Source organism: Parahaliea maris (genome assembly GCF_008064665.1).
In the GTDB taxonomy this organism is placed as follows: domain Bacteria; phylum Pseudomonadota; class Gammaproteobacteria; order Pseudomonadales; family Halieaceae; genus Parahaliea; species Parahaliea maris.
In genome coordinates this window covers 1-41,155 of the sequence record NZ_VRZA01000013.1, presented here as the reverse complement: position 1 = coordinate 41,155, position 41,155 = coordinate 1, and the positions used below count along the sequence as shown (strand labels likewise).

37 protein-coding genes and 1 rRNA gene are annotated in these 41,155 nt (G+C 63.2%); 17 read left to right on the top strand and 21 right to left on the bottom strand.

The window, feature by feature from the left end; all coding sequences use genetic code 11:
• Positions 1 to 577 precede the first annotated feature (577 nt).
• The 4 genes from trpE to trpC are packed head-to-tail and all read left to right on the top strand — an operon-like array spanning position 578 to position 4,519.
• Positions 578 to 2,074, top strand: a complete 1,497-nt coding sequence (gene trpE / locus FV139_RS20795; RefSeq protein ID WP_148070417.1) for an anthranilate synthase component I — start codon at positions 578 to 580, stop codon at positions 2,072 to 2,074.
• 2 nt (positions 2,075 to 2,076) lie between these two features.
• Positions 2,077 to 2,682: an anthranilate synthase component II gene (locus tag FV139_RS20790; RefSeq protein ID WP_148070416.1), complete on the top strand. Its 606-nt coding sequence runs from the start codon at positions 2,077 to 2,079 to the stop codon at positions 2,680 to 2,682.
• Positions 2,679 to 3,722 carry an anthranilate phosphoribosyltransferase gene (gene trpD, locus FV139_RS20785; RefSeq protein WP_148070415.1) on the top strand — a complete coding sequence of 348 codons (1,044 nt, stop codon included), beginning with the start codon at positions 2,679 to 2,681 and terminating at the stop codon, positions 3,720 to 3,722. The genes FV139_RS20790 and trpD overlap by 4 nt, the downstream gene beginning before the upstream one ends.
• Positions 3,719 to 4,519 carry an indole-3-glycerol phosphate synthase TrpC gene (gene trpC / locus FV139_RS20780; protein ID WP_148070414.1) on the top strand — a complete coding sequence of 267 codons (801 nt, stop codon included), beginning with the start codon at positions 3,719 to 3,721 and terminating at the stop codon, positions 4,517 to 4,519. Before trpD ends, trpC begins: the two co-directional genes overlap by 4 nt.
• A 22-nt stretch (positions 4,520 to 4,541) precedes the next feature.
• Here trpC and crp read toward each other — a convergent pair whose 3' ends face one another.
• Positions 4,542 to 5,186, bottom strand: a complete 645-nt coding sequence (gene crp, locus FV139_RS20775) for a cAMP-activated global transcriptional regulator CRP (protein ID WP_148070413.1) — start codon at positions 5,184 to 5,186, stop codon at positions 4,542 to 4,544.
• A gap of 122 nt (positions 5,187 to 5,308) precedes the next feature.
• On the opposite strand from crp, the gene FV139_RS20770 reads away from it, so the two are divergent.
• Entirely contained in the window at positions 5,309 to 5,737 is a 429-nt protein-coding gene (locus FV139_RS20770; protein ID WP_148070412.1) for an OsmC family protein, read from the top strand.
• A 49-nt stretch (positions 5,738 to 5,786) separates the two neighbouring features.
• Here FV139_RS20770 and coq7 read toward each other — a convergent pair whose 3' ends face one another.
• From coq7 to FV139_RS20720, 10 genes are all read right to left on the bottom strand, one after another.
• Entirely contained in the window at positions 5,787 to 6,437 is a 651-nt protein-coding gene (gene coq7 / locus FV139_RS20765; RefSeq protein WP_148070411.1) for a 2-polyprenyl-3-methyl-6-methoxy-1,4-benzoquinone monooxygenase, read from the bottom strand.
• A gap of 47 nt (positions 6,438 to 6,484) precedes the next feature.
• Complete coding sequence (gene purD / locus FV139_RS20760) at positions 6,485 to 7,780, bottom strand: phosphoribosylamine--glycine ligase (protein ID WP_148070410.1); 1,296 nt, start codon at positions 7,778 to 7,780, stop codon at positions 6,485 to 6,487.
• A gap of 12 nt (positions 7,781 to 7,792) precedes the next feature.
• Entirely contained in the window at positions 7,793 to 9,367 is a 1,575-nt protein-coding gene (purH, locus tag FV139_RS20755; protein ID WP_148070409.1) for a bifunctional phosphoribosylaminoimidazolecarboxamide formyltransferase/IMP cyclohydrolase, read from the bottom strand.
• A 15-nt stretch (positions 9,368 to 9,382) separates the two neighbouring features.
• Positions 9,383 to 9,706 (bottom strand): DNA-binding transcriptional regulator Fis, encoded by a 324-nt coding sequence (gene fis, locus FV139_RS20750; protein ID WP_148070408.1) that lies wholly within the window; start codon positions 9,704 to 9,706, stop codon positions 9,383 to 9,385.
• Positions 9,703 to 10,662, bottom strand: a complete 960-nt coding sequence (gene dusB / locus FV139_RS20745; protein ID WP_148070407.1) for a tRNA dihydrouridine synthase DusB — start codon at positions 10,660 to 10,662, stop codon at positions 9,703 to 9,705. The genes fis and dusB overlap by 4 nt, the downstream gene beginning before the upstream one ends.
• A 217-nt stretch (positions 10,663 to 10,879) precedes the next feature.
• A complete protein-coding gene (gene prmA / locus FV139_RS20740) occupies positions 10,880 to 11,785 on the bottom strand; it encodes a 50S ribosomal protein L11 methyltransferase (protein WP_148070422.1) in 906 nt (301 codons plus the stop codon).
• A 21-nt stretch (positions 11,786 to 11,806) separates the two neighbouring features.
• The gene (gene accC, locus FV139_RS20735) at positions 11,807 to 13,147 is read right to left on the bottom strand and encodes an acetyl-CoA carboxylase biotin carboxylase subunit (protein WP_148070421.1); all 1,341 of its coding nucleotides are present in this window, start codon (positions 13,145 to 13,147) and stop codon (positions 11,807 to 11,809) included.
• Between the two features lie 54 nt (positions 13,148 to 13,201).
• Positions 13,202 to 13,675, bottom strand: coding sequence for an acetyl-CoA carboxylase biotin carboxyl carrier protein (gene accB, locus FV139_RS20730; protein ID WP_148070406.1), 474 nt, complete (start codon positions 13,673 to 13,675; stop codon positions 13,202 to 13,204).
• A 59-nt stretch (positions 13,676 to 13,734) separates the two neighbouring features.
• The gene (gene aroQ / locus FV139_RS20725; RefSeq protein WP_148070405.1) at positions 13,735 to 14,178 is read right to left on the bottom strand and encodes a type II 3-dehydroquinate dehydratase; all 444 of its coding nucleotides are present in this window, start codon (positions 14,176 to 14,178) and stop codon (positions 13,735 to 13,737) included.
• Between the two features lie 235 nt (positions 14,179 to 14,413).
• Complete coding sequence (locus FV139_RS20720) at positions 14,414 to 16,168, bottom strand: protein-disulfide reductase DsbD family protein (RefSeq protein WP_148070404.1); 1,755 nt, start codon at positions 16,166 to 16,168, stop codon at positions 14,414 to 14,416.
• 178 nt (positions 16,169 to 16,346) lie between these two features.
• On the opposite strand from FV139_RS20720, the gene FV139_RS20715 reads away from it, so the two are divergent.
• Positions 16,347 to 16,802 (top strand): copper chaperone PCu(A)C, encoded by a 456-nt coding sequence (locus FV139_RS20715; protein WP_148070403.1) that lies wholly within the window; start codon positions 16,347 to 16,349, stop codon positions 16,800 to 16,802.
• Between the two features lie 30 nt (positions 16,803 to 16,832).
• A complete protein-coding gene (locus tag FV139_RS20710) occupies positions 16,833 to 17,891 on the top strand; it encodes a DUF2333 family protein (protein WP_148070402.1) in 1,059 nt (352 codons plus the stop codon).
• A gap of 42 nt (positions 17,892 to 17,933) precedes the next feature.
• Here the strand turns inward: FV139_RS20710 and FV139_RS20705 are convergent, their stop codons facing one another.
• Positions 17,934 to 18,281 carry a pentapeptide repeat-containing protein gene (locus FV139_RS20705; RefSeq protein ID WP_148070401.1) on the bottom strand — a complete coding sequence of 116 codons (348 nt, stop codon included), beginning with the start codon at positions 18,279 to 18,281 and terminating at the stop codon, positions 17,934 to 17,936.
• 95 nt (positions 18,282 to 18,376) lie between these two features.
• Here FV139_RS20705 and FV139_RS20700 point away from each other — a divergent pair, with 95 nt between their 5' ends.
• Complete coding sequence (locus FV139_RS20700) at positions 18,377 to 20,773, top strand: DNA polymerase II (protein WP_148070400.1); 2,397 nt, start codon at positions 18,377 to 18,379, stop codon at positions 20,771 to 20,773.
• A 40-nt stretch (positions 20,774 to 20,813) separates the two neighbouring features.
• Here FV139_RS20700 and FV139_RS20695 read toward each other — a convergent pair whose 3' ends face one another.
• Positions 20,814 to 21,815, bottom strand: a complete 1,002-nt coding sequence (locus FV139_RS20695; RefSeq protein WP_148070399.1) for an adenosine kinase — start codon at positions 21,813 to 21,815, stop codon at positions 20,814 to 20,816.
• Between the two features lie 86 nt (positions 21,816 to 21,901).
• Here FV139_RS20695 and mrcB point away from each other — a divergent pair, with 86 nt between their 5' ends.
• The gene (gene mrcB / locus FV139_RS20690) at positions 21,902 to 24,160 is read left to right on the top strand and encodes a penicillin-binding protein 1B (protein ID WP_148070398.1); all 2,259 of its coding nucleotides are present in this window, start codon (positions 21,902 to 21,904) and stop codon (positions 24,158 to 24,160) included.
• Entirely contained in the window at positions 24,157 to 24,612 is a 456-nt protein-coding gene (locus FV139_RS20685; RefSeq protein ID WP_148070397.1) for a tetratricopeptide repeat protein, read from the top strand. The genes mrcB and FV139_RS20685 overlap by 4 nt, the downstream gene beginning before the upstream one ends.
• A 23-nt stretch (positions 24,613 to 24,635) precedes the next feature.
• Here FV139_RS20685 and FV139_RS20680 read toward each other — a convergent pair whose 3' ends face one another.
• Complete coding sequence (locus tag FV139_RS20680; protein WP_148070396.1) at positions 24,636 to 26,117, bottom strand: ATP-binding cassette domain-containing protein; 1,482 nt, start codon at positions 26,115 to 26,117, stop codon at positions 24,636 to 24,638.
• Between the two features lie 101 nt (positions 26,118 to 26,218).
• Between FV139_RS20680 and FV139_RS20675 the strand changes: the two genes are divergently transcribed.
• The gene (locus FV139_RS20675) at positions 26,219 to 26,839 is read left to right on the top strand and encodes an NUDIX hydrolase (RefSeq protein ID WP_235898753.1); all 621 of its coding nucleotides are present in this window, start codon (positions 26,219 to 26,221) and stop codon (positions 26,837 to 26,839) included.
• 9 nt (positions 26,840 to 26,848) lie between these two features.
• On the opposite strand, the gene FV139_RS20670 is transcribed toward FV139_RS20675, so the two are convergent.
• The 5 genes from FV139_RS20670 to FV139_RS20650 all read right to left on the bottom strand — a co-directional run bounded on the left by FV139_RS20670 (position 26,849) and on the right by FV139_RS20650 (position 32,151).
• A complete protein-coding gene (locus tag FV139_RS20670) occupies positions 26,849 to 27,451 on the bottom strand; it encodes a delta-aminolevulinic acid dehydratase (RefSeq protein WP_148070395.1) in 603 nt (200 codons plus the stop codon).
• A 5-nt stretch (positions 27,452 to 27,456) separates the two neighbouring features.
• Positions 27,457 to 28,464 carry a porphobilinogen synthase gene (gene hemB / locus FV139_RS20665; protein WP_148070394.1) on the bottom strand — a complete coding sequence of 336 codons (1,008 nt, stop codon included), beginning with the start codon at positions 28,462 to 28,464 and terminating at the stop codon, positions 27,457 to 27,459.
• 13 nt (positions 28,465 to 28,477) lie between these two features.
• Entirely contained in the window at positions 28,478 to 29,758 is a 1,281-nt protein-coding gene (hemL, locus tag FV139_RS20660) for a glutamate-1-semialdehyde 2,1-aminomutase (protein WP_148070393.1), read from the bottom strand.
• Positions 29,759 to 30,002: 244 nt separating this feature from the next.
• Positions 30,003 to 30,422 carry a CopD family protein gene (locus FV139_RS20655; protein ID WP_148070392.1) on the bottom strand — a complete coding sequence of 140 codons (420 nt, stop codon included), beginning with the start codon at positions 30,420 to 30,422 and terminating at the stop codon, positions 30,003 to 30,005.
• Between the two features lie 13 nt (positions 30,423 to 30,435).
• Positions 30,436 to 32,151 (bottom strand): chloride channel protein, encoded by a 1,716-nt coding sequence (locus tag FV139_RS20650; protein ID WP_148070419.1) that lies wholly within the window; start codon positions 32,149 to 32,151, stop codon positions 30,436 to 30,438.
• A gap of 133 nt (positions 32,152 to 32,284) precedes the next feature.
• Between FV139_RS20650 and argC the strand changes: the two genes are divergently transcribed.
• The 4 genes from argC to erpA all read left to right on the top strand — a co-directional run bounded on the left by argC (position 32,285) and on the right by erpA (position 34,944).
• Positions 32,285 to 33,322: an N-acetyl-gamma-glutamyl-phosphate reductase gene (gene argC / locus FV139_RS20645; RefSeq protein WP_148070391.1), complete on the top strand. Its 1,038-nt coding sequence runs from the start codon at positions 32,285 to 32,287 to the stop codon at positions 33,320 to 33,322.
• A gap of 44 nt (positions 33,323 to 33,366) precedes the next feature.
• Complete coding sequence (locus tag FV139_RS20640; RefSeq protein ID WP_148070390.1) at positions 33,367 to 34,056, top strand: DUF6776 family protein; 690 nt, start codon at positions 33,367 to 33,369, stop codon at positions 34,054 to 34,056.
• A gap of 22 nt (positions 34,057 to 34,078) precedes the next feature.
• The gene (locus tag FV139_RS20635; protein WP_235898752.1) at positions 34,079 to 34,501 is read left to right on the top strand and encodes a bactofilin family protein; all 423 of its coding nucleotides are present in this window, start codon (positions 34,079 to 34,081) and stop codon (positions 34,499 to 34,501) included.
• Positions 34,502 to 34,590: 89 nt separating this feature from the next.
• The gene (erpA, locus tag FV139_RS20630) at positions 34,591 to 34,944 is read left to right on the top strand and encodes an iron-sulfur cluster insertion protein ErpA (RefSeq protein WP_148070388.1); all 354 of its coding nucleotides are present in this window, start codon (positions 34,591 to 34,593) and stop codon (positions 34,942 to 34,944) included.
• 15 nt (positions 34,945 to 34,959) lie between these two features.
• Here the strand turns inward: erpA and FV139_RS20625 are convergent, their stop codons facing one another.
• Both FV139_RS20625 and FV139_RS20620 read right to left on the bottom strand, forming a co-directional pair.
• Complete coding sequence (locus FV139_RS20625; protein ID WP_268940007.1) at positions 34,960 to 36,111, bottom strand: anhydro-N-acetylmuramic acid kinase; 1,152 nt, start codon at positions 36,109 to 36,111, stop codon at positions 34,960 to 34,962.
• The gene (locus tag FV139_RS20620) at positions 36,111 to 37,559 is read right to left on the bottom strand and encodes a peptidoglycan DD-metalloendopeptidase family protein (protein ID WP_235898751.1); all 1,449 of its coding nucleotides are present in this window, start codon (positions 37,557 to 37,559) and stop codon (positions 36,111 to 36,113) included. The genes FV139_RS20625 and FV139_RS20620 overlap by 1 nt, the downstream gene beginning before the upstream one ends.
• A gap of 172 nt (positions 37,560 to 37,731) precedes the next feature.
• Here FV139_RS20620 and tyrS point away from each other — a divergent pair, with 172 nt between their 5' ends.
• Together tyrS and FV139_RS20610 are read left to right on the top strand one after the other, a co-directional pair.
• A complete protein-coding gene (tyrS, locus tag FV139_RS20615; protein ID WP_148070386.1) occupies positions 37,732 to 39,027 on the top strand; it encodes a tyrosine--tRNA ligase in 1,296 nt (431 codons plus the stop codon).
• 509 nt (positions 39,028 to 39,536) lie between these two features.
• Positions 39,537 to 41,072 (top strand): 16S ribosomal RNA (locus tag FV139_RS20610).
• Positions 41,073 to 41,155: the final 83 nt, after the last annotated feature.

Here is a 41,155-nt window from a genome sequence, read left to right as displayed (position 1 = left end):
TCTGTCTGTTGATGCGCTCGTCAGGTCGCGTGGTCGAATGAATTCGACCCTACAGGAGTATTTGCCATGGTGTACCGAAACCCCCAGACGATGTAGGGCCGAATTCATTCGGCCAACCCCGCTGGGGTGTTGCTCTGTCTGTTGATGCGCTCGTCAGGTCGCGTGGTCGAATGAATTCGACCCTACAGGGGTATTTGCCATGGTGTACCGTAACCCCCAGGCGATGTAGGGCCGAATTCATTCGGCCAACCCCGCTGGGGTGTTGCTCTGTCTGTTGATGCGCTCGTCAGGTCGCGTGGTCGAATGAATTCGACCCTGCAGGGGTATTTGCCATGGTGTACCGAAACCCCCAGACGATGTAGGGCCGAATTCATTCGGCCAACCCCATCGACCCCGGTTGCCACGCCGAGGACTGCATGTACAATAGGCAACCCCGCTTTACCTCTGGAGAGTGCTGTGCAAGCAGCTCTGCGTAACAAGGTCGACCTGTTGTCGATGCGCGAAGTCACCTGCTGGCGATGGTAGCCAGGGACTTTGCACGCACCATTTACGCCATTTTCATCTCCGAGGAACCATCATGACACCCGAGGACTTTGCTGCCCTGGCAGCGCAGGACTATAACCGTATTCCCGTCAGCACCGAGGTGCTGGCCGACCTGGAAACGCCTGTCAGTACCTACCGCAAGCTGGCGGAGGGCCCCTATTCCTACTTCTTCGAATCCGTTCAGGGCGGCGAAAAATGGGGCCGTTACTCCATTATCGGCCTGCCCTGCCGCACCCTGCTCAAGGTGTTCGGCTACCGCGCGGAGGTGTGGGTAGATGGTGAACTCAGCGAGAGTGAGGAGGTGGCAGACCCCCTCGCCTATGCCGAGGCCTTCCAGCAGCGCTACCGCAGTGCGCCGGTAGCGGATCTGCCGGTGTTCCACGGTGGCCTGGTCGGTTACTTCGGCTACGATACCGTGCGTTATGTAGAGCCGCGCCTGGCGGCGGGGGTGCCGCCGGACCGGCTGGGCACGCCGGACATCCTGCTGATGGTGTCCGAGGAGGTGCTGGTATTCGACAACCTCTCCGGCACTATTCGCCTGGTGGTGAACGCCGACCCGGCCGAGGCCAACGCCCTGAAACGGGCCGAGGGTCGACTCGCGGAACTGGTCTCACAGCTTCCCGAGCCGATGCGGCCCTTGCCCCCGGTCGACCTGACGGCGGCGCTGGACGAAGAACTCGAGCGGCAGGCAGAGTCGGACTTCACCTACGACAGCTACGCCGCCGCAGTCGATTCGGTGAAGGAGTATGTGCTGGCGGGGGACGTGATGCAGGTGGTGCCGTCCCAGCGCATGAGCATTCCCTTCACTGCCCCGCCCCTCAATCTCTACCGCGCCCTGCGCAATCTCAATCCTTCCCCCTACATGTACTTCCTCGACCTGGATGACTTCCAGATTGTCGGTTCTTCGCCGGAAATCCTGGCGCGGCTGGAAGAAGGGGAAGTGACCGTGCGCCCCATCGCTGGCACCCGCCGCCGGGGGCGCAGCGAGGAAGAAGATGCTGCCATGGAGGCCGAGCTGCTGGCCGACCCCAAGGAGATCGCCGAGCACCTGATGCTGATTGATCTCGGCCGCAACGACGTAGGTCGCATTGCCGACATCGGCAGCGTGGAGCTGACCGACAAGATGGTGGTGGAGCGTTACTCCCACGTCATGCACATCGTGTCCAATGTGACCGGCCAGTTACAGCAGGGTAAGTCAGCCGTTGACGTGCTGCGGGCCACCCTGCCGGCGGGCACCCTGAGCGGGGCCCCCAAGATTCGCGCCATGGAGATCATCGACGAGCTGGAGCCGGTCAAGCGCGGCGTTTACGGCGGTGCGGTGGGCTATATCTCCTGGGCCGGCGACATGGATACCGCCATTGCGATCCGTACCGCGGTGATCAAGGACGGTCGTCTTTACGTGCAGGCGGGCGGCGGCGTGGTGGCTGACTCGGTGCCAGCGCTGGAATGGAAGGAAACCCACAACAAGGCGCGCGCCATGTTCCGGGCCGCCTCCATGGTGCTGTCCGCGAACAACGGTGAGGAGGGCTGACCATGCTGCTGATGATCGACAACTACGACTCCTTCACCTACAACGTGGTGCAGTACCTGGGAGAACTGGGTGCCGAGGTCAAAGTGGTGCGCAACGATGAGATCAGTGTGGCGGATATTGCCGCCCTGAATCCGGAACGCATTGTCATTTCTCCCGGCCCCTGCACGCCCAACGAGGCGGGCATTTCCATGGCGGTGATTCGCGAGTACGCCGGCAAGCTGCCCCTGTTGGGCATCTGCCTCGGCCACCAGAGTATCGGCCAGGTGTTTGGCGGCGAGGTGGTGCGGGCGCGGCAGGTGATGCACGGCAAGACCTCGCCCATCCATCACCGGGGCGAGGGCGTATTCGCCGGGCTCAGCGAGCCCTTCGAGGCCACTCGCTATCACAGCCTGGTGGTGGCAAAAGACAGCCTGCCGGATTGCCTGGAAATCACTGCCTGGACGGAAACCGAAGACGGTGAAGTGGATGAGATCATGGGCCTGCGTCACCGGGAGCTGGCCATCGAGGGGGTGCAATTCCACCCCGAGTCGATCCTGACCGCCCACGGCCATGATCTGCTGCGCAATTTCCTGGAGCAGCCCACGACAGCCGGAGGGGGCAAACGATGAATATTCAACAGGCACTGCCCCTGTGGGTGGAGGGCAAGGACCTGTCGGCAGAGGACATGGCTGAAGTCATGGCCCAGGTCATGTCCGGCGGCGCCACCGATGCCCAGATTGGCGCCATGCTGGTGGCCCTGCGCATGAAGGGCGAGAGTATCGGCGAGATTGCCGCCGCTGCCCGCGTCATGCGTGAACTGGCACTGCCGGTGTCGGTATCCAGGGAGCATCTCGTGGACCTGGTCGGTACCGGCGGTGATGGCGCCAATCTGTTCAACGTCTCCACCGCCTCGACGTTTGTGGCCTCGGCGGCCGGGGCGCGTATGGCCAAGCACGGCAATCGCTCGGTCTCTTCCACTTCGGGCAGCTCCGACGTGCTGGAGGCACTGGGTGTACCGCTGGACCTGACACCCGAGCAAACCGCCCGCTGTATCGAGGAGGTGGGCATGGGCTTCATGTTTGCCCCCAATCACCACAGCGCCATGCGTCACGCCATCGGCCCGCGCAAGGAACTGGGCATGCGCACCCTGTTCAATATTCTCGGCCCGCTGACCAACCCCGCAGGCGTCGAGCGGCAGGTGCTGGGCGTGTTCGATGCCAGCCTCTGCGAGCCGCTGGCCGAGGTACTGAAAACCCTCGGCCATGTGCACGCCATGGTGGTCCACGCGGACGACGGCCTCGACGAGCTGTCCATTGCCGGCCCGACCCAGGTGGCCGAACTGCGCGACGGCAAGGTCACCACTTACCAGGTCACTCCTGAGGAGGTGGGCCTGGAGCGGGCGAGCCTCGACGGCCTGACGGTGGAAAGCTCCGCCGATTCAGCCGCCATTATCCGCGCCGCGTTCTCCCGCAGCGACGAAGAAGCGGCGCGCAAGGCGGCCGCCCTCATTGCCTTCAATGCCGGCGCCACCATTTACGTAGCCGGGTTGGCATCCAGCCTGGCGGAGGGCGTGGCCATGGCCGATGACGTGATCGCCAGCGGCCAGGCCGCTGAAAAACTCAAGTCCTTCGTGGATTTTACCCAGATGATCAAGGCGACTGCCCCATGAGTAACTCCGCGCCGACAATCCTGCGCCGCATCGTAGAGCGCAAGTGGGAAGAGGTGGCGGAGCGCCGCCGCAAGGAGAGCCTGTCCCAGCTCGAATCCCGCATCAGCGAGCAGGCCGCGGCCCGTGGCTTCGCCGCAGCGCTGGCCGGGCGGGCGGGCGCTGCCCAGCCGGCAGTTATCGCCGAGGTGAAAAAAGCCTCCCCCAGCAAAGGGGTAATCCGGCCCGATTTTGTCCCTGCCGATATCGCGGCGAGTTATGCCGGAGGCGGCGCTACCTGCCTGTCGGTGCTGACCGACATCGACTTTTTCCAGGGTACCGACGCCTACCTGCAAGAGGCCCGGAACGCCTGTGACTTGCCGGTGATTCGCAAGGATTTCACCGTAGACCCTTACCAGGTGGTCGAAGCCCGCGCCATTGGCGCCGATGCCATCCTGCTGATTGTGGCCTGCCTGGAAGACGCGCAGATGGCGGAGCTGGCGGCGACTGCGGCGGAAGTGGGCCTGGACGTGCTGGTGGAAGTACACGACCGGGCCGAACTGGAGCGCGCGCTGGAACTGGAACTGCCGCTGGTGGGTATCAATAACCGCGACCTGCACACCTTCGAAACCCGGCTGGAGACAACCCTGGAGTTGCTCCCGCATATCCCGGGTGATCGCACCGTGGTGACCGAAAGTGGCATTCACACGCCGGAGGATGTGGCCCTGATGCGGGACAATGCTGTCCACGCATTCCTGGTAGGCGAAGCCTTTATGCGCGCGCCGGAGCCCGGGGAGAAATTGCGGGAGCTGTTTTTCTGAGTTTCCCGCGGGTTCAGCGCTCCTACCGAGTGCCGTAAACCACCATCGTCTTCCCCGAGACCGCCACCAGGCCATCCTCCTCCAGGGTCTTCAACACCCGCCCGGCCATTTCTCGTGAACAGCCAACAATCTTGCCCAGTTCCTGGCGGGTGACCTTGATTTGCATGCCGTCCGGATGGGTCATTGCGTCCGGTTGCTTGCACAGGTCCAGCAGGGTGTGGGCGACGCGGCCGGACACATCGACAAAGGCGAGGTCCTTCAGCTTGCGGGTGGTCTGGCGCAGGCGCATGCTCATCTGGCGGCCGATGGCGAACAGGATGTCGGGGTACTGGCTGCGGATCTGGTGGAAGCGCTCGTAGGAAATCTCCGCCACCTCGCACTGGCTCTTGGCAACGACCATGGCGCTGCGCGCTTCCGGTTCTTCCTCGAACAGACCCATCTCACCGAAGAAATCGCCGGGGTTGAGGTAGCTCACCACCATCAGGTGATCCTTGTCATCCTCGTCCTGGACCTGGATCGATACCGAGCCGTCGAGAATCAGGTAGAGCGAGTCGCTGGCGGCACCCTCCTTGACGATCACGCTTTTGTTGGCGTAATCGCGACGCTGACAATGGCGTAGAAAGCTTTCCACATTGGGGATGGCATTAACAATTTGCGGCTTTAACACTGATGTGGCTCCCTACCCAACAGCCTTGAAACGGCAGCTATCTTAACGCAGGCACCGCGAAGTAAAAACTGTCACGCTGTGCTAAGCTCCTGCGCCGCGCAATTACTACCCGAGGAAACCCTATGAAAGCAACGGTAAAGTGGATGGATGGCGCCATGTTCATCGGTGAATCCGGCAGTGGACACACCGTGGTAATGGACGGGCCGGAAGATCTCGGCGGGCGCAACATGGGGGTGCGCCCCATGGAAATGCTGCTGCTGGGGGTGGGGGGTTGCTCCATCTACGATGTCATCAGCATGCTGAAAAAATCGCGCCAGAAGGTGGTGGACTGCCGGGTGGAGTTGCAGGCCGAACGGGCCGACGCGGTGCCGGCGGTGTTCACTGCAATCAACTTGCATTTTGTCGTGACCGGCGAGGGGCTCAAGGAGAACCAGGTGAAGCGGGCGGTGGAGTTGTCAGCGGAGAAGTACTGCTCGGCCTCGATCATGCTCGGCGCAGCCGGGGTAGATATTAGCCATAGCTACGAAATCGTGGAGTTCGATGCTGTCTGAGCTGGCCGCGTAGCGACCAGGGCCAACCCCGGGTAACCCCGGAGCGGTTTCAAACCCAGTAGCTGCTCTCGGTCATCACTTTGGAGACCAGGCTCATCGCATCCTTTACCGGGCGCGGGAATCTGGCGCCGCCCGCCTGCAGGGCGTTGTGGCCGTGACGCTCTTCATCCTCCAGCATCTGCTGCAGAATCAGCCGCGACTTGCGATCGTCATCGGGTAACTGCTTGAGGTGATCGCGCAGGTGGCGGCAGACACGTTCTTCAGTGGCTGCCACAAAACCGAGGCTCCACTTGTCGCCCACCGCGCCGGCGGTAGCGCCGAGCATAAAGGACAGGCCGTACCAGGCCGGGTTGAGTGCACTGGGACGGCTGTCCAGTTCTTTCAGGCGCTCGTCACACCAGGACAGGTGGTCGGCTTCCTCCCGGGCGGCCTCGCGCATTTCCTCGCGAACGTCCGCCAGCTTGGCGGTCAGGGCCTGGCCCTGGTATAGCGCCTGGGCGCAGACCTCACCGGTATGGTTCACCCGCATCAGGCCGGCGACATGTTTGCGCTGGCGCTCGCTCAGCGCGCTGTCACTGTGGTCCTTGGCGGGGGACGGGCGGGCCGGCGCGCGCTCGCGGCTGGCGAGGGTGCGCAGGACAGTATCGGCCTCGCCGAGTACCCGGTCCAGTAAGGAGAGTTGCCGGTGCTTTGCCGCCATGGAATGGCTCCGTCTTGACGCTGTTTGGGGGCAGCCCTGGTTTGCGCTCAGTCCTGCTGGGCGCGAGCTATCGCACGCCAGCCGATATCCCGGCGCAGGGTCATGCCGTCCCAGCCTATGTGTTCAGCCGCGGCGTAGCAAGTGCGCTGGGCCTCGACAATATCACTCCCCAGGGCAGTCACACAGAGCACTCGGCCACCGGCGGTGACAACGTCGTCGCCATCGAGGGCAGTGCCGGCGTGGAAGACTTTCACCCCGGCAGGCAGGTCGCTGTCCAGGCCGCTGATAACCTGGCCCTTGGCGTAGCTGCCGGGATAGCCGCCGGCAGCCAGTACCACGCCAATGGCAACCTGCTCGTCCCAGGCGGCCTGGGCGGTGTCCAGCTTGCCATCGATGGCCAGTTGGCACAGTGCGACCAGGTCCGACTGCAGGCGCAGCATGATGGGCTGGGTTTCCGGGTCGCCGAAGCGGCAGTTGTACTCGATAACTTTGGGCTGACCTGCCGGGTCGATCATCAGGCCGGCATAGAGGAAACCGGTATAGGGATTGCCCTCTGCCGCCATGCCGCGCACGGTGGGGAGGATGACTTCGTCCATGATGCGCTGATACACGGCGGGGTCTTCGTCGACCACCGGGGCCGGGGAGTAGGCGCCCATGCCGCCGGTATTGGGGCCGGTGTCACCCTCGCCGATGCGTTTGTGGTCCTGGCTGGTGGCCATCGGCAGCACGTGCTCGCCGTCGACCATCACAATGAAGCTGGCTTCCTCGCCGGCCAGAAATTCCTCGATCACCACGCGGCATCCCGCTTCGCCAAAAGCGTTGCCCGACAGCATGTCGCGCACGGCCTCCTCGGCCTGCTCCAGGGTCTCTGCCACGATCACGCCCTTGCCGGCAGCGAGACCGTCGGCTTTGACCACGATAGGCGCACCCTGCTCGCGCAGGTAGGCCAGGGCCGGTTCGACCTCGGTGAAGTTGGCGTAGGCGGCGGTGGGAATATTGTGGCGGGCCAGGAAGTCCTTGGTGAAGGCCTTGGAGCCTTCCAGCTGGGCGGCCCCCTGGCTGGGACCGAAGCAGCGCAGGCCGCGCTCATTGAAGTAGTCCACCACACCGTCGACCAGGGGTTGCTCTGGTCCGACAATGGTCAGGCCAACGTTGTTGGCTGCCGCAAACTCGGCCAGGGCAGCGAAGTCGCCGACACCGATGGCCACATTCTCCAGCCCGGGCTCGCGGGCAGTACCGGCGTTACCCGGTGCCACGTAAACGGTTTCCACATCCGCCGATTGTGCCGCCTTCCAGGCCAGCGCGTGCTCGCGCCCGCCGCTACCAATTACCAATACATTCATGGTGCGGGGTCCTTAGTGCCTGAAATGTCTCATACCAGTGAAAACCATCGCCATGCCGTGTTCGTCTGCGGCGGCAATGACTTCCTCGTCGCGAATCGAACCGCCCGGCTGGATCACCGCGGCGATGCCGCGCTCGCCGGCGCTGTCGATGCCGTCACGGAAGGGGAAGAAGGCGTCGGAGGCCATGACAGAGCCCTTCACTTCCAGCCCCGCGTGCTCGGCCTTGATGGCGGCGATGCGGGCGGAGTTGACCCGGCTCATCTGGCCGGCGCCGACGCCGACGGTCTGGCCGTTGTTGGCGTAAACGATGGCATTGGATTTCACGAACTTGGCCACCTTCCAGGCGAACAGCAGGTCATCCATTTGCTGTGCCGTGGGTTGCACCTTGCTCACCACCTTGAGGTCTGCTGCGGTCACCATGCCGAGGTCCCGGTCCTGTACCAGCAGGCCACCGTTGACGCGTTTGTAGTCGAAGGCAGACTGGGGCGCGGTCCACTCGCCACACGCCAGCAGGCGAACGTTTTTCTTGGCACCCACCACTTCCGCGGCTTCCGCGCTGACGCTGGGCGCGATGATCACTTCCACGAACTGGCGTTCGACAATGGCGCTGGCGGTGGTGGCATCCAGTTCGCGGTTGAAGGCGATGATGCCGCCGAAGGCAGATTCGGGGTCGGTGGCGAAGGCGAGCTCATAGGCCTGCAGCAGGTCGGCTGCTACTGCCACCCCGCAGGGGTTGGCGTGCTTGACGATCACACAGGCTGGCGCGTCGAAGTTCTTCACGCACTCCAGGGCGGCGTCGGTGTCGGCCACGTTGTTGTAGGACAGTTCCTTGCCCTGCAACTGGCGGGCGGTGGCGATACCGGCCTCGGCGGGTTTTGCCTCCACATAGAAGGCGGCCTTCTGGTGCGGGTTTTCGCCGTAGCGCATTTCCTGCACCTTTTGGAACTGGGTGTTGAAGGTGCGGGGGAAGTCCTCCGAACCGCCGGGAACCAGTTTGCCAAAGTAGTTGGCGATGGCGCCGTCATAGGCGGCGGTATGTTCGTAGGCCTTGATGGCGAGATCGAAGCGGGTCTTGTGAGAGGTGGCCCCCTTGTTCATGGCCATCTCGGCGAGTACCGCCTCGTAGTCTGAGGCATTGACCACGATGTTCACGAAGCGGTGGTTCTTGGCCGCGGCGCGCACCATGGTAGGGCCGCCGATATCGATGTTCTCGATGGCGTCTTCGAGGCTGCAGTTGGGTCGGGCAACCGTGGCCTCAAAGGGGTAGAGGTTGACCACTACCATGTCGATAGCGCCGATGCCGTGCTCTGCCATGACGGCATCGTCCTGGCCGCGGCGGGCGAGGATGCCGCCGTGGATCTTCGGGTGCAGGGTTTTCACCCGGCCGTCCATCATCTCCGGGAAGCCGGTGTAGTCGGCCACTTCGGTGACCTCCAGCCCGTTTTCCTGCAGCAGGCGGTAGGTGCCGCCGGTGGAGAGCAGCTCCACGCCCTGCTCGCGCAGGCCGGAGGCAAACTCGACGATGCCGGTTTTATCGGAAACGCTGATCAGCGCGCGTTGTACGCTCACAAAGTTGCTGTCGCTCATGGCCTCACTTGCCTGTCAGTCTTTGTTGGAAAGCAGGTCGTACTGCTTCAGTTTCTTGCGCAGGGTGCCGCGGTTCAGGCCCAGCATGATGGATGCCCGGGTCTGGTTGTTGCGCGTGTAGGCCATGATCTCTCGAAGCAGCGGCGCTTCGATTTCGGCCAGCACCAGCTGGTAGAAGTCGGTGGTCATCTGGCCGTCGAGTTCGGCGAGGTAGTCGCGTACTGCACGGGTGACGGCGGCCGACAGTTCGCTGCCGGATTCTTCATTATTGTTGGCGGGCTCGAGTCTGGCGGTGTCGTCGCCAGGGAGCGGGCTCAGGTGTTCGGCCCTGCTGGTCATGCTGCTAGTTCCTTTTGGTCTGTGGTGCTACCGGCGGCCTCGGCATGGGCTTCGAACAGCCGCTCGAGGTGCCGGTGTTGTGCTTCCGCGCTGGTCAGGGCGTTGAAATCCCTGCGGCGGGAAGCGAGAGAGGGGTGTTGTTGTAAATACCAACCCACATGTTTGCGCGCGATCCGTACGCCCATGAACTCGCCGTAAAAGTCGTGTAGGGCGCTGAGATGCTCGCGAATGATTTGCCACTGCATCGCCATGGACGGATCAGGCAGATGCTCTCCGCGTTCCAGCCAGGCGGCGATCTGTCCGCACAGCCAGGGACGCCCCTGGGCGGCGCGGCCGATCATCACGCCGGCAGCGCCGGTGTGGGCGAGGACGGTGCTGGCCTTCGCCGGGCTGTCGATATCGCCATTGGCGAGCACCGGGATGTCCACGGCGGCGACGATGTCGGCGATGGTGTCGTACTCCACCTCGCCCTTGAAGGCGCAGGCGCGGGTGCGGCCGTGTACGGCCAGGGCCTGGATGCCGGCGTCCTCCGCGATTCTGGCGATGGCGACGCCGTTGCGTTCGGCGGGGTTGCTGCCGGTGCGGATTTTCAGGGTGACCGGTACATCGACGGCCTGCACGACGGCGGTAAGGATGTCCGCCACCAGGGCTTCATTGGCCAGCAGCGCCGAGCCCGCCGCCTTGCGGCAAACTTTTTTGGCGGGGCAACCCATATTGATGTCGATAATCTGGGCGCCGCGGGCCACGTTCAGTTGCGCCGCGAGGGCCAGTTCCGCCGGGTCGGAGCCGGCGATCTGTACCGAGCGGGGTTCGGCTTCGCCATCGTGGCGGCTGCGCCACTGTGATTTGCGCGAGTTCTGTACCTGCGGGTTGCTGCTCAGCATTTCAGACACGACCAGGCCCGCCCCCTGGGCGGCACAGAGCCGGCGGAAGGGCAGGTCGGTCACGCCGGCCATGGGCGCGAGCGCCACGCAATTGGCGAGCCTGTAAGGTCCGATTTGCAGCGTCACAGTGAGGGCAAAAAGTGCGTCGAAAAAGAGGCGGGTATTCTACTCGACGCCCTTGATGGGTAAAAGCGCGTGGCGGGAAAAAATGGCTAAATTTTGAGCTGTGTCACCCTTGCAATTTTTCGGGCTTTGCAGGTCCACGCTTTGGGTCGAAGCGGGTGATCACTCACCTTGCGTTGTCGGCTTCCTTCAGCGTGCCGCGCAGGCAGACCCAGCCGTCCTGCTCGCCGGCAATGTGCAGATCAATGCGCGGCGCATAGTGCGCACAGGTGACGTCCGCCTGGGTGCGCAGCAGCCCGGAAAGCATGAGTGTGGCCCCCGGTCGGGCAAGTGCCAGCAGAGTATCGGAAAGTTCGATCAAGGGGCCCGCCAGGATGTTGGCGACCACGAGGTCGGCCTCGCCCTGCCAGGCGGTTACGGGTGCGGCGCCGGGCAGTGCGGTCACCAGGGCGTCATCGGCGATGGCATTGCGTCCGGCGTTGTCGCGAGTGGCCACCAGGGCCTGGGGGTCGTTGTCCACACCCAGGGCGCGTGCCGCGCCCAGTTTCAGGGCGGCCACCGCGAGGATGCCGGAGCCGCAGCCGTAATCGACGATGGCCTTGTTCTCGAGGTCGTCACCGTCGAGTGCGGTCAGGCACAGTGCGGTGGTGGGGTGGGTGCCGGTACCAAAGGCCAGGCCCGGGTCCAGCAGCAGGTTGACGGCGTCGGGTTCGGGGGGCTCCTGCCAGCTGGGGCAGACCCACAGGCGTTCGCCGAAGCGCATGGGGTGGTAGTGTTCCATCCACTCCCGTTCCCAGTCCTTGTCTTCGAGGATCTCCACCCGGGCGGAGCAGCCCGCCAGCAGTTCTTGCGGAAACCCGGCCAACACCGCTTTCATGTCGGTGTCGGCGGGGTACAGGCCGGTGAGGCGGGTCTGCTGCCAGAGGGGGGTTTCGCCGACCGCCGGTTCCAGTACTGGCTGGTCGGCATTGTCCTCCATGGTCACCGCCACAGAGCCGCTGTCCAGCATCAGTTCCTCGAGCGCCTCGACCTGGGCGGGATGGGTATCGAGACGAAGTTGCAGCCAGCTCACGGGTGTCGACAACTGGAGGACCTAGTCCTCCAGCTTGCTCTCCAGGTAGTGAATACTCACACCGCCGGCCTGGAAGGCGCGGTCGATGACCAGGTCGCGGTGCAGCGCGGTGTTGGTGCGGATGCCCTCCACCACCAGTTCGTCCAGGGCGCCGCGCATGCGGGCCAGGGCGGTGTGACGGTCTTCGCCGAAGCTGATCACCTTGGCGATCAGCGAGTCGTAGAAGGGCGGCACGGTATAGCCGTCGTAGAGGTGTGAGTCGACACGGATGCCGAGGCCGCCGGGGGCGTGGAAGGTGGTGACCTTGCCGGGAGACGGGATAAAGGTTTGCGGGTCCTCGGCGTTGATCCGGCACTCGAAGGCGTGGCCGCTGATGACCACATCCTCCTGCTTGATCGACAGGGGCAGGCCGGCGGCGATGCGCAGCTGTTCCTTGACGATGTCGATGCCGGTGACCATCTCGGTGACCGGGTGCTCCACCTGGACGCGGGTGTTCATCTCGATGAAATAGAACCCGCCGTCTTCGTACAGGAACTCGAAGGTCCCGGCGCCGCGGTAGCCGATTTCGATACAGGCGTTGACGCAGGCCTCGGCCACCTGGGCGCGCAGGTCGTCGTCGATGCCCGGGGCCGGGGCTTCTTCCAGTACCTTCTGGTGGCGGCGTTGCAGTGAGCAGTCGCGATCGCCCAGGTGGATGGCGTGGCCCTGGCCGTCGGCCAGTACCTGGATCTCCACATGGCGGGGTTTCTGCAGGAACTTCTCCAGGTAGACCACTTCGGAACCGAAGGCGGCGCCCGCCTCGGTCTGGGTGACCTGCACCGAATTCAGCAGGGCCGCCTCGTTGTGCACCACCCGCATGCCGCGCCCGCCGCCGCCGGCAGCGGCCTTCACGATCACCGGGTAGCCGATGCGGCGGGCAATCTCGAGGGTGCGCTCGTCGTCGTCGGTGAGGGGGCCGTCGGAGCCGGGTACGGTGGGTACGCCGGCGGCCTTCATGGCCTCGATGGCAGAGACCTTGTCGCCCATCAGGCGAATGGTGTCCGCCGTCGGGCCGATAAAGGTAAACCCGCTCTTTTCTACCTGGTCGGCAAAGGCGGCGTTCTCCGCCAGGAAGCCGTAACCCGGGTGGATGGCCGTGGTGTTGGTGACCTCAGCGGCGCTGATGATGGCGGGCACATTGAGATAGCTGTCGCTGCTCGCGGCGGGGCCGATGCAAACGGATTCGTCTGCCAGGCGCACGTGCATCAGGTCCTTGTCGGGCTTGGAGTGCACCGCCACGGTCTTGATGTTGAGTTCCTTGCAGGCGCGCAGCACGCGCAGGGCAATCTCCCCGCGGTTGGCGATCAGCACCTTGTCCAGTATGGGCATCTTGCAATCCTCTGTAGCTGGGCGATGGCGGATGGAGCCCGCCTCAAATCAGACGATAGTGAACAGGGGCTGTTCGAATTCCACTGGCTCGCCGTTCTCTACCAGGATCGCGCCAATGGTGCCGGACTTGTCGGCCTCGATCTGGTTCATCATCTTCATCGCCTCGACGATGCACAGTACGTCGCCGGCCTTGACGGTCTGGCCCACTTCGGCAAAGACCGGTGCGGTGGGAGAGGGCGAGCGGTAAAAGGTGCCCACCATCGGAGAGGTCACCACGTGGCCACTGAGCGCGGGTGCCGCTTCCGGGGCTGCTTCGGGTACGGCTGCCGCCGCCGGGGCAGGCGCTGCCGGGGCAGGGGCCACCGGTGCCGGTGCCGGCATGGCGTAGCCTGCCGGTGCCATCATGGGTTGGCCGCTGTTGCGACTGATGCGCACCGACTCCTCGCCTTCCTTGATCTCGATTTCATCGATGTTGGACTCTTCCAGCAATTCGATCAGTTTTTTGACTTTGCGAATGTCCATAATGGGTTCTCTTGTTAACCGGTTATTGGTCTGTGAAGTAAAAAACGGGCCCGCCCCGCCTATGGCTGCTCGAGTTCGCGCATGGCGGCCAACAGGGCGTATTCGTAACCACCTGCGCCCAGACCGCAGATAACGCCGCGGGCCAGGTCGGAAAAATAGGAGTGATGACGGAAGCTTTCGCGAGCGTGCACGTTGGACAGGTGCACTTCGATAAAGGGGATGGCGACCGCGGCCAGGGCGTCGCGCAGGGCCACGCTGGTGTGGGTAAAGGCAGCCGGATTGAGGAGGATGAAGTTGACCCCCTCATGGCGGGCTTCCTGCACGCGCTCGATCAGTTCGTATTCGGCGTTGCTCTGCATGGCGAGCAGGTGGTGGCCTCGCTCGCGAGCCATCTCCTCGAGCTGGCTGTTGATATCGCTGAGAGTGGTGCTGCCGTATATCTCGGGTTCGCGGGTGCCCAGCAGGTTCAGGTTGGGACCGTGTAACACCAGAATGCTCGCCATGTGAAACGCTCTCCCCGCTCAGCGCACGTTTAATGGTTTGTCGCGCTTTGTTAGGGATTCTGGCTCAATCTGCAGCGATTGTCCAACTTTGTGCCAGGTTTTACGGATTTTGGCGGCATTTAGCTGCCGTATGTTGGAAGTTCGCCAGTTTTTGGAATTTCGGGGCTTCTCCGGGCCAGCTGGCGGCAGGTTTGTGGCCTTTCGCACAAGTTGGGGTCAACGTCGTTAAATTTGCCTACATTGCGTCGGCAACGGCCGATTTCGTGCTGGAAATACCGCTAATTGCCTCCAGTACGGTACCCCGGGTCAGGATTTGCGGCAGGATTACCGGGCTGGCGGCGGGGTCCGAGGGGTAGAGAATATAGAACGGGATGCCGTTGCGACCGTGCTGGCGCAGGAATTCGGCAATTTCCGGGTCGTAGTTGGTCCAGTCAGCGACCATATAGGCGATATCCCCGGCGTTGAAGGCGGCCCGTACCTCTTCGGTGTCCAGCACCGCCCGCTCGTTGGCGATGCAGGTGATGCACCAGTCTGCCGTGACGTCGACAAAGACACTCTGGCCGCTGGCGCGCAGGTCCGCCAGGGCTCTGGGGGACCATGCCTGGGTGCCTTCGGCTGTGAGGTGCTGGCCGGTGGGCGTGGCGTCACCGGGAATGGCGGCCAGGGCAATCGCTATCGCCACGCACCCTGCCGCGGCAATCTGGCGCCACAATACGGCCCGCCACAACCACAGGGCCAGGGCAATAAAGAGGCCGCCCAGCAGGGCTGCCGCCATGGTGTTGACCCCGGCCTGGCGGCCGGCCACCCACAGCAGCCAGATAGCGCTGGCGTAAAGGGGAAAGGCGAGAAACTGTTTCAGGGTTTCCATCCACGGGCCCGGGCGTGGCATCAGGCGTCGGGCCAGTCCGCTGTAGCTCAGCAGCAGCAGCGGCGCCGCCATCCCCGCGCCGAGGGCGGCAAAAATGGAGAGGCTCGCGGCCGCGGGCTGGGTGATGGCGAAGCCAAGGGCCGTGCCCATCAGCGGTGCGGTACAGGGGCTGGCGACGACCACCGCCAGGACGCCGGTAAAAAAGCTGCCGCTATCCCCCTTGCGCCCCGCCAGGCTGGAGCCGGTGTTCATCAGCCCGGAACCCAGCTCCACCAGGCCCGACAGGGCCAGGCCCATCACCAGGAACAGGTAGGCCAGGGCAATGACAAAGCCCGGGCTCTGGAGCTGGAAGCCCCAGCCCACGGCGCGGCCGCCCTGCTGCAGGGTGATCAGGACGGCGGCGACGATCACGAAACTGGTCACCACCCCGGCGGCGTACAACCAGCTCTGGCGGTGGCGCTCATGGGCATTGGCATCGGCAAAGCTGAGGACCTTGAGCGACAGTACCGGGAAGACGCAGGGCATCAGGTTGAGCAGGCTGCCGCCGAAGAAGGCGAGCAGTGCCATCATTAACAGCGTGCCCATGCCCGCCGCGGGTGCAGCATCAGCCGAGGGCGATGGCGCGGCGGGGCGTGTTGCGGGCGCCAGTTCAGCGACCGTACCGGTGTCAAAATCCACCGTGAAGCGCTGGGTGCGGGGCGGGTAGCACAGCCCCGCATCGGCGCAGCCCTGGCTGGTCAGGGTCAGGGTGGCGGTACCATCCCGTCGCTCGGTCTGCAGATGGATGTCCGCCTGGGTGTAGTACACCCGCGTATCGCCAAAGTACTCGTCATGCCGCTCGATGGCGGGAGGGAATTCAGGGGTGACGGGGACCGGGCCGGCGGCATCCTGGAGTTCAAATCGGAACTGGTGCTGGTACAGGTAGTAGGTATCGGCGATCTGCCAGTAGAGGCGCAAACCTTCGTCGTCCGGCTCGATAATTACCTGATAGGCTTCCTCGACCGGCAGGAAATCGGGGCCCGCCGTGGGCGCGAACGGGTCGCCGGCGTTATTGGCTCCGCCAAACTGGGCGTTGCAGAAGCCGCTGACAAGCAGCAGTAAGCTGGCGAGTACCAGGCGCATGAACTCTCCTGAGTAGATGTGGGTTGAATGACCGGTCAGTTGGCAAGTTTATCAGCGCACCGCATGCCACCCAACGACGATTCGCAGCCTGTGCAATGTTATAGTCCTCAGACGCCGCGCGGCCCAATTGGTTTCATTTCTGCGCGGGGCAACCACCGGGACAACGATAAGGACCACCATGTTGCAACGTCTCGTGCCGGTCGCGGCACTGATCGCACTCCTCGCTGCCCCAGTCTCCGCTTTCGCGGGGCTGGAGCTGAGTGAGGCCTGGGTGCGCGCGCTGCCGCCAGTGCAGCGCAACACCGCGGCCTACCTGACGTTGCGCAATGCCGGTGACAGCGTGATTACAGTGACCGGTGGCCATGCCGCCGGCGCTGACCGGCTGGAAATTCACCGCAGTGAGCAGGTCGAAGGAACCATGCGCATGCGCCAGGTCAGCGAACTGACCCTGGCACCGGGAGAACAGCTTCAGCTGCAACCCGGTGGCGTACACTTGATGTTGCTGGGCCTTCAGAAGATGCCGGCGGAAGGTGAGCAGGTGGAACTGTGCCTGACCCTGGCGGCATCTGACCCGGTATGCATCGTGGCACCGGTGCAGCGTCGGGCCGGCGGGGCGGACCACTCACACCATTGATGACGACACTGGCATGGAGCACAGGGACGGATGAACAACACTGACTCGACATTGAAGCCCACCCCGGGAGAGCGCCTGCAGGACTGGCGCGATGGTGTGAAGGACGGCAAGAGCTGGCGCTGGCTATTGATAGCGCTGGTTATTTACCTGCTGCTCGCACTGCTGGTGGGGCTCTACTGGAGTATGGCCCCCAGCCGTTTCGATGTGTCGGACCATGCCGCCCGGCTGGCGGCGGAAGACGGTACCCGGGTGGTAACCGGGTCGGCCACGACCGCCGCGTTGGTTGGGGTCATGGAGACCCTGCTGGACAAGCCGGGTGGTTACCTGAGCAACGACCGTTTCCCCCCGGGGCTGTGGCTGGACAATATTCCCAGCTGGGAACACGGCGCGCTCATTCAGTCCCGCGACCTGGCGCGGGCCCTGCGCGAGGTCCACAGCCGCTCCCAGTCCCAGTCCACAGAGGATAAAGACCTCGCGGAGGCCGAGCCAAGGTTCAATTTCAACTCCAGGAGCTGGATGCTTCCGGCCTCGGAATCCGAGTACCGCGCCGGGGTGAAATATGTGCGCAGTTACCTCAAGCGGCTGGCGGATGACGATGCCTCGGATGCGCAGTTCTATGCCCGGGCTGATAATCTGCGGTACTGGTTGAACACGGTTGATACCCGTCTTGGCAGCCTGTCCCAGCGGCTGAGCGCCAGCGTCGGCCAGCGCCGCCTGAACACGGACCTGGCCGGTGACGACAGTGCCCGCCAGGCCACTGATTCCCCCGGGGACATGATTGTGCAGACGCCCTGGATGGAAATCGACAACGTGTTCTTCGAGGCCCGCGGCGCGGCCTGGGCCCTGATTCACTTCCTCAAGGCGGCGGAGGTGGACTTCGCCGATGTGCTGGAGAAAAAGAACGCCCGGGTCAGCCTGCAGCAGATCATTCGTGAACTTGAGGCCACCCAGGATACGGTGTGGAGCCCGATGGTGTTGAACGGTACCGGCTTCGGCGTATTGGCCAACCACTCACTGGTGATGGCCAACTACCTGAGCCGCGCCAATGCGGCCATTATCGATCTGCGCGATCTGTTGGCCCAGGGCTAGGGAAGCAGGCCGGGCCACACGCTCCGGTTGTCGAAGCGTCGCTCAGTCCTTGCGGTCGTAACGCAGGCGGGTGCCGGTGTCGAGTGACAGGCGGATTTCGGTGGCGCTGATTTCTGCAGGAAAGTAGGTGCCAGACAGCTTCGCATCCAGCAGACTCGCGCCCTCCAGGTTGGTCTGGCGAAAGTCGATACCCGAGAGGTCGGCGTTGCGAAAGTAGGAATTGCTGAAGTCGAGGCCGGTGGCGTCCATGTTGCGCAGGTCCCGGCCGCGGTAGTCGCCGCTCTTCAGCTCGCTGGTGTCCAGTTTGTCGCGCTGCTCGTTGAAGCCCTTGATGTCCTCGTTGCGCAGGAGTTGGTACAGAGGGTCTTGCTTGATTACAGGCTTGCTCATCGATAAATCTTCCATTGCTTGGCATCGGGTGTGGCTGCCGGGCGGCGGGGGAGAGCATAGCACAGGCAGTTGTTTACAGTGCGACGGGGTAGGGTTTGACTGCGCAGTTCGATGAAGGTTCTGGCGAAGGATTTCGGCAAGGCGTTGGCAGCACTGATTGCGAAGGTTTCCTGCTCACCCGTGACTGGGGTGACACGCCCCGGGGATTGGAGCTCGAGTTCTGGCTGGCGACGACCGGCGGGCCGCGTCGTCTGCTGATCCGCGGGGAACGCAGCGTGTTTTTCCTGGAGGCGGAGGAAGCGGAGCGAGCCCGGGCGCTGTTGGGCGGCGAGGGTGTGGAGTGTCGTCCGCTGGCGCTGCGCAGTTTTCGCATGGCAGCGGTGGTGGGGGTGTACTGCACCGCCTACCGCACGGCCAGGGTCCTTGCCGATCAGCTGAGGGAGGCGGGTTTCGATCCGCTCGAGGCGGATATCAATCCCGCCGACCGCTATCTCATGGAGCGCTTCATTCGTGGCGGGGTGCGGGTTGAATTTACCCCGGGTACCCCCGGCAGCCTGCCCAACCCTGTGCTGAAACCCGCCCGGTCACAGACACCGCTGGCAGTGATGTCCTTCGATATCGAAACCGCTATGGAAGGCATACAGCTGTACTCCATTGGCATTCACGCGCTGCGCGGGGGGCAGGCCACACGGCGGGTATTCATGCTTGGCGAGGGTGCCGGGCAGGACTTTGTGGTTGCGGTGGATAGCGAGCGAGCCCTGTTGCTGGCCTTTCTCGATTTCGTTTCGGACTATGACCCGGATGTGCTGATCGGCTGGAACGTGGTCAACTTCGACACCTGGTACCTGCAGCGTGTGGCCGACAAGTACGGCCTGCGCCTCAACCTGGGGCGGGAGCGACGCCCGGTGCACTGGCGCGAGCTCGATGAGGACGGTGAGCGGCGCACCGCGCGGATGCCCGGACGGGTGCTGCTGGACGGTATCGACCTGCTGCGCGCCGCCTTTTACCGTTTCGAGAGTTTCTCGCTGAACAATGTGGCCGGTGAGATCCTCGGCGATGCCAAGCTGTTACAGGGCGGCGATCGCGGTGAGGAGATTGGCCGCCTGTTCAGGGAGGACAAGAGCGCCCTGGCGGCCTACAACCTGAAGGACTGCGAACTGGTATCGGACATCTTCCAGGCCACCCGCCTGCTGGATTTCGCCGTGGCCCGCAGTGCGATGACCGGGCTCAACATTGACCGCCTCGGCGGCTCGGTCGCTTCCTTCGACAATCTGTACCTGCCGCGCCTGCACCGGGAGGGCTTTGTCGCTCCCAACGCCAGCCGCGATCTGGTGGCGAGCCCTGGCGGCTACGTGCTGGACTCCGAGCCCGGCATTTACGACCACGTGCTGGTGCTGGATTTCAAGAGCCTCTATCCGAGCATCATCCGCACCTTCTGCATCGACCCGTTGGGCCTGGCCCTCGGAGTCGAGGGCGGCCTCACCGAGGCGGAAACAGTACCCGGATTCCTTGAAGCGCGCTTCGCCCGCTCGCGGGCGATCCTGCCCTCCCTGATCGGTGAACTGTGGCAGTTGCGCGATCGGGCCAAGGCTGCGGGCGACGGGCCTCTGTCCCAGGCCATCAAGATCATCATGAACTCCTTTTACGGGGTGCTTGGATCGACCGGCTGCCGTTTTTTTGACGCCCGCCTGGCCAGTTCCATCACCCGTCGGGGGCACGACATTCTCAAGCGGACCCGGGACCGTATTGAAGCCCTGGGACACCGGGTGATCTACGGTGATACCGACTCGGTGTTTGTCTGGGTGAGGTCAGCGGCCAGCAGTGAGGAGGCGCAGGCGGCGGGGCGGGCGCTGGAAGCCGACCTCAACCGCTGGTGGCGCCAGAGCATCGGCGACGAATTTGGCGTGGAAAGCGTGCTGGAACTGGAGTTTGAAACCCACTACCGGCGTTTTCTGATGCCTACGGTGCGGGGGTCCGATAAAGGCAGCAAGAAGCGCTATGCGGGGCTGGTGAGTGGGCCGGACGGCGAGCAGCTGGTATTCAAGGGGCTGGAAAATGTCCGCACCGACTGGACCCGCCTGGCGCGGGATTTCCAGCAGGAGCTCTACCGGAGGGTCTTTGCCGGTGAGCCCTATGCGGAGTTTGTGAAGGCCACCGTGGCCGAGGTTCGCGCCGGGCAGCGGGACGCCCAGCTGGTCTACCGCAAGCGCCTGCGGCGACCGCTGGATGACTATCAGCGCAATGTGCCGCCCCACGTGCAGGCGGCGCGACTTTGCCGCGAGCGTGGGCTCGCGGTGCCGTCCCGGGGGAGCTGGGTGGAATACGTGATCACCAGCGGTGGCGCCGAGCCGGCCGGAGACCCGCGCAGCCCTCTCGATTACCAGTATTACGTTGACCGCCAGTTACAGCCGGTGGCCGACGGCATCCTGGTGTTCCTCGGCACGTCCTTTGCCGAACTGGTGGACCAGCAGATTGACCTGTTCGCCCGCTAGGCGAGGTCGCCCAAGGCGGGCCGCCCGCCCGCGGGAGGTGCTACTCGCCGAAAAAATCTTTTCGCAGTGCCGGGTAGTCTGCCGCCTTGAGGCGCGGGCCAAAGTGGGTCACCACCTTGCCCGCCGCCAGGCTGGCAAACTCGGCGGCCCGGGTATAGCTTTCGCCGCGCCCCAGGGCGTAGAGGAAGGCGCCCGCAAACATATCACCGGCGCCGTTGGTGTCGACCGCCTGGACCTGCTGTGAAGCGACATCCGAGCGGGTTTCGCCGTCAAATGTGACCGCCCCGCGGGCACCCCTCGTGATGACAAAGCTGTTGGCGACGTCCTTCAGGGCTTCGATGGCGGCGTCCAGGTCATCAGTTCTGGCCCAGCCTTTGGCTTCCTCCTCATTACAGAAAACGAGGTCCAGCCGGCTGCCGATCATGTCCTGCATGCCGTCGCGGAAGAACTCCACCATGCCGGGGTCTGAAAAACTCAGGGCGGTTTTCACCCCGGCGGCTTCCGCCAGTTCCCGCGCCCTTATGGCGGCAGCGCGGCCGGTGGCAGAGGTCACCAGGTAGCCTTCGATGTAGAGGTACTCGGAGTTGGCGATGGCCTCCGGGTCCAGTTGATCCGTGGACAGGGTCTCGGAGATCCCGAGAAAGGTGTTCATGCTGCGCTCGGCGTCCGGGGAAATGAGCACCAGGCATTTGCCCGTGGTGCCCGGGCCGCGCCCGTTTTTCAGGCAGTGGTCGACCCCGGCCGCTTCCAGGTCGGATACGTAGATGTCGCCGTCGGCGTCGTTCGCCACCTTGCAGGACATGAAGGTCGGGCCGCCGAACTGGGCGGTGGCGATCATGGAATTGCCGGCGCTGCCGCCACTGGCGTGGCTGGCGTGCACCAGGTGGTCATTCAGGTGCCCCAGTAACTCGGCCTGGCGCGCTTCGTCCACCAGGGTCATCAGGGCTTTTTCTACCCCCATGTTCACAAGGTCCGCGTCGTCTACCTGGATTTCGGTGTCCACCAGTGCGGCGCCAATGCCGTAGGCCCAGTACTTCTTCATCCTGTGTCTGTCCCCCATTAAGTGAGCCCGCTATTATCCGTATCCCGCTGCCAAATGAAAGGCGCGCTGATGTACACTCGCACCCCATGCCGAGAACCCGCCGTCCCCTGCTGAAAATCTTCGTCACCCTGCTGGTCGCCTTTGGCCTGGTACTGGTGTACCTGGATGCGAAGATCACCTCCACCTTCACCGACAAGATGTGGGAGCTGCCCGCCAAGGTGTATGCCCGCCCGCTGGAACTGTTCGTCGGCGCCCGGGTGGCACCGGACGATCTGGCCTACGAACTGGAGGTGCTCGGCTACCGCAAGGTGAGCCGCCTCAACAACCCGGGGCAGGTCAGCCGCCAGGGCAACCGTTTCGAGATGTTCACCCGCGGCTTCGATTTTCCCGGCGAGCGGGAATCGGCCCGGCGGGTGCAAGTGGACCTCAACAGCGGCAGGGTGGTCAACCTGCGCGGCGGCAGCGGCAATATCGACCTGATGCGGCTGGACCCGGTGCAGATCGGCGGTATCTACCCCTCCCACGGGGAAGACCGCATCCTGGTGCGGCTGGAGGACGTACCCGACACCTTGCGCCTCGGTCTGCTGGCGGTAGAAGACCAGAATTTCTACGACCATTGGGGTTTCTCGATTTCGGGCATTCTGCGCGCCGCCTTCAGCAACCTGCGTTCCGGCTCGGTGGTGGCGGGCGGCAGTACCATCACCCAGCAGTTGGTGAAGAACTACTACCTCACGCCTGAGCGCACCTATATCCGCAAACTCACCGAACTGCTGATGTCGGTGCTGCTGGATTTCCACTACCCCAAAGACCAGATTCTCGAAAGCTACATCAACGAGGTCTACCTGGGGCAGGAAGGGCCGCGGGCCATCCACGGCCTGGCGCTGGCCGCGCGGCATTACTTCGACACGCCCATCGAGCAGTTGGGTCTGCATCAGCAGGCCTTGCTGGTCGGCATGATCAAGGGGCCATCCCTGTACAATCCGCTGCGCAACCCGGAACGTGCCACCGAGCGGCGCAACCTGGTGCTGGATGTCATGGCCGACCAGCAGGTGATTTCGCCCGAGCAGGCGACCGTGGCCCAGGCCATGCCCCTGGGGCTCAATAACACCAGTCGTATTCGCGACAGCTTTCCCGCCTACCTGGACCTGGTGCGGCGCCAGTTGCGCCGGGACTATGCGGAGGAGGTGCTGACCAAGCGCGGCCTCAATATCTTTACCAGTTTTGACCCGGTACTGCAGCGGCAGGTGGAACGCAGCACCAGCGAAATCCTCGGCCAGCTCGACAAGTCCGGCGAGTTACAGTCGGCCACCGTGGTGACCCGTTTCGACACCGGAGAGGTGGCAGCGGTGGTGGGCGGGCGCAAGGTGCGCTATGCCGGTTTCAACCGTGCCCTGGATGCTCGCCGGCCAGCGGGCTCCCTGCTCAAGCCCGCCGTGTACCTCACGGCCCTCGAACAGCCTCGCCGATACACCCTGGCCTCGCCGTTGTCCGACACCGGCCTGTCGGTGGCGGGTCCCAATAACTCGGTGTGGGAACCGAGTAACTTTGACCGGCAGGAACACGGTGAAGTATTGCTGTTCAACGCCCTGGCGAAGTCCTATAACCTCGCCACCGCTCGCCTGGGCATGGAACTGGGGCTGGAAAACGTGGTGGATACCCTGCGTCGCCTCGGCCTCGACGGTGAGATACCCGAAGTGCCAGCGCTGACGCTGGGAGCCGGTGCTTATTCGCCAATTGATATGGCGACCATGTACCAGAGTATCGCCGCCGGTGGTTTCCGCATGCCCCTGCGCAGTATTCGCGAAGTGGTGGACGCCGATGGCGAGGTAGAGCGTCCCTATCCCCTGGAGTACGACCGCACGGTCAGTCAGCAGGCGGTGTACCTCCTGCTGTATGCCATGGGTGATGTGATGCGCGAGGGTACCGGGCGCGGCGCCTATCGCTATCTTCCCCAGGATCTGACGGTGGCCGGTAAGACCGGTACCACCAATGATGGCCGCGACTCCTGGTTTGCCGGTTTCTCCGGCGACCTGCTGGCGGTGACCTGGATAGGCCGGGATGACAACGGCGGCACTGGCCTGACCGGCAGCTCCGGTGCCCTGAAGGTGTGGGCGCATTTCATGGCCCGGTCCAGCCAGAAATCGCTGGCCTACCGCATGCCGGATGGCATGGAGCTGCACTCTATCGATACCACCAGCGGTCTGCTGACGGGTGAGGGTTGTCCAGACGCCCGGCTCGTGCCCTTCATCGAGGGCTCCGAACCGCACCGGCGCACCAACTGTACCTCACGGCCGAACCGGATAAAGGACTGGTTCCAGTCGATCTTCAGTGGAGACAACGGATGACGATCCGCACACTTTGCCAGCGGGCCCTGTTGGCCAGTCTGTTTATCAGCCTGGGCGCCTGTTCCATTTACAGCGCCCCCGGACAGCGCCCGGCGCCGGTGGAAACGCGTCCCGGGGCAGAGCCTCAGTCGAGAGAGCCGAGCGAGCCGCCCTCGCGGCCAGCTGAACCCACCGTCCAGCCCCAGGCCCCCGAACCCAATGCCAGTAATGCCTATGGCCCGCTATTGGCCCGGGCGGAACAGGCCAGCAGGGCGGGGGATTACGAACAGGCCCTGGCGTTGCTGGAGCGCGCCCAGCGCATTGACCCCGACAGTGCCGAGGTGTACCTCGCCCTGGCGCAAACCTACGCCGCCAAGGGGGATGCCAGCCAGGCCCGGGCGACTGCCGAACGCGGCCTGCTGTATTGTCGCGGCGGCAGTGAGTGCGCGCAGTTGCGCGAACTGGCCCGCTGAGGGCTCTGACCCGCTGAGGGCTCTCAGTCCCGGGTGGTACAGACCACCCGGTAACTGTCGCCCTCGGGTTCGAAGGTCAGGAACTGGTTGATGCAGAGCGGCGTATCACCGGCGCTGTGACTGACAAAAATTACCTGGGTGTCGCTGTGTTCGGCGATATGGTCGATGGCGCGCAGCATGAGCGCCCGGTGATGGCTGTCCAGGCCCAGGGTGGGCTCGTCGAGAATCAGCACGGCCGGTGATTTCACCATGGCCCTGGCCAGCAGCACCATGCGTTGCAAACCGAATGAGAGCGCATCGAAGCGCTCGCGCAGGAAATCGCCCATCCCCAGTGCCTGCAGCCAGTCCTGCGCCAGGTGGCGCTGGTGGTCGCCCCAGTCGTCATACAATCCGACGCTGTCGAAGAAGCCCGAGATCACCACCTCCAGCACCCCCATCCGCTGTTTGAAGTTCAGGTGCAGCTGGGTATCCAGCAGGCCGTACTTCTGCTTGATGTCCCACACGCTCTCGCCGGAGCCCCGGCGCACCCCGAACAGGGTGATGTCCTGGCCGTAGGCCTTGTGGTTGTCGCCGGTGATCAGGCTCAGCAGGGTGGTTTTGCCGCAGCCGTTGGGGCCGGCGATACAGCAGTGCTGGCCGCGTTCGAAAGTCCATTCCACCCCTTCCAGCACCTGGGTGTCACCGTAGCGCACGCCGACCCGGTGCAGTTCCAGCAATGGGCCTTCGGTGGGAAGGGTGTAGGCCCGTTCAGCGACTGGCGGCAGGGCGCCCAGCGGGGGGAGGGGAGGATTCATCAGCGCCTGTACGTCGGCCCTGGCGGTAACCTCCCGACGGGGGCCACTGGCCAGAACGTGCCCCTCGGCCAGCACCAGCAGGTGGGTCACTCCGGCGGGAATGCCGTCCAGGCTGCGGCCCAGCAACAGCAGCGGCAAGCCGGAGGCCAGCAGTTCGTCGATGATCCGCGCCAGTTCCGCCTGTGCTGCCCGGTCCAGGCCGTCCAGTGGATTGTCGAGAATCAACAGGCCGGGCTCGGCGAGAATCGCGGACAGGAGTAGGGTCTTGCGCATCTCTCCGGTGGATACATAGCGCAGGCCGCGCTGCAGGATGTGGCCCATGCGCAGGCGCTCGACCCAGCCCAGGAATGCGTCATCCGCTTCACGCCCGCCGAGGATCAGGTCCTGTACCCGGGTGCCCGGGTCCGAGGCGTCGGCGCGAAATTCCGAGTCGTCGAGCTTTTTGTCCCGCTCTACGAGGGCCCGGGCCTGCTCGAAGCAGACGTAGGCCACGCTGCGTTCCTGCAGGGCGTCACCGCGGTTCAACTCCCCGGAGAAATGCGTGGCCTGCTTGCTGAGAATGCGGGCCAGGCTGGTCTTGCCGGAACCGTTGGGCCCGATGCAGGCCCACTGCTGCCCGTGATCGAATTGCCAATCGATGTCCTGCAGGGCCGGGAGCGCGCGATAGACCAGGCTGATGCCGGCAAGGGAAAGCAGGGGGGCTGTATCCATGAAATCTCTGTGACCTGTGTGCCAAACTTGTGTGTGTCATTCCGGGCTGGCTTAATCTGCTGCAGCCCGATTATCTCGAATGCCGATACAGGAACCCGCTCGTGCCCATCGCCCTGCTGCAACTGATTGAATCCCGGCTGGTGGAACATCGGCCGCGGCGCAAGTGGCTGCGGCGGCTGCGCCAGCGTTCGGCGGTGGCGATGATACTCAGCGTGCGTAAGGGCGAACTGCACATTCTAATGATCAAGCGCGCGGAACGCGAAGGGGATCCCTGGTCCGGGCACATGGCCTTCCCCGGCGGCAGGATGGACCCCGACGACCGTCACGGCTATGCCGTGGCCCTGCGGGAGACGGAGGAGGAGATCGGCATACATCTGGCGGAGTCCGCCACCTGCATTGGCCGGCTCTCCGAAATACGGACCCGGCCGCGGCGGGGGCTGTTGAGCATGTTTATCACGCCCTTCGTGTTCCGGCTGGAAAAAGAGGTCCACTTCCGGCCCAACCACGAAGTGGCCGAGGTAGTCTGGGTGCCGCTGGAGTTCCTGCTGGACACCGACCAGCGCGAAACCATGAGCTGGCAGCGCAAGCGGCTGCGCATGACCCTGCCCTGCTACATCTATAATGGGCGGCGGATATGGGGGCTGTCGCTGATGATGCTCGATGAGCTGATGGACCTGGTCGAGGGGCCCAATCCGCAACGCCGCACCTGGCGCCGCGGCTGAACCGGGTGCTCAATTGGTATCGCGCATAAAGGCCTTGGTATTGAGCTTGAGCTCCCGCAGGGCCGGGTCCTCCTTGCTGGCTTTGAGCAGGGCGTCGGCCTCCACTTCACCGCGCACGTAGGCCGCCACCAGGTCGACCATTACCGGGGTCATTTCCGGTTCCCGCGACCAGCGCGGCGCATTCACCAGGTTGCCCGTGACCCAGTCGCCTTCCCGGCTCAGCCAGTAGCCTCCGCAGGCCGAGAGCTGGTAGTCACCGACCCGCCCGTAGGAGACGTTGGGCGTGTGGGGGTTGAAACCGCCGGGGACGGCTTCGGTAATTTCGTGCAGGGCCATGACCCACTCGCTGCCGATGGGGAAGAGCTCGGCCTCCGGGCGGCAATAGTCCCCGGTCTTCAGCCAGACCCGCACCTCATCCGCGTCCTTGCCACCGCGCAGCGCCCGGTCGACGTAGAGATCGACGGAGTTGCCCTGGGCGTCGATCACCGTGCCGCTGACCACCAGGTCGGCACCGCCCTGTACCTTGTCGAAGCTGCCCTCCCAGAGGCAGCCGCACTCGGCGCTGGCGTAAGTCGCCAGGGTGAGCAATGCGAGGGCCAGCAAGGTTCTCACGGTGGTTACTGCAGGGCCTTCGCGGCTTCCACGGCAAAGTAGGTCAGGATGCCGTCACAGCCCGCCCGCTTGAAGGCCAACAGTGACTCCAGCATGACCGCCTCTTGTGACAGCCAGCCCTGCTGGAAGGCCGCCTTGTGCATGGCGTATTCACCGCTGACCTGGTAGGCGAAGGTGGGTACCTTGAGCTCGTCCTTCACCCGCCTGACGATATCCAGGTAGGGCATACCCGGCTTGACCATGATCATGTCGGCGCCTTCGGCGAGATCCAGCGCGCATTCGTGCAGAGCCTCATCTGAGTTGCCCGGGTCCATCTGGTAGCTGTGTTTGTTGCCGCCCTTGATATTGCCCGCTGAGCCAACTGCGTCGCGAAACGGCCCGTAGTAGCTGGAAGCGTATTTGGCTGCATAGGACATGATCAGGGTATTGCTGTGCCCCTGGGCTTCCAGCTCCTGACGAATGGCGCCAATGCGCCCGTCCATCATGTCAGAGGGCGCGACCACGTCAGCGCCGGCCTCGGCGTGGGACAGGGCCTGCCTGACCAGTGCTTCAGAGGTGACATCGTTCAGCACGTAGCCCGCTTCATCGATGATCCCGTCCTGGCCGTGGGTGGTGTAAGGATCCAGGGCCACGTCCGTGAGCACGCCCAGCTCCGGCACGGCATCCTTCAGCGCTGCTACCGTGCGTTGCACCAGGCCATCACTGCGCCATGCCTCGCTGGCGTCGAGGCTTTTGCGCTCGGCGGGTACCACCGGGAACAGGGCCAGGGCGGGAATCCCGAGGCTCGCCACTTCCCGGGCCTGTGCGACCAGCAGGTCGATGCTGAGCCGTTCGATGCCCGGCATGGAGGGCACCGCCTCACGCTGGTTGCTCCCCTCGAGCACGAACACCGGAAAAATAAAGTCCGCCGGGCTCAGCGCCGTTTCCCGCACCAGGTCGCGGGCAAAGGCCGAGGCCCGCAGGCGGCGCATGCGAGTGGCGGGGAAAGGGCCGCGGGAGGTGGTAAAAGGCATGCTCATTCCTTGTTTACAGGCTGGCGAAGGCGCCGCGCGCCGCGCTCAGGGTGGCGTCGATATCCGCATCGGTATGGGCGGCCGACATAAAGCCCGCCTCGTAGGAGGCCGGGGCGAGATACACGCCGGCATCCAGCATGGCGTGGAAGAAACGGTTGAAGGCCGCCGTGTCACAGGCCATCACCTGCTGGTAGTTGCTGACCTGCGGTTCACCGGTAAAGAAGCCGCCGAACATCGTTCCCGCGTGGTTGGTGGTGAAAGCCACACCGGCCGCCGCCGCTGCTGCTTCCAGGCCTTCACACAGGGCAGTGGTGCGGGCAAACAGCGGCTCGTAAAAGCCCGGAGCGGAAATCAGCTCCAGCGTCGCCAGCCCCGCTGCCATACACACCGGATTACCCGACAAAGTTCCGGCCTGGTACACCGGGCCGAGGGGCGCGATATGCTCCATAATTTCCCGCTTGCCGCCAAAAGCCCCCACCGGCATACCGCCGCCAATCACCTTGCCCAGCGTGGTCAGGTCCGCCTCGATGCCGTAGTACCCCTGTGCGCCCTGCAGCCCAAAGCGAAACCCTGTCATCACCTCATCGAGAATCAGGACCGCACCGTGGGCCGAGCAGGCCTCCCGCAGGGCTTCCAGAAATCCCGGTTGCGGTGGAATACAGTTCATATTGCCCGCCACAGGTTCCACAATCGCACAGGCCACCGCATCGCCGTGCTCCGCGAAAGCCTGCTGCAGACCCTCGATATCGTTGTAGGTCAGGGTGAGCGTGTGATCGGCCAATGCCGCCGGTACCCCCGGTGAGCTCGGTACACCGAGGGTCAGTGCCCCCGAGCCCGCTTTCACCAGCAGCGAATCCGAGTGCCCGTGGTAACAGCCCTCGAACTTGATGATCTTGTCGCGCCCCGTGTACCCGCGGGCGAGACGGATTGCGCTCATCGTCGCCTCCGTGCCCGAGTTCACCATGCGCACCAGGTCCATCCCCGGCATGATCTCGCACAGGCGATCTGCCAATTGCGTCTCCAGCTCCGTCGGCGCCCCGAAACTCAGGCCCTTCTCGCACTGCTTCACCACCGCCTCGCGCACCGCCGGATGGTTATGCCCCATCAGCATCGGCCCCCAGGACAGCACATAGTCGATATAGCGTTTGCCCACCGCGTCGAACACATAGGCGCCTTCGCTGTGATCGATAAACACCGGCGTACCGCCCACCGCCTTGAAGGCGCGCACCGGGGAGTTCACCCCGCCGGGGATATGGGTCTGGGCTTGCTGGAAGAGTTGTTCGGAGGTAGTCATGGAGCTCCTGCTAGTATCTGTCTGGCCGGGGAATGAACCACCGAAAGCCGTTCGTTGGCACAGAGGCAGCGGGTCGTGGGGCCCCCGGACGGACTGTGTGAGACATGGATGTCGAACACAAGCCCCCATATATGGGTTCACGGCGTGTCCGGGAGGGGGCCCCGCGGCCCGCTGCCGGTCTAACTCGCTGCGACGAAAATTGCCGGGAATTATCAGGGCTGGGGAAGTGAATATCCACCCGCAATCAAAACGGCTTCAACACCACCAACAGCACAATGCCAAACAAAAACAACACCGGCACCTCATTAAAAAACCGGTAAAACACATGCGACCGCGAATCCCTGTCCTCATTCACCGCCTTCACATAGCGCCCGCACTGAAAATGGTACCCCACCAGAAACACCACACCCGCCAGCTTCAACCACATCCACTTCGCCTGCAGATAGTACTGGGGATTGAGTGCAATCATCCCCAGCCCGAACACAATCGCCAGCACCATAAACGGCGTCACAAACCGGTACAGCCGCCGCGCCATCAGCGCCAGCTTCGCCCGGGCCTGGGGGTGCTCACTCTCCGCGAAGTACACCAGGATACGCGGCAGGTAGAACAGGCCGGCAAACCAGCAGACCACAAAAATAATATGAAAAGCCTTCAGCCAGAGCATGAATAGCGTCCCGTTACAGGTTTGAGAGAGTGAAGCGCTCGATGCTTTCCCGGGTCACAATGCCGCGCAGCACGCGGTTGCCCTTGGGGCCGCGTCCGTAGACACAGGCCGCTTCCACCGTGCGTTCCTTGATCCGGTCCATGGCCTGGCGCAGTGTCGCCTGTACCGGGACCGGTGCAATCGACCAGCGCCGCAAGTCCACGTCCGAAAGGTTGACGGGTTCCTGCACATCACCCAACTCCCGCAGGCGCTCGGCCAGTTCGGCCCCGCGCAGCAGGAACAGATCCTCCCCGTCCCGGGTGACCAGGCACCAGGTGGGGGTCGCGTTGAGCAGCGTGGGCATTCTGGCCGGTTCCAGGTTCACCGACACCTTGACCACACTGACCTCCATGTTGGAGGTCACATCCGTGCGGTGCAGCAGCTGGTTGACCGGGTCGTCCGGCACTACCCGGCGCATCTGCCGCATCACAACCTGGTGCGCGGCACGGTGGTGGAACAGGCCGTTGTTGATCAGGTTGGCGGCGATAATCGCCAGCAGGGCCGGCATTGCCACGCTGGCGCTCTGGGTCAGTTCGATAACCGCCAGCACCGCCGCGAGGGGAGCATTCAGCACCGCCCCCATGCAGGCCGCCATGCCGATAGTGATATACAGGGTGTGTTCCGAAGCCAGGTCCGGCGCGTACAGGTGGCCGACGATACCCAGCGCGCCACCGATACAGGCGCCGATCAGCAGGTTGGGACCGATCAGGCCGATCGGCATGCCCATGCCGCAGCTGATACTGGTCGCCAGCAGTTTGCACAGGGCAATTGCCACCAGCAACTGCAGTGGCAGCGTACCCTCCAGCGTTTGCTCCAGCGTGTCGTAACCAATACCGAGTACCTGGGGTACGAACAATGCCATGGCCCCTGTCAGGCAACCCGCCAGGGTGAAGCGCAGCGCTACTGGCCACTGCGCTGCGCGTGCGGCGAACTGACTTAACTGGATAAACAGGGTCACCGCCAGGCCGCAGACGATGCCAAGCATAATGATGAAGGGCAGCTCCCAGAGTGAATTCAGTGCGACCTCCGGAATGCTGAGCATCACGGCGCCGCCACCGAGCTGGCGGCTGATCGCGGAGGCCGATACCGCCGCCAGCATCACCGGGATAAAACCCACCACTGTGTACTCCGCCACGATCACTTCCATGGCAAAAATGACCCCGGCGAGCGGGGTGTTGAAGGCCGCGGCGATACCGCCGGCGGTGCCGCAGGCAACCAGGACCCGCAGGCTGTTGTTGGGCAGGCCCAGGCGCTGGCCCAGCAGGCTGTTGGCTGCGCCGCCCAGGTGGACGCCGGGGCCTTCCCGGCCCCCGGACTGGCCGGTGGCCAGGGCGAAAGCGCCGCCAATAAACTGCACCAGGGCATTGCGCAGGGGCAGTACGCCGTAATCGCTGTGCATGCGGCTCAGTACGTGGACAATGCCGGTTTCCCGGTCTTCCGGCTTGAGCCGCCAGAACACGAGCCCCAGCGCCAGCGCACCCAGAGCCGGAAGGGCGAAACGCTGCCAGTCGGGGAGTGCTTCGAAGCCTTCGCCGGCGTCGCGTACCCCCCACAGGACGGCCAGTTCTGAAATCGCGGTTTCGAAAGCCAGCACCACCAGCCCGGAAGCGAGTCCGCCGATCACGCCGAGTACGGCATAGGCAATCACCGAGTGGTAGTTGGTCAGGTAGCGACGATAGCTGTCCAGCATGCGGTACAAGGGGTAGTTTTCCGGGACCAAAAAACGAATATTACCAGTTAAATCGCCCCTCTTTGCTTTTATACTGTGCGGCCCGGTTTTGGCGCTCCGTTCAGGACCGGAAGGCAACAGAACGAGGCATGTTATGGCAAAGATTGGCATTGTAGGCGGCACCGGCTATACCGGTGTGGAACTCCTGCGCCTGCTGGCGCATCACGACGACGTGGAGGTCGCGGCAATTACCTCCAGGGCCGAGGCCGGTCGCCGTGTGGATGAGCTCTACCCCAATCTTCGCGGGCATTACGACCTCGCATTTTCCGAGCCGGACGCGGCCCTGCTGGCCAGCTGTGACGTGGTATTTTTCGCCACCCCCCACAACGTGGCCATGAACCTGGTCCCCGAGCTTCTGGCCGCCGGCACCCGGGTGGTGGACCTGTCCGCCGATTACCGGATTCGCGACGCCGCTCTGTGGTCCCGGTGGTATGGCGAGCCCCATGCCAGCCCCGAACTCCTGTCGGAAGCCGTTTACGGACTCCCCGAGCGCCACCGGGCAGAGATTGCCCAGGCGCGCCTGGTGGCCTGCCCCGGTTGCTACCCCACGGCAATTCAACTGGGCTTTATTCCTTTGCTGGAAGCTGGCCTGGTCGACCCCTCGCACCTGATTGCCAGTGCCGCCAGTGGCGCCAGCGGTGCCGGTCGTCAGGCGAAGGTCGACAACCTGCTCAGTGAGACTGCGGACAGCTTCAAGGCCTATGGTGCCAGCGGTCACCGCCACCTGCCGGAAATCGAGCAGGGATTGGCAGAGGTCCAGGGCGGCCCGGTGGCTGTGACCTTTGTTCCTCACCTCCTGCCGATGGTGCGCGGTATCCATGCCACCCTGTTTGCCCGCCTGAACGGCACCACGGACCTGGCGGCGCTGCAGAACCTGTTCGAGGAACGCTACCGTGACGAGCCTTTTGTCGATGTGCTGCCCACGGGCATGTACCCCCAGACACGCGCCGTCAAGGGCGCCAACCAGTGCCAGATATCGCTGGTAGTACCTCAGGACCGGGACACGGTGGTGGTGATGTCCACCATCGATAACCTGGTCAAGGGTGCTTCTGGCCAGGCAGTCCAGAACATGAACATCATGCTGGGCCTGCCCGAGAATCGTGGCCTGACCCAGGTGGGGCTGCTGCCCTGAGCAAAGTTCGCTACGGTGAGGCGGCCCGGCTCCATCGGCGTCGGGTGCAGGTCACCGTTACTTTCCTGGTTGTTGCGGCCCTGCTCGGGGTGGGCGCCCTGCTGGGGCAGCAGGCTGCCTACCGTGGCCTCGGTATCGACCCGGAGCAGTACCGCCAGTGGCGCAGTGAGGTGCCTGCAGCCCGGCAACAGATTGCTGCCCTGCAGGATCAACTCGCCGCGGCCCGAACCCGGCATGAAGTGGATCGCGCCGCGCTGGAGATGGTGCGCAAGGATCTCGCGCGGCAGCAGGAGCAGATAGCCGACCTCGATGAGGGGCTGCGCTTCTATCGCAGCCTGATGGCGCCGGGCGAGATTGCCCAGGGCTTCAGCCTGCGCGACGTCGAGCTCACTGCGCTGGAGACGCCCGGTCGATTTGCCTATCGGATTGTGGCCCAGCAGGAGGCGCGTAAGCACGACACGCTGCACGGTGAGCTACAGTTGACAGTGCTTGGACTGGAAGAGGGGCAGCCGATAAGCTATCCCTTGTCGGGTTTGAGCGACGATGTGGAAAGCGACGGTATCGACCTGCGCTTTCGTTACTTTCAGGTGGTGGAAGGGGAACTGGCGATTCCTGAGGGCTTTCAGCCCCAGTCGATCGAGATCAGTGCCACTATCAGCAAACCGCGCAAGCTGGAGCTTCGGGAAAATCATCCCTGGCAGGTACAGGAGCGATTCACCCATGTGGGGAAATAAGAAATCAGGGGGGACCACACTGGTGTCGCGAGACACCGCGATTGTGGGCGATATCGAGTTCAGCGGCACGCTGGATATCGAAGGCCTGGTGCGGGGTAATATTCTCGCCAGGCAGGACAGTGATGCCCTGGTCCGTGTGGTCGACAAGGGCTGTGTCGAGGGTGAGATCAGGGCGCCGGCCGTTGTCATCAACGGCGAGGTACGGGGCAATGTCTTTGCCCAGCGCCATCTGGAACTGGCGCCGCGGGCCCAGGTCAGCGGCGATGTGTTCTACACCGTGATGGAGATGGCGGCGGGCTGTGAGGTCAATGGGCGGCTGGTACACGCCGGCACCCTGGCAGAACACGAAGACGGGGCCTCAGCCGGGAGTGAGCGCGAGGGGGGAGACACCGGCCTGTTCCCCGGCGCGGTACTGGCGTCCTCCGGAGATACCCTCCAGAGATAGTTGACTGATTTACTCAGGTTTACGATAATTTGGGGTCGATTATCAGTAACCCCTTATTGTTTGCGGGCCACGCGCCCCGGATGTGATCCATGTCAGTAGCCGAATCCTTCAATCCCACCAGCCTGAACCTGTCGCCGCGGGCCATCGCCAAGGTGCGCGAGCTGGTGGAGGAAGAGGAAAATCCCAGCCTCAAATTGCGCGTCTATATTACGGGCGGGGGCTGCTCCGGCTTCCAGTACGGCTTTACCTTCGAGGAAGAGGCCGCCGAGGACGACACCGCCATTGAAAGTGAAGGGGTCACCGTACTGGTGGATCCGATGAGCTTCCAGTACCTGGTGGGGGCGGAAGTAGACTACAGCGAGGGCCTCGAGGGCTCGAGGTTCGTCATCAATAACCCCAATGCAGCCACGACCTGTGGCTGTGGTGCTTCCTTCTCGATCTGATCGCCGCTTTCCGGTTCAGCCCGGTGAGGGTTGCCGGCCCGGGTACACGGCGCCCAGGATGACTTCACGGGAAGCGCCGGTCACCGCGGGCACATTCCCCGACAGGCCTTCCAGGCTACGCCATGCCAGCCAGGCGAAGGCAGCCGCCTCAACCCATTCCGGATCCATTCCCAGTGCCGCCGTGGTGTCCAGTTTTGCCGGTGCCAGTTTGCGATAGAGGCGGCGCATCAGGTCGGTATTGCGCGCACCTCCTCCACAAACGTAGACGGCGTCGATGTCACAGGTGGCCTGCAGAATGCCGTGGGCAATGGTGGCGGCCGTGAATTCCGCCAGGGTGCTCTGTACCTGCTGGGCTGCGGGCAGATGGTCCAGTTGAGCGAGTCGCTCGTCGAGCCACGCCAGGTTGAACGCTTCCTTGCCTGTGCTGCGCGGGCCCTGGCGACTGAAATAGTCGTGGGTCAAAAGCCCTTCCAGCAGGTCCGTGTTGACCTCGCCCTCGGCCGCCCACTGTCCGTCCCGGTCGTAGGCGCTGCCCCGGTGCCGACAGATCCAGTGGTCCAGCAGTGTATTGCCGGGCCCGGTGTCAAAGCCCAGGACACCGCCGTTGCCATCCAGCAGGGTAGCGTTGGCGATGCCGCCAATATTGAGAATGACGCGGCGCACGCCGGGTTTGGCGAACGCCGCCGCATGGAAGGCCGGGGCCAGGGGCGCTCCCTCGCCGCCAGCGGCGATGTCGCGGCGACGGAAATCCGCCACGGTGGTAATCCCGGTACGCTCGGCGATGGTGTTGGGGTCGCCAATCTGCAGGGTGAAACCGTGCCCCGATGGTATGTGTACCGATGGCGGCAGGTGGCGGATGGTCTGCCCGTGGCTGCCAATGGCGGTGATTTCATCGGGCTGGCGACCGGTCTGCTCCAGCAGGCCCAGTGTGGCTTCGGCGAACAGCTCCCCGAGCTCCCGGTCCAGCGCACCCATGCGTTCGATTTCATTGTCGCCGGGGTGGCTGATGGCAGTAATGCGCTGGCGGGTAGCCTCCGGGACCGGGTGCTCGCAGGTGGCCAGCAGGGAGATGCCCTGCTGGTTTATCCGGGTGAGGGCGCAGTCGATGGCGTCCACGCTGGTGCCCGACATGAGCCCCACACAGAGGACATCGTGATGACGGAGCACTAGCGCTGGGGCGCTTCGCCGCTGGCCTGGTTCAGGGCGAGGTGGTTGCCGGACTGCAGGGCGGCCAGCTGCTGCGAGGCGGGGGTGATCGCTTCAAGGAAGCTGGGCATTTCCGACTTCGGTAGCGTTTTGGCCTTGGGCAGCTGCTTGTGGATGGTGCGCGGGTTGCGGTGCACGCCGTCCATCAGGAACTCATAGTGCAGGTGGGGGCCGGTGGCGGCGCCAGTGCTGCCGACGGTGCCAATCACGTCACTCTGGGCGACCCGCTGGCCCTGTTTCGCCATGCGCTTGTGCAGATGCAGGTACTTGGTGACGTAGCGGTCGCCGTGCTGGATGAAGACATAGTTGCCATTGGGGCGGCTGTAGCCCGCCTTGATGACCCGGCCGTCGCCGGCCGCGTAGACCGGCGTCCCGGTGGGCGCGGCGTAGTCGGTGCCGCGGTGGGGGCGGGTGGTTTTGTAGATCGGGTGCAGGCGCTTCATGTTGAAATTGGAACTGATGCGGGTGAAATCCACCGGCGCCATCAGGAAGGCCTTGCGCATGCTCACGCCGTCGGCATTGTAGTAGCTCACATCACCCACGCTGTCTTCGTAGCGGTAGGCGGTGAAGGTCTCGCCCTGGTTGGTGAAGGACGCCGCGATGATGTCGCCGTCACGGTACTTCTCACCGTCCAGGTAGAGTTCCTCGTAGACCACGTGAATGGTGTCGCCCTTGCGCGGGTCGAGTACAAAATCGATAACGCCCCCGAAGATATTGGCCAGCTCGAGAATCTTGACCTGGGACAGGCCCATGTCCTGCCCGGCCATGTAGAGCGACGAGGTGATTTCGCCACTGGTCCAGGATTCGCGGACCTCGGGCTCACGGACGATGCGCTCGGTACTGAACTTGCCGTCTTCGCCTCGCAGATACGTTACGGTTTCCAGCGGCGAGGCGACATATTTCACGCCGGCCAGTTTGCCGTTGGGGGCTTCGAGGAAGGAAATAGTCTGGCCGGGGTAGATGCGGGCAAGACCTTTGCCTTCGGGAGACTCGTAGACCACCTCGTGGACATCGCCGTTGTCGAAGCCGGCGCGCTTGAAGATCAGCGACAGGTTGTCGCCGCTGCGTACCGTTTCATCCTTCCATTCAGGGCCGGCAACTACATCGGCAACCATTTCCGGCGCAGGCTCGGCGGCGGGCGGGGGTTCTACTGCAGTGGCGGTAGAGGATTCCCTGTCTGGCGACGGGGATTCGGCGGTGGTGGCCAGGATGCGCTCAACGGCCTGTTCGGTACTGTCAGGCGCAGGTGAGGTTTCTCGATTGGCCTCGACCGAGCCGCCCGGGGCCAGCCCGGCCGCAATGGCCACGATGCCTGTCAGTACGGCAACGGCCATAAAATGCTTGTGATGGCCGGGAGGGTTCTGGCTGCTGATCGCAGTCGCCCCTCGCGGCTTCGCGTTCTTCGTCATGTTGCTGGTTCTTTATGATCACTCCTAATGCCAGCCAGTATATTGAAAATCCGCAGAAATCAACAGTTCCGGTATTATTCAGGTTCACTCATTCAGGGGGGTGGTGTAAGGTTTCCGGCCCTTTTATTTCTCCTTCTTTACAAGCAACGCAATTCCTTTCGAGAGTAGACCCATGAGCAGTGCACTGTTGGCAGACCTCCGCGCCCGCGGACTGGTATTTCAGGTAGCCGGAGAAGATGAGCTTCCGGCCTGGCTGGATGGCGGCTGTCGCACGCTCTATTGTGGTTTCGACCCGACCGCGGACAGCCTGCATATCGGCTCACTTGTGCCCTTGCTGATGCTGCGCCGGTTCCAGGATGCGGGGCATCGCCCGTTGGCGTTGGTCGGTGGCGCCACCGGCCTGATCGGCGACCCCAGTTTCAAGGCCCAGGAGCGCCAGCTGAATACCCCCGAGGTGGTTTCCGGCTGGGTGGAAAAGCTCAAGGCTCAGGTGTCCCGCTTTATCGACTTCGAAGGTGGGGAGAATGCCGCCGAGGTGGTCAACAACCTCGACTGGACCGCGAATGTGGATGTGCTGACCTTTCTGCGGGATGTCGGCAAGCACTTTTCGGTGAATGCCATGATCCAGAAGGAGTCAGTAAAACAGCGGCTCGAGCGCGAAGGCGCCGGGATCAGTTTTACCGAGTTCACCTATATGATCCTGCAGTCCTATGACTTTTCCGAGCTCAACCGCCGCTACGGCTGTAGCCTGCAGATAGGTGGTTCTGACCAGTGGGGCAACATCACCGGCGGTATCGACCTGACCCGCAGGGTCAATGGCGAGAAGGTATTTGGCCTGACCATGCCGCTGATCACCAAGGCGGACGGGACCAAATTCGGCAAGACCGAGTCCGGCACGATCTGGCTGGATGCTGCGCGGACCTCGCCCTATGCCTTTTACCAGTTCTGGCTGAATACCGCGGATGCGGACGTGTACCGCTTCCTCAAGTACTTCACCTTTTTGCCGGTAGAAGAGATCGATGCCCTGGAGCGGGCGGACGCGGAACGCGCCGGTCGCCCGGAAGCGCAGTCGGTGCTTGCTCGCGAGGTGACGCGTCTGGTTCATGGCGAAGCGGGGTTGGATGCCGCCCAGCGGATCACCCAGGCCCTGTTTAGCGGCGAACTTGATGAGCTTTCTGCCGATGACTTTGCCCAGTTGCGCCAGGACGGTTTGCCCGCCAGTACCATAAAGGTGGCGGAGCTGCCCGAAACCCTGACCCAGGTATTGGTCGAGGCGGGTATGGCGGCTTCCGGCAAGCAGGTAAAGGACGCGCTCGGCCGCAACGCGGTACTGGTGAATAACCGCGCCCTGGGCTGGGAAGACAATGCGGTACCCGCCGCGGCCTTTACTGCGGAGCGCGCATTGCACGGCAGTTACTTCCTTACCCGGCTTGGAAAGAAGAAATACCACCTTTTCGAGCTGGGTTGAGGGTCATTTTTGCTTGTTTTTTGAGCAAAAATGACCCCCTGGAAATTAATTTTCAAAAAGTGCTTGCGTCAGAAAATTCCGCTGCGTATAGTGCGCCTCCCTTCGACGAGGAACGGACGCAAACGCCTCCCGAAGGGCGCCTGGAAACTGATTCAGTTTCAATAGCTTAGGCTAAAAAGGTGGAGTGATTGTTGAGGCAGCAATCGATGCAAAAAATTGCAAAAAACAGTTGCCAACGAAACAACGATCCTTATAATACGCGTCCTCGGTTGAGGCAAGGCCTTCACCGAACACCCTGAACCCTGGCGGTCAGGGGCTGATTAACAAGCAGACGAAGACAGATGTGTGGGCACTTGTTGAGGTAGTAGCTACGACTATTATCAGACACAAGTGACTCATTGATTCATTACGAATTCTTGATTTTCGAGTGTCTGAGCCGAGATTTGACTGTGATCGTGAGGCAATCACGCAAACAGTCCCTCTTGTCCTTTGGGCAGAGGTAAAAGATTAAACTGAAGAGTTTGATCATGGCTCAGATTGAACGCTGGCGGCAGGCCTAACACATGCAAGTCGAGCGCGAAAGATCCTTCGGGATTGAGTAGAGCGGCGGACGGGTGAGTAACGCGTAGGAATCTACCTGGTAGTGGGGGACAACATGGGGAAACTCATGCTAATACCGCATACGCCCTACGGGGGAAAGCGGGGGACCTTCGGGCCTCGCGCTATCAGATGAGCCTGCGTTGGATTAGCTTGTTGGTGAGGTAAAGGCTCACCAAGGCGACGATCCATAGCTGGTCTGAGAGGATGATCAGCCACACCGGGACTGAGACACGGCCCGGACTCCTACGGGAGGCAGCAGTGGGGAATATTGCGCAATGGGCGAAAGCCTGACGCAGCCATGCCGCGTGTGTGAAGAAGGCCTTAGGGTTGTAAAGCACTTTCACTTGGGAAGAAAGGTTGCAGCTTAATACGCTGTAACTGTGACATTACCTTGAGAAGAAGCACCGGCTAACTCCGTGCCAGCAGCCGCGGTAATACGGAGGGTGCGAGCGTTAATCGGAATTACTGGGCGTAAAGCGCGCGTAGGCGGTTTGTTAAGTCGGATGTGAAAGCCCCGGGCTCAACCTGGGAACTGCACCCGATACTGGCCGACTAGAGTACGAGAGAGGGAGGTAGAATTCCACGTGTAGCGGTGAAATGCGTAGATATGTGGAGGAATACCGGTGGCGAAGGCGGCCTCCTGGCTCGATACTGACGCTGAGGTGCGAAAGCGTGGGGAGCAAACAGGATTAGATACCCTGGTAGTCCACGCCGTAAACGATGTCTACTAGCCGTTGGGGAACTTGAGTCCTTGGTGGCGCAGCTAACGCACTAAGTAGACCGCCTGGGGAGTACGGCCGCAAGGTTAAAACTCAAATGAATTGACGGGGGCCCGCACAAGCGGTGGAGCATGTGGTTTAATTCGATGCAACGCGAAGAACCTTACCAGGTCTTGACATCCAGAGAACTTTCCAGAGATGGATTGGTGCCTTCGGGAGCTCTGAGACAGGTGCTGCATGGCTGTCGTCAGCTCGTGTCGTGAGATGTTGGGTTAAGTCCCGTAACGAGCGCAACCCCTGTCCCTAGTTGCTAGCAGGTTAAGCTGAGAACTCTAGGGAGACTGACGGTGACAAACCGTAGGAAGGTGGGGACGACGTCAAGTCATCATGGCCCTTACGACCTGGGCTACACACGTGCTACAATGGAACGCACAGAGGGCAGCAAACCCGCGAGGGGGAGCGAATCCCACAAAACGTTTCGTAGTCCGGATTGGAGTCTGCAACTCGACTCCATGAAGTCGGAATCGCTAGTAATCGTGAATCAGAATGTCACGGTGAATACGTTCCCGGGCCTTGTACACACCGCCCGTCACACCATGGGAGTGGGTTGCTCCAGAAGTGGTTAGCCTAACCTTCGGGAGGGCGATCACCACGGAGTGATTCATGACTGGGGTGAAGTCGTAACAAGGTAGCCCTAGGGGAACCTGGGGCTGGATCACCTCCTTAAACGATAGTGGCACTCTTCTTCAAGTGTTCACACATTTGTCTTCGTCAGTACGGTTGATGCGAAAGTAATCATGAGCTGCTGC

Excerpts from the sequence above, each read along its gene's own strand:
- accB (WP_148070406.1), bottom strand. The coding sequence starts at position 13,675 with ATGGACATTCGCAAAGTCAAAAAACTGATCGAATTGCTGGAAGAGTCC.
- fis (WP_148070408.1), bottom strand. The coding sequence starts at position 9,706 with ATGACCAGCAGGGCCGAACACCTGAGCCCGCTCCCTGGCGACGACACC.
- coq7 (WP_148070411.1), bottom strand. The coding sequence starts at position 6,437 with ATGGCGGCAAAGCACCGGCAACTCTCCTTACTGGACCGGGTACTCGGC.
- FV139_RS20650 (WP_148070419.1), bottom strand. The coding sequence starts at position 32,151 with ATGCTGGACAGCTATCGTCGCTACCTGACCAACTACCACTCGGTGATT.
- argC (WP_148070391.1), top strand. The coding sequence starts at position 32,285 with ATGGCAAAGATTGGCATTGTAGGCGGCACCGGCTATACCGGTGTGGAA.
- FV139_RS20695 (WP_148070399.1), bottom strand. The coding sequence starts at position 21,815 with ATGAAGAAGTACTGGGCCTACGGCATTGGCGCCGCACTGGTGGACACC.
- hemB (WP_148070394.1), bottom strand. The coding sequence starts at position 28,464 with ATGCCTTTTACCACCTCCCGCGGCCCTTTCCCCGCCACTCGCATGCGC.
- mrcB (WP_148070398.1), top strand. The coding sequence starts at position 21,902 with ATGCCGAGAACCCGCCGTCCCCTGCTGAAAATCTTCGTCACCCTGCTG.
- FV139_RS20620 (WP_235898751.1), bottom strand. The coding sequence starts at position 37,559 with ATGACGAAGAACGCGAAGCCGCGAGGGGCGACTGCGATCAGCAGCCAG.
- FV139_RS20680 (WP_148070396.1), bottom strand. The coding sequence starts at position 26,117 with ATGGATACAGCCCCCCTGCTTTCCCTTGCCGGCATCAGCCTGGTCTAT.
- dusB (WP_148070407.1), bottom strand. The coding sequence starts at position 10,662 with ATGGCCGGCGTGACCGACCTGCCCTTCCGCCGGCTCTGTGCCGCCCAG.
- trpC (WP_148070414.1), top strand. The coding sequence starts at position 3,719 with ATGAGTAACTCCGCGCCGACAATCCTGCGCCGCATCGTAGAGCGCAAG.
- purD (WP_148070410.1), bottom strand. The coding sequence starts at position 7,780 with ATGAATGTATTGGTAATTGGTAGCGGCGGGCGCGAGCACGCGCTGGCC.
- trpD (WP_148070415.1), top strand. The coding sequence starts at position 2,679 with ATGAATATTCAACAGGCACTGCCCCTGTGGGTGGAGGGCAAGGACCTG.
- tyrS (WP_148070386.1), top strand. The coding sequence starts at position 37,732 with ATGAGCAGTGCACTGTTGGCAGACCTCCGCGCCCGCGGACTGGTATTT.
- FV139_RS20705 (WP_148070401.1), bottom strand. The coding sequence starts at position 18,281 with ATGAGCAAGCCTGTAATCAAGCAAGACCCTCTGTACCAACTCCTGCGC.
- FV139_RS20710 (WP_148070402.1), top strand. The coding sequence starts at position 16,833 with ATGAACAACACTGACTCGACATTGAAGCCCACCCCGGGAGAGCGCCTG.
- FV139_RS20790 (WP_148070416.1), top strand. The coding sequence starts at position 2,077 with ATGCTGCTGATGATCGACAACTACGACTCCTTCACCTACAACGTGGTG.
- FV139_RS20655 (WP_148070392.1), bottom strand. The coding sequence starts at position 30,422 with ATGCTCTGGCTGAAGGCTTTTCATATTATTTTTGTGGTCTGCTGGTTT.
- FV139_RS20685 (WP_148070397.1), top strand. The coding sequence starts at position 24,157 with ATGACGATCCGCACACTTTGCCAGCGGGCCCTGTTGGCCAGTCTGTTT.
- aroQ (WP_148070405.1), bottom strand. The coding sequence starts at position 14,178 with ATGGCGAGCATTCTGGTGTTACACGGTCCCAACCTGAACCTGCTGGGC.
- trpE (WP_148070417.1), top strand. The coding sequence starts at position 578 with ATGACACCCGAGGACTTTGCTGCCCTGGCAGCGCAGGACTATAACCGT.
- FV139_RS20715 (WP_148070403.1), top strand. The coding sequence starts at position 16,347 with ATGTTGCAACGTCTCGTGCCGGTCGCGGCACTGATCGCACTCCTCGCT.
- FV139_RS20770 (WP_148070412.1), top strand. The coding sequence starts at position 5,309 with ATGAAAGCAACGGTAAAGTGGATGGATGGCGCCATGTTCATCGGTGAA.
- purH (WP_148070409.1), bottom strand. The coding sequence starts at position 9,367 with ATGAGCGACAGCAACTTTGTGAGCGTACAACGCGCGCTGATCAGCGTT.
- erpA (WP_148070388.1), top strand. The coding sequence starts at position 34,591 with ATGTCAGTAGCCGAATCCTTCAATCCCACCAGCCTGAACCTGTCGCCG.
- hemL (WP_148070393.1), bottom strand. The coding sequence starts at position 29,758 with ATGACTACCTCCGAACAACTCTTCCAGCAAGCCCAGACCCATATCCCC.
- FV139_RS20720 (WP_148070404.1), bottom strand. The coding sequence starts at position 16,168 with ATGCGCCTGGTACTCGCCAGCTTACTGCTGCTTGTCAGCGGCTTCTGC.